Below are 54,846 nucleotides of genomic sequence, written 5' to 3'. Positions count from 1 at the left end.
GCAGACAGCGTTCATTGGCCTGCGACCAACGCGCCGTGAATCGGTCCTGCATTCCAAGCGCCCGGATCACTTCGGCATTTTGCCGGGTCGCATCCGCCAGGACCTGGCGCTGCGCGCTGCTGTCCATGGCGGCCCTGGCTGCCCCACGCGACACGCGCTCGGTCAACACTGTCATCGCAATGATGGCAACGGTCCCAAGCACGGCCGTGACGCCAATCGCCGGATGGAACAGAAACAAGGCGATGATGAAGATCGGGATCCACGGCATGTCCAGGAACGCCGTCGGCCCCATGCCCGACATGAACGCCCGAATCTGATCCAGATCGCGGAGCGGCTGCTGCATCAGGATGGGCTTCACGCCGCGCAGAGGGAGCGTGGCGAGCGCGGTGTGGATCGCTTCCTGCAGGCCGACATCGAACAGCGTTCCGACGCGGGAGAGCATGCGCGAGCGCAGCGCGTCGGCATAGCCTTGAATGAGATAGGCCAGCAGAACCACGAGCGAAAGACCAAGCAAGGTCGCGATGTTGCGGCTCGGGATCACCCGATCATAGACCTGCAGCATATAGAGTGAGCCAGACAGCATCAGCAGATTGATCACGCCGCTGAACACGGCGATTCCGGTCATGCGACGCGCACTGTCGCGCAACCCGCGTGCGACCGGATCGTCAGATGCCGGTATCGAGCGCCCCTCAGATATCGTGCCGGATTGAAATATCTCTGGTCCGTAGCTTTGAGCGAGACTCATGCCTCTTCTGCGCCTTTTTGTCCGGCCGATACGTGTCGGCGATCACATGTGCTTGACGGGCGATACCGCCCCATTTTCCGGCAAGAATGCGCCGGTTCCCGTCAAGCCGCGCGGCGCGATGAAGCGACCGCCATGAGCGAGACACAGAGCCGGCTCGGGCAATCCAAGGCAGGTCGGCTAAGTCGAGTTTGCCTGAACGCGGCAGGTTGGCCGTGAGCAGGAGAGGCCACGAAGCGCCGGACATGTCGGAACCACAGACCGGCTTTCAAGGCAAAGGTGTCGTTGCCGGCGCTGAAAGGCGACGGGACGCTTCCGGAGTTGGCGCGGCAGTTCGACGTCCGCGCCAATCAGATCACGCAATGGCGGGGGCAGCGCTGCTTTCGGGCGCCAACAATGACGTCCTCCCGTCTGCGGCCGCTCGGCCGAGTCGGCTTCCAACACCATGGATGAACCAGGAGTTGGAAGCCTGCCCGCGCGACGTCATCCCCACATGTGATGGAGATGATGTGCCGTATCGACAATCGGTGAATGATGGATGTCGGCTGTCGCGTGATCGTGTGACGAAGGCGGGGCAGCGTCAGCGACCGTACCCGGAGGTGTCGGCGTTGGTTTCGGATCAGCGGCTGCGGTCGCGGGCGCAGTGACCGCCGTCGACAGCACCTGGGCCACGGTCAGGCCATCCGGGTTGAAATGGCCGCCGGTTATCGGAATGTTGTTGCCACCCACGTCTGCGGCATTGTCGTGGATGACCTCGGCAGCTGCCGTGACCAGGGCAGCATCGCCGGTCTTGAGACCTTTGATCATCGCATCGACTTCGGCCCCGAGCGTGCTGCTCGGTGTCAATTCATTGTCGAAGCGTGCCCCGAAGATCCCACCCTGCGCCAGATCGAACTTGGTTGCGTTCTTTTCGAAGGTTTGAAACTCGCTGATCAGGGCATTGATCGCATGCGTATCGCCCGATCCGACAAGTTGTTCTGCCCGCTGGCCCAGCGAGTTGCCTTGCGCGATGAAGTTTGCCCAGAAAGCCGTTTGAGCGGCATTGTCCTGATATCTCGGGGTTGGATTGAGAGCGTCAGGAAATTGGGAAAAGCCCGATACGCCTCCCTGGCTGGCCAAACCAGCCAGATTTGCATCCCCCTGGATGATATCGATCATGTCCAGGATATTGTCGTTGCTGCCCCGGCCGGCGTCCGGGTCGATGCCAGCCTGGTTGATATAGGTGATTTCGAGTTGCGCCTGCCTCATGACGGTGTCGGCATGAATGCCGGTGAGACCCTCGAACTGCGCGGGCTGCGCGTCGATCAAATGCTTGAGGCCGCTGACGACGGCGTTCATGTCACTGGTGATGATCGCCTTGTTGTCCGAATTGACACCGCCGAGAATGCGATTGGCCGCATCGTTGAAGATGGCACCGATCTCGGCCAGGGTGGCATGAGGCGCAGTCGCCGCAGTCACGCCGTCGGGTAGCGTCTCCGGCGCCGCGAGAAATCCGGTCGCGCCATTCTGCGTGGCCAAGGTCGAAAGCGTGTGATCGTTATTGACGGTATCGAGGATTTCGAGATGGCTTGCACGCAGAGCAGCCTCGGCATTTGCGACGCTGCCGAATGATCCGCCGCCATTCACGGATGCTGTCGCGGCCGAAAGCGCGGTCGTGATATCGGACAAGACCGTCTGGATATGCGTGAGCGTGTCGCCGGAAAATTGACCTGCCTTTATCTCGGACTGGAGACCGCTCTCCACCGCTTTGAGGTCGTCCACATATCGCACCACGCTGCCATGGCCTTGGCCGCCTTCCTCGACTGCGTTTTGCCATAGGCCGCCAACGAGCGCGCGGGTCGCGTCGTTGAACGTGGCGCCGAGATCCGAAAATTCCGGAGCAGATGAGGTGGGGGGAGTGGGCGTCTCGGGCGGTTGGGGCGGATTGTGATCACCGTGCTGGTGATGGTTGTCGTGTCGTTGATGCGTATCATGCGCGAAGCGAGCCAAGGCGGTCTTCCCTCTCTCTGGGTGCCGTGAGCGATAGCCACGGGTGGGGGAGCGTCGTGTACCAAAACGGTACGAGGCGGCCGGAAGATTGTTTACCTTCATGGCGTCAATCAGCCGAGATCGAGGCTAATCTGCGCAGAAGCAAAGGCGATTGGCCGACGAACTTGTGGCGAGCCAGGTCAGATACCACCTGATCGAGGCGCGAGCCTCGGACACGCCGCCATGGGCGCGCAGATGGACCTCTTCAACTTTCATTGATCGCCGGAGGCGTTAGACGAAGACGTTGGCGCGCCAGGCGTCTCTGCCGTCCATGCTGATCTTGACGCTGGCGCCGATAAGCAGAGCGGTGAACTTCCGGCTGGTGAACCGCGGACCTGATGCGTGTTGGCGATGTCAGGCTTGCCATGGCGAGCCATCGCTTCTTCGACCGTCTCGATGCAGAACGCGACATCCATGGTGATCGACAACGCCCGGCCAGAACCCGGCGTCTGAACCAATCGACGACAGCCCTCAGGTAGACGAAGCCGCGCGCCATGGGGATGTAGGAGACATCCATTTCCCAGACCTGATTAGGCCGCGTAACCGGCTGCTTGCGCAGAAGGTGGGGGAAGATCTTGTATCCCGGCGCCGGCTTCGAGGTGTTCGGCCGGCGATGGAGCACCTCGCCGTGTTCAGGCAGGAGCTACACTTATCCGACCTGTCTGGATGCACCGAGCCGGCTCTTCGCCATTCTGAGGCGAGAGTGTTGGAGCGGGTGAAGGGAATCGAACCCTCGTATTCAGCTTGGAAGGCTGCTGCTCTACCATTGAGCTACACCCGCGCCGGGTGCGACACCGCCTGAACGGCGACATCAACATAGACAGGACACGGTGGTGGGGGAAGCAGGACTCGAACCTGCGAAGGCATAGCCAGCGGATTTACAGTCCGCCCCCTTTGCCGCTCGGGACATTCCCCCGCCGTGTCGTGGACGCGCGCCGTGAAGCAACGTTGTCCAAGCGCCTGTTTCACTTTCGTGACGGGCAACAGGTGCGGGCGGACTTATGGTGACCGGGCTCCGGCGTGTCAACGGCAAAAAGCCGGTTCACCCACGTTTCCTTGTATCCGTCCCCAGCCCCTTTCCGGGGCCGGCATGGCCAGAGCCTCAGAAACCAACTGTAATCCAAGCCTCGATGAAATCCGCGCGCGCCTCCACGCTCAACCGCGGTACCTCGCACAGCCGGTAGCCATAATCGTCATAGGCCGCGACCATCGCCTCGTAGGTTCGCTCAGCCTCGGCGAAATCCTGCTTGCGCTCCTCGTCCTGCCCAAAGATCTCGCGCCAGGGCGGCGCGACGAAGACCTCGCTTCGGTAGCGGAACCGTCTTGCCGCGTTGTCCACATGCGCGGGAACACCAAGTCCCGAGAGCCTCAGATAACCCGCGATATCGGGAACCCCTCGATCAAAAATGACCAGCCCGGCCTGCTCCCTCGCAGCCTGATGGGAACGCAGCTCCCAACTCAGCATCAGCTCGGCGAAGAGCTCGCGATCGGCCCAGGGCAATGCCTGTCCCTCGATCGCCACCTGATCGCGAATGATGGCGCGGCCGGCTTCCGGAGACGTCGCAAATCCTCGCTTTGAGAGCGCCTCGATCAACGTCGTCTTGCCGGAACCGGGCCCACCGGTAATCACGACGAAGCGCTGGATATCCTCGGTCCTAGCCATCCCGTTCCCTCTCAATCCCTCTTGCCTGCGACAGCGTCCGCTGCTGCTCGACACCGAAAATCCGTCGTCCGGGCTGGCAAAGCGCCGCCCGCCGTGGCAGGGCATGGGCCGTCACGCTTCGGAGGTCCCCATGCCCGCGCCGTTCCGCCCCAAGCCGGCCAGGCCCGGCGGCAAGCCCTTCGCACGCCGCGACCGCGATGCCGGCCCCCCGCCACACCGGCCCGGCGATATCGACGAGGCCGTGCTCTACGGCGTCCATCCGGTCATCGAGGCACTTCGCAATCCCAATCGACGCTTTCGACGCCTCCTCGCCACGGAGAACGCCCTGAAGCGGCTGAGCGAGGAGGTCGGCACGCTGCCGCTCGAACCCGAGCTGGTCCGCCCGTCCGAGATCGACCGCCTGCTCACTCCAGATGCCGTGCATCAGGGCCTCTATCTGGTCTGCGATCCCCTGCCCTCGCCTGATCTGGACAGCCTTCCCGACGATGCGATCGTGCTCGCGCTCGACCAGATCACCGACCCGCACAATGTCGGAGCGATCCTGCGATCGGCCGCCGCGTTCGGCGCTGCCGCGGTGATTGTCACGATTCGCCATTCTCCGGCAGCAACCGGCGTGCTGGCAAAATCGGCATCCGGCGCGCTCGAGCATGTTCCGCTGATCGCCGTGCGCAATCTCGGCGATGCGTTGGATCAGCTTGGCAAGCGCGGCTTCCAGCGAATCGGCTTTGATTCGGAAGGGGCGACTGCCTTCGACGAAATCGCCCTGCAGCGGCCACTCGTCATGGTGATGGGTGCGGAAGGGAAAGGCCTGCGTCAGCGCAGCCGCGATCTCTGCGACCATCTCGCAAGGCTGGAAGTGCCGGGTGCGATCACCAGCCTCAACGTCTCAAACGCCACCGCGATCGCGCTCTATGCGGCAAGCCGGCGGCGCTGACACTCAGCGCCGGGGCACATTGCGGATGCGGGCGCCGTCCTCGTCGCGGGCATAGCTCCCCTGCTCGCCGACACGGATGATGCGCACAATCGGCCGCTGCCGTGAACCTTCCAGCCGGTAGATCACCGGCTCGGGCGTCGGGGGCTGCGGAATCCCCACCATCACCGGCGTATAATCGCGCGAGCGATCGATAGTCCGCTCTGCCTCGCGCTCCTGCAGGATCACGGTGTCGCGGCCGAAATCGGAGGGGGAATACCAGGGGCCGCCGATGAACCCCGGGTTGCCCAGGAAACGTCGGGCACGATCATGCCGGAATATCGGTCCATTCTGGCGCGCCAAATGCCGAAAGCCAGGAGCCATTCGCGGCGCAAAGGACGGCGGCCCGGCCGGCGCGAAAGCCCTGCCTGACCCAGCTGCCACAACCTCGCTGACCGGGCTCAGGAAAACCAGGAATGCCAGCAGCGGCAACGTTGCATGGATGCGCGGCATCAGCGCGCTCCCCTTCCCCGCATCATGTCGGCCTCGCGCTGACTATAGGACAGTCAGCGCCGCACTGCCAATCCGGGAAAATCCGCCGCGTGCGGGAACGAGGGAAAGACCTCTACGCCTTAAGTCTTACGTCGAACGATGCAAGACCAAGTGCTTGATTGCACAACATTTCGCGTCAGCGCATTCCTGTGCAATTGCCGGATTGGTGCAAGCGAAACTTCACCCGGCAGGCAGTGGCATCGTGTCGCAAGAAATCGAGCCACAGGGAAACGGGCGGCCCGGGGGATAGTCCCGATGCCGGGCATTATTCAGGGGAGAACGCCATGAGCATGGCAGCACAGACATCGGGGGCTGCGGCGACGCGACGCCCCATGACGAAGGAAGAGAAGCGCGTCATTCTCGCTTCGTCGCTCGGCACCGTCTTTGAATGGTACGACTTCTATCTCTACGGTTCGCTCGCCGTGATGATCGGCGCGCATTTCTTCTCGGCCTTCGATCCGAATACGCGCGCCATCTTCGCGTTGCTCGCCTTCGCCGCCGGCTTCCTCGTCCGCCCCTTCGGTGCGCTGTTCTTCGGCCGCCTGGGTGATCTTATCGGCCGCAAATACACCTTCCTCGTCACGATCGTGATCATGGGCGCCTCGACCTTCCTGGTCGGCCTGCTGCCGAGCTACAACTCGATCGGCTGGATCGCACCGGTGATCCTGATCGCGTTGCGCATGCTGCAGGGCCTGGCGCTCGGCGGTGAATATGGCGGCGCAGCGGTCTATGTCGCCGAGCATGCGCCTCCGGGCCGTCGCGGCTTCTACACCTCCTGGATTCAGACCACGGCGACGCTCGGCCTGCTGCTTTCGCTGATCGTCATTCTCGGCATCCGCACCACCATGGGTGAGGCCGAATTTACTGCCTGGGGCTGGCGCATTCCATTCCTGGCCTCGATCTTCCTGCTGGCGATCTCGGTCTGGATCCGCCTGCAGATGCAGGAATCGCCGGCCTTCAAGAAGATGAAGGAAGAGGGCAGCGGCTCGAAAGCACCGCTTTCCGAGGCCTTTGGCCAGTGGAAGAATGCGAAGATCGCGCTGCTGGCGCTGTTCGGCCTCACCGCCGGCCAGGCCGTCGTCTGGTACACCGGTCAGTTCTACGCCCTGTTCTTCATCCAGAGCATCCTGAAGGTCGATCTCTATTCGGCCAACGTGCTGATCGCCTGGTCGCTGATCCTCGGCACCGGCGGCTTCATCCTGTTCGGCTCGCTTTCGGACAGGATCGGCCGCAAGCCCGTCATCCTGGCCGGCTGCCTGATCGCGGCGCTGACCTATTTCCCGCTCTTCGGCGCGCTCACCAAGGCAGCCAATCCCGGCCTCGCCGCAGCCCATGAGAACGTCAAGGTTCAGGTCGTCGCCGATCCTGCCAGCTGCGGCTCGGTCTTCGACCCGGTCGGCGTGCGCACCTTCACCCAGCCTTGCGATGTCGCCCGCCGCACGCTCGCCTCGCAGGCGATCCAGTACACCCAGGTCCCGGCCCCGGCCGGCACCGCGGCCAAGGTCACGGTCAACGGCAAGGATGTCGCGATCGATGCCGGCTTCGCCGCCAACATCGCCAAGGAAGCGGTCGCCGCCGGCTATCCCGCGGCGGGCGACGCCCGGATCGTCAAGACCGGCTTCATGAACGCGCTGTTCAACGCCCAGTCGCTGACCATCATCGGCATCCTGACGATCCTCGTCATCTATGTGACGATGGTCTACGGCCCGATCGCCGCCGCCCTGGTCGAGCTCTTCCCGACCCGTATCCGCTACACCGGCATGTCGCTGCCCTACCATATCGGCAACGGCTGGTTCGGTGGCCTGCTGCCGGCGACCTCCTTCGCCATGGTGGCTGGCACCGGCGACATCTTCTACGGCCTCTGGTACCCGATCGTGATCGCGATGATGACCTTCGTCATCGGCATGCTCTTCGTGCCCGAGACCAAGGATCGCGACATTCTCACCTACGACAACAACTGATCGGCCCATCACCGACAGGTACGAGCCCCGCCTCCCTGGAGGCGGGGCTTTTCTTTGGGCAAGCGGTAACCGATCTTGCCCTCGCCGCGCGCGGCTGGTAACCGCATCTGGCTGACCGGGCCGGATTAGCTCAGCGGTAGAGCAGCGGTTTTGTAAACCGAAGGTCGGGGGTTCAATCCCCTCATCCGGCACCACACATCTCTGGCTCGCTTCGCGCGACCGGTTAGCGGCACGAACGTGCAAGCGATGGTGTGAGAGCCTCCGGGCTGGGCGAACGGCCATGGACAGACGGGAACACTTGCTCGCGCTGGCCGAGCGTTGCGAGACGGCCGAAAAGCCCGATCGCGCGCTCGATGCCGATATCTATGAGGCGCTGGGCTTCACCGTACGGCGCAAGCCGAGCCATCTCGTCGGCCGCCGCACGCCCATGGGCGGCATCTATCAGCAGGGTTCGCTCTGGAAGGCGCTCGGCCTGGTCAGCGCTAATATCGACGTCGCGATCAACCTCCTGCGCCAGAAGGCTCCGGAGTGGAGCTGGAGCCTGCAATGCCTGGCCGAGGAGGATAGCGCTGCCTTCCAGGCCCTGGTCGCGGAATGTTCGGGCAACGCCATGCTCGGCTCATTGGCCCTTTGCGCGGCCATGCTGCGGGCCCTCGCACGTTATGACGGACTGCTGGCTGCCAGCGCCCCTTCGCACGACCAACGCATCCCCGCAGACGGCCAGCGCACCATAAACGCACCGCTCACGGAAAGTTGACCCCGCAACAATCCCGCGCGGTTGAAGCCCCCGAACCGGACGCTAGGCTGCTGCCCAGGCCGAAGACGCGCCTAGGGAGACTGCAATGCCGCCTTTTAGTCCGTCGCGCCGCACCGTGATTGCCGGTGCCGGCGCACTCGCTGTTGCCACCACGTTGGATTTACCCGCCGGGTTCACACCGGCTCAAGCGCAAGGAGCCCCCGTGAATCAGGCCCCCGGATACTATCGCTACAAGATCGGGGACATGGTCCTCACCGCGATCAATGACGGCTTCGCCCGTCGTCAGCTCGAGGGCTTCGTCCGCAATGCCGAACTCGCGGAGGTCAAGGCGGCGATGGCGCAGGCCTTCCTGCCAGCCGATGCCTTGAACATCACCTTTACGACGCTCGCCATCCAGAGCGGCGGAAAGCTCATCCTGATCGATACCGGCAATGGCGATTCGGGCGCGCCGACCTCCGGAACCTGGCTCGCCAATTTCCGTGCCGCCGGTTTCGATCCCAAGGATGTTTCGACGGTCGTCTTCAGCCATTTCCATGGCGATCATATCAACGGCTTCCGCCTGAAGGACGGCACGGCCGTTTTCCCCAATGCCGAGGTCATGGTCCCGGCGGCGGAATGGGCCTTCTGGATGGACGACGCCAAGATGAACGCCGCGCCCGAGGCCATGAAGGGGGCATTTGGCGGCGTGCGCCGCGTCTTCGGCCCTGTCTCCAAGGATGTGAAGCAGTTTGAGGCCGGCAAGGAGATCCTGCCGGGCATCACCGCCATCGCGGCGCCTGGCCATACGCCCGGCCACACCACCTTCGCGCTCAGCTCCGGCACGGCAAGGATGATGGTGATGTCGGACACGACCAACCACCCAGCCCTCTTCGCCCGCAATCCCGACTGGTCCGCGGTGTTCGATATGGATGGCCCGCAGGCTGCCGCCACGCGTCGCAGGCTGCTCGACATGGTCTCTGCCGACAAGATGCAGGTCGCGTTCTACCATGCGCCATTCCCGGCCACCGGCTACATCGCGAAATCGGGCAACGGCTTCGAGCTCGTGCCCGTGCAATGGACCACGTCCATCTGAGGCATGCGGCATCGTCGCGCATCGAGCCGGGGGCGACCCCGGCTCTTTTTATGCCTGCCCTGGCTCGCCCCTTCCGTCACCGCCGTGCTATGCCAACCGCTCCCTGCCCCTGAGCCTGGCTGATCCGGACCCCCTGATGACCGCGCGCTTCGCAGCCATCTCCTTCGTCGCCAGTGAGACGCCAGAGGCCGAAGCCGCGCTGGAGAAGCTCGTCGCGCGCTATGGCAATGCCGATTGCGACAGCGCCGATGTCATTGTGGCGCTTGGTGGCGACGGGCTGATGCTGCAGACGCTGCATCGCTTCATCGGCACAGGAAAGCCGATCTACGGCATGAATCGCGGCTCGGTCGGCTTCCTGATGAACGAGTTCCGCGAGCGAGGCCTGACCAAGCGATTGGAAGCCGCCCATCGCAGCATCGTCCACCCGCTTTCGATGCTCGCGATCGACGAGAATGGCCGGGAATACCGTGCCAAGGCGATCAATGAAGTGTCCCTGCTCCGGCGCTCCTACCAGGCGGCGAAGCTGCGCCTGTCCGTCGATGGCCAGGTGCGGCTGGAGGAACTGATTTCCGACGGTATCCTGCTCGCGACGCCTGCGGGCTCGACAGCCTACAATCTCTCGGCCAATGGCCCGATCCTGCCGCTCGATGCGCCTTTGCTGGCCTTGACTCCGATCGCCGCCTTTCGCCCGCGGCGCTGGCGCGGCGCCCTGCTTCCCGACCAGGCGCAGGTGATGATCGAGGTCCTGGAAGCGCCAAAACGCCCCGTCAGTGCGATGGCCGACCATATCCAGATCGACAATGTCGTCTCGGTCGCGATCGCGATCGACCGCAACATCGACCTCGTCATGCTGCACGATCCCGGCCACAGCCTGGATGAACGCATCCTGCGCGAGCAATTCGGCTACTGACCAGCCGGCGACGACGCCTCAGGCAGCGTTTCGAATATCCGCCTCGTCGAGTTCGACGAGCAGGGACGGATCGGCCTCGACCAGCAGGGCGAGCGCCGCATCATCTGCAAACGAATCCGCCATCAGCCGCGCTTCCTCGCGCGCCGCCTCGGCATCGAGCCGCCGCAGCAGACCGTTCAGCGAATCGGCCTCACTGCTTTCAAGGCTCTCGCAGCAGCTCATGACGCTGGCCATGATGGCGCGGTCGATGCCCTGCGTACCGCTCACCCGTTCGAAGCCGGACATGTTCAATGCGGCGATTGCTGCCGCAAAGGCCGGCAGCAACGAGCCCGGCATGCCGGCCTTCCGATACAGCCCCCGCAAGCTCGCGCCACTCCGGTCCCGGAGGATCGCCGACACGCGAGCGAGCGGCAGACCGGAAAGGGACGAGAACGCCGCCTCCGCCAGGGCCGGCTCTGCACTGAGGAGCGAGCGCAGCATCAACCCCGGCGTCAGCCGGCCGTTCTCGCGCAGGCACTCGACGATCGCAGGCGCATCGCTGTCTTCGCCGCCTGCTGCGAGAGCGACGGCAACCCGCTCGGTCGACTCGCGCGCCAGCCTTGCGCTGCGCTCCGGCGTCAGCCAGCCGCAGCCGGAGACGAAGCTCGCCAACGCATCCGACATCCGCCCTGCAATGGCCTGGCGTAGTCCTGCGGGCAGATCGTTTCGGGCAAGCAGCGCCTCGCGCAAGGCACCGGAGCCGCCCGCGCGCTCGAACATGCGCTCAAGCGAGAAACTCGGCATCCATGCGCTGCGATTGCCTGCCAGGGCCAGCAGCGCTTCCTCGCAGCCGACTTCGGCGAGTGCTGCCGCAACACTGGTCGGCAGGCACGGCCGCTGTGCAATCGCGCGTTGCGCCAGAGCATCCCCGACGGCAGCCGCATCGACCAGGTCCGCCTCGGACAGCACCGGTGAATGCGCCAGAACCAGTGCATTCACGTCGCTTTGCTCGGCGATGAGGTTGAGGATCAGCGCACGCGGCGCACGCGGCGAGGTCGCGACCTCCTCGGCGATGGCGCGGCGAACCAGGGGCGACGGATCGTCGATCAGGGCGATCAGCGCCGTTTCGGCCTCGCGGCGATCCTCGTCGGACATACCGGAGTGCAAATAGGCACCCGCAAGCGCGGCTGCGCCGGAGGCACGGGCTTCGGCATTGGCGGTCCGGGCCCAGAGCAGGAAACGGCGAACGATCATGTGCCGCTCCGCTCGACCATGAAGGCGGAAAGATCGAGCGGGGCACGACGCGGCTTCGCCGCGGACTTGGGTACGGTGTTCCCAGCCTGGGTCAGGTCGAGCGGGCGCGATGGCGGCAAGGGAGCAGTTGTAGCAGTCGGTGGGTTCGCGGGCACCGGTGAGGCGGACGGAGGAGACGGAGCGGCGTCGCTTGCGCCCTGCCGCGGGAAATAGCGGTCGGCCGGATCGAGCGCCGCCAGACGCGAAGCATCGCTACGCGGCGTCGTCCAGAGATTGGCCACCGCCTTGGAGACCGGCTGGCGCGAGCCCTCGGTCGAGAACAGCCCGATCAGCCCCTTGGCCCGGCCAGGCGCCAATGCGGCAGCAATCGGCACCGGCTGGTCAGTGCCGGCCGCGGAGTTGACGCTCCCGGTCGTGGTTGCTGCGGCAAGCTGCGTGTTGGCATGGCTCGCCGCCAGCACGCCGTAGACCTCCTGGGCCGTGCGGGCGCGGCCGGCCTTGTCGAAGAAGATGTTGCGATTGGCCGAAGCGGCCTCGGGAAAGTCCTTGGCTGCGACCCGCGTCGGATCGTTGCCGGCGGCGCGAATGAGGTCGCTCGCGCCACGCGAGCCGAGCACATGCGCCATGTAGAGTTCGCCGGCATTCGGCTGGCGACCGAGCGTCGAGGCAAGCTGGTCGCGGTTCTTCTGGGTCAGTGCCCCGGCCATGACGGCAGCCACCTGCGGATCATTGCGCAGTTGCAGGATCTTTTCTCGCGTCGCGGCGTCCGGCACGCTGAGCCGACCGGTCTCGTCGGCGCTGATCGCATTGGCGTAATTGGAAAGCCCCTGCTTCGGCCCCTCCTGCTTCACCATGGAAAGCCAGGTCTGCTCGATGAACTGGAACAGCCCGGTGGCGCTCGAGGTCTTGGCCTTCGCATCGGGATCAAGCGCCGATTCGCGCTGCGCCGTCTTCAGCAGGTAATCGAAACCGGCACCGCTCCGTTCGGCGCCGTCGCGAATGGCATTGACGACCGGATTGGCCGGTGCAGTCTCGCGCGTCGTAGGCGTAGTGAACAGGAACATGCAGACTCTCGGGCAGCCCGAGCGCAAGGTGCCGGAGCTCCTGTGGAGACTGCCCCGATTATGGTAAGCGAACCGTTAAACACGCGGAATCACCGAGCCGGCTTGAAGCGCCGGAATGCGGCATTGGAGGAGCGTTCATGACCGAGGTGAAACGGCACAAGCGCGGCGGGATCTATTTCGAGGATTTCCAGGTCGGCGCGGTCATCGAGCACGGGCTTACGCGCACCGTGACCCAGATGGACAACATGCTCTTCTCGAACATGACCTTGAATCCGCAACCTCTTCATATCGATGCGCATTTCTGCGCGACCGAGACGGAGTGGGGCAAGCCGCTGATGAACTCCCTGTTCACGCTGGGGCTGATGATCGGCATCTCCGTCAACGACACCACGGTCGGCACCACCATCGGCAATCTCGGCATGACCGACGTGACCTTCCCTGCCCCGCTCTTCGAGGGCGACACCGTGAACTGCGTCACCGAAATCGTCGGCAAGCGTGAGTCCCGCTCGCGACCCGATGCCGGGATCGTCGAGTTCCACCATCGCGCCTTTAAGCAGGACGGCACCCTGGTCGCCCAATGTCGCCGCCAGGCCTTCATGCGCAAACACCCCGAACCCACGACGATCGCGGTCTGACCGGATGCGTTCGCTCCTTTTCGTACCGGGCGACAGCCCGAAGAAGCTCCAGAAGGGCCTGGAGAGCGGCGCCGATGCGCTGATCCTGGACCTGGAGGATTCCGTCGCACTCGACGGTAAGGCCCAGGCCCGCACCATCAGCCTGGATTTCCTCAAGGCGGCTCGCCAGCAGGCGAAGCGGCCCCTCCTGATCGTGCGCATCAATGCACTCACGACCGGGCTCAGCGATGCCGACCTCGACATGATCATGCCGGGTGCCCCCGATGCGATCATGCTGCCGAAATCCGAGGGCGGCACCGATGTCTCGCATCTCGCCGCCAGGATCGCTGTTCGGGAGGCCGAATGCGAACTCCCGGACGGCGCGACGCGGATCATTCCGATCGCCACCGAGACCGGAAAGGGCATCTTCGGCCTCAGCAGCTATGCCGGCGCGACCCATCGGCTCGCGGCTCTGACCTGGGGAGCGGAAGACCTGTCCGCTGATCTCGGCGCCGAGACCAACCGGCTGAGCGACGGCTCCTATGCCGATCCCTACCGCCTTGCCCGATCGCTCACGCTCTTCGCCGCCGCATCCTCGCAGGTCGATGCGATCGACACCGTCTTCACAAACTTCCGTGATGCCGATGGCTTTCGCGCCGAATGCATCGCGGCTCGCCGGGACGGCTTCACCGGCAAGATGGCGATCCATCCCGCGCAGGTCCCGGTCATCAACGAGGTCTTCGCTCCAGCGCCCGAGGAGGTCGCCAAGGCCGAGGCCATCATCGCCCTGTTCGCGGCCAATCCGGGTGTGGGCGTGATCGGGCTCAACGGCGAGATGCTCGATCGCCCCCATCTTGTCAGGGCACAGCGCCTGAAGGGGCGGGCTGAGAAGCTGGGTCGATGAACCTGGGAAACCGATTCTGAAGAATCGGTTTCCCAGGTTCGATCAGGGAACACGGATCTGGCGGCAGTTGCGCTGTGTCGAGGACAGGCAATCCTGCGCCTTCCGCGCGCGATCGAGTCCGAAGAGCAGCCAGATTCCGGCGCCAAGCAGCAGAAGCGTGGCGATGATCGCAAGCAGATTGACGGTCATTCGCCAGTCGTCATCCTCGTCCGGCGGCCGCGGCACGGGCCCTGCTCAGCCGCCGGTCGGGCGGATGATCGAGAACAGGTGGTCGACCTCGGCATAGTCCGCATAGCCGCAGCGGGCGATCGGATGGGCCGCCGCCGTGTCGAAACGTCCGTCCCGGACATAGGCGTCATCCATGAAGATCCCGACGACCTGACCCAGCACCATCCAGCGCGGCACCGGCTTGTCGTCGAGATCCTTGAGCTGCTGGATGGAGAGCAGCTTGCACTCGAGCGCGGCCGGGCTGCCGGCGACACGCGGAGCCTTGACGAATCTTGACTCGGCCATTGCGAGCCCGGAATGCTCGTATTCGCTCGCCCCGCGCGGCAGCGGCGCCGATGTCAGGTTCATCTGCTGCGCCAGTGCCTTGGTGACCAGCGAGCAGGTGAACTCGCCCGTCTCCTCGATGAAGGAAACCGCGTCCTTCTTGTCCTCGGAGGAGAACATCACGATGTGCGGCCGCGACGAGACGGCGTTGAAAAAACTGTAGGGCGAGAGATTGATCTCGCCCTTGGCACTCAGCGCCGTGATCCAGCCGATCGGACGCGGCGTCACGATCGCCTTGAACGGGTCGTGCGGCAGGCCGTGGTCCTGGAGCGCGGTCGAGTAGATCATCGGCTCAGGCCCCGTAATTGCTGACGATGTCGGCGAGCACCGGCCGGTCCCGGTCGGCGGGGACGGTTTCGGGCGTGCCGATATGGATGAAGCCTGCCATGCGCTCATCATCAGCGAGGCCGAACGCAGAGAGCACGTCGCGGTCGAACGAAAACCAGTTGGTCAGCCAGGAAGCACCGAAACCCATCGCGTGAGCAGCCACGAGGATGTTCATGCAGACGGCCCCGGCGGAAAGCTCCTGCTCCCATTCCGGAATTTTGACATGAGGCCGCGCACGCGAGACCACGCCGATGATCAGCGGCGCATGGGTCAGGCGCTTCCGCTCGAACGCCACCTTCTCGTCGTCGGCATCAGGATTCCTGGCGCGAAACACCTTTGCGACCACATCGGCGGCCGTCTCGCGGGCAGCGCCCTCGAACAGAACGAAGCGCCACGGCGCAAGCTTGCCGTGATCGGGCACACGCGTGCCAATGGTCAACAGGTCGCGGAGTTGGTCGGCGCTGGGGCCGGGAGCAGACAGGAATTGCGGCGGCACCGAACGGCGCAGCTTGAGCAGGGCGAGCGTATCGGTCATGAGACTTCCGGGCGAGAGAAACGGCCGGCAGAGCCTATGGGGCCGCCAGCGCTATTGGCATCTGAACTAGTGGTTTGCCATGAAGAGGACAAGCAAGCCTGCTCAGACGCGGGCGCAAGGGCGTCAAGGACCATGAGCATGTTTGAATTGGATCGTTTCCAGAGACGGGCCCCGACCAGCGCGCCGTGCGCGCGAATGCTCGCGCGCCTGTCATCGGCTGCCCTCGCGCTGCTCCTCTCCCTAACGGCTGCGATCGCACAGATCGTTCCGCTGTCACCCTCGCCACCGAATATCCCGGAGATCTCCCCCCCGCCGGCGCCGGGAAGCACCGCGACGGTCGGCTCGGCCAATCTCAGCGCCAGCGCGCAATTCGCTAATGACCGCAAGCCGATCCGCTCCGGCCTCGTCTGGCGCGTCCTCGTCGAGTCCGTCGACGGCTCGCCGCCACGCATCGTCGCCCGCTCGAATGATGCGGAACCGGTGTTCTCCCTCGAGCCTGGCTCCTATGTGCTGCACGCGGCCTATGGCTTCGCCAGCGGCACCAAGCGGGTGGTGCTCGGCCCGCAAGGAACGCGCGAACAGATTCCGATCAGCGCCGGCGGCCTCACCCTCGCAGGCTCGATCGGCGAGACACCGATCCAGGCGGCGCAGCTTTCATTCTCGATCTTCGTGCCGTTGCAGGGGAACTCGGAAGGTCGCCTCGTCGGCAATGCCAAGGCAGGCGAGCTGATCCGCTTGCCTGAAGGCACCTATCACGTGGTCTCGACTTACGGCGATTCCAACGCGATCCAGCGCGCGGATGTGACCGTGGAATCGGGGAAGGTCACCGACGCCACCCTGCACCACCGGGCCGCGCGGGTAACGCTGAAGCTCGTCGCGTCTCCCGGCGGCGAGGCCTTCGCCGGCACCGCCTTCAGCGTGCTTACACCCGGCGGCGACGTCATTCGCGAAGCCATCGGTGCCTTCCCGCAAGTGATCCTGGCCGAAGGCGACTACGTGCTGATTGCACGTCAGGAAGGCCAGATCTTCTCGAAGGACTTCAAGGTCGAGAGCGGACTCGATCGCGATATCGAGGTCATCGCCACGAAGTGAACCCGTCCTCCGCCGGGAGGACCGCAGCCGCAATGCTCAGTTGCTGGCGCTGGGAGCTTCCGCGAGGCCGAGCTTGGCCCCTGTCAGCTCGGCGGCAATCCCGTCCGCGATTCTGACGGCGAGGCAGCGATAGCCCGCATCGACCATATGGAGCCCGTCCATGCCAACGAGTTCCTCGGCCGTGAACTGCTTTGATCTCGCCCAGCTCTTCATGATGCCGTAGCGCGGGAACACCGCAGCACCCTGCTCCTCCGCGACCTTTGCCAGGACAGCCCGGTAGTCGTCATATTTCGGATAGCGCTCTTCGCGCGGCAGCCAAGGCAGATCGATCAGGACGGTGTCGACATCGGCATCGCGGAGCTTGCGAATTCCCTTCCGCAGGATTTTCGCCAGCTTCTCCTCGCCGATGTCGCGGACGGCGTCGTTGACCGCCGTCTGCCAGATCACCAGCGCCGGCTTCTCTTCCAGGACCTCAGTGTCTATCCGCTGCAGCATGTCATAGGCCGACTGGCCGCCAACACCCTTGTTGACGACCTTGACCTCGGCCTCGGGCAGCCGGCGCTTGAGCTCGGCCTCGAGAACCGCGGGGTAACTGTGGCTGATCTCGCTTGCCCCGGCTCCGGCGGTGGCCGACGAACCGAGCGCAACGATGGTGAGCTTGCCTGTGTCCCGAAGAACCCGCTTGGCGGCCGGCAGCATCGGTTGGAAGGGAAACTGGGCTGCTCCCGAACGGCAGCGCAGATCGGCCCGACCGGCAAGCGTCAGGGGCCCGGCCTGAACGGAACTGGTGACAAGTGCGGTCGTCAGGATTGCGGCGCAGAACTGTGCAGCCCGGAAGCCGGCTTCTCTGCGGAACCACGGAGCGCGTTGGACTGATACCACGACAGGAAATTTCCTAGCACTGTCAGTATCGTAATGCCACCGAGACAAACCAGCAACTGAATGCTCAAGGCGAAATAGGTTTCCGCCAGAATGATCTGTCCGATAATCGCGAGGACGATACCGGTGCAAAAGATCTCAAGGGAATGCCGGCCCAATACTGCAAGTCGCCGCCCAACCACTCCGCAAACCAGCGCCGACTGCGCCGGCACGAAACGCACGAAGAGCCAGGTGAGAGCCGCCAGATGCAGCAGGCGGGTCCAGGCCAGATTGGTCTTGTCACTGCCGATCTGCAGGTTCTCGATCCATTCGTTCAAGGCGGTAATGCCAAACGGATTTCCCGCTGAAACCTTGATGATCAGGGCGAGCCCGACAACAGCAAATGCGAGGGCATCGATGATGGCTGACCTCGGCATGACGACGCCCATCTGCACACCGCGGCCGACCACCACGCCGAGCGTGAAGACGAGCTGCCAGGCGAAGGGATTGAAGAACCAGCCCGGCGTACCCGTATTCGGCAGATTCACCTCGAAAGTGACCGCGACCTGCCAGATCAACACCGAACCCAGGAGCGCCAGCGCAGGATTGAAGCGCACGGCCCGATAGATCAGCGGAAAGGCGGCCAGCAGCACGATATAGAGCGGCAGGATGTCGAGATAATTCGGCTGGTAGGTCAGCGTCAGCGCATCCACCAGTGCCGAGAGCGTGTCGTTGAAGAAGGGCTGGATATTGATCGCCTCGATATAGAGCGGGTTCTGGGTGGTCGTTACAGCCCGCGCCACAACCCCGCAGACGATCACGAAAACTGCGATATGGGCGATGTAGAGCGTCCAGATACGGCCGCCGATACGGAGCGCTCCCATGCCGAGACCACGGCGCTCGATGACCGAGCCATAGGCGAGCGTGGCCGAGACGCCAGCCAGGAGAACAAAGATGTCGGCCGCATCCGAGAAGCCGAAATTATGCGGCATCACGGCAGCAACGACGTTTCCCGGCATGTGATTGATGAAGATGACCAGCAGGGCGAGCCCGCGGACGGCATCGATCCGCATGTCGCGTCCCACCGGTCTCGCAGCCAGCGCACCCGCGCCGCGAAGAAGGTAGTGCCCGAAGGACGGGAAATGCGACACCAGCAGCTTCTCCGGAACGCGAGGAACACGGCCATCGGTGTTTCAGGCCAACCACCCGGACCGCCAAGGCCGGGCCAAGCATGAACGGATTCTGCTGATTCCGTTCATCTCACGTTCATATAACGCTATCGATGCGGCCGCCATGGGGAAGCGGGATCACATCTATGTGTCTCCGGAATATGCGCGGAAGATGGCAGCCGTCGCGTGCCTGCTGGAAAGCCGGCGGATCGATCAATCACGACTCCGCGACCGAGCGGGGCTTCGCCGTGAACGCCTTGATTCTATTGATATTCGAACGCGGCCTCGCATTGCCCCAAGGCAATGCCGACGCGAGCCAGCCCTAGAAGGGTGGCTCGGCGTGGACCAGTCTGCCGTCGATCAGCAGCCGCTTGATCGCAGAACTGCCCGAGGGTGCGACGGCCGCAACGACTTCCAGCCTGCTGCGTTCCGTGCGCTCGATCGCGAGCCCGGTCCCTTGCGGCACGAAGTAGCTCTCGAGCCCATAGGCGACACGCATTCCGTTGCGGGTTCGTGAGCAATCAACGATCCCGTTCTCCGCTCGCGGGCACACGCCAGTGGTGAGCACATGGCCCTCGATCACCACATCCGACCCGCTTGTCGGCGGCCTGATCTTGTAGGCTCCGACCGGCCGGGCGAAGCCATCGGTGCCAGGGGTGAGCTGCACATGGATGGGATCGCCGCGGCTGAAGTCGCGGTCCCCCTGGAGGCCGGCAAGATCGAGCGTGCTGATATCGTAATTCAAGATGACGTAATCACCTCGAAACAGGTCACGCGGATCGACTGGCGCCGTCCTCAACCTCACCTCGCTGCCGGAACGCAGGATGCGGGCTCGGCCTTCGACAAGCATCCCGATCGCGCCGCAGAGCACGATCATCGAGACGAGGGCCCGCAAGGTCGCCGGCACGCGGGCAACGATCCGGTCGGCGACGAGCGCGCCCATCACGCCACCTCCCCCACCGGCCGGGCAAGGCGCGCGAAGAGCCGTCGCGCACCACTGGCAAGCAGCAGCAGCACCGCGCCTGCGATCAGGAAGAACAGCGACTGGTCGAGCAGGCTGCCGATGGTCTGCCAAAGCAGGATCAGGATGGCGACACCGAACAATGCCGCACCGGCAACGACCAGACGCCGGACTCCGCCGATCGCTCCGGCGGCAATCAACCCCACGGCGCTCGCAAGGACGAGGCTCGCCACCACGACCTTGCCGGACAGGCGCATCGCACCACCCATCCAGAAGATCGTCGGCACCAAAAGTGCAAACAGGAGAGCGATGCCCAGAGGAACAGCAAAACGCCGCTCGCGCGCCAACGCAACGAAGGCGCACACGCCAGGGACAACGACGGCATAGGCGAGATAGACCGGCCAGCTCGCGTGCCCGCCCCGCGACCAGCTGGAATCGAGGATGCGGATCAGCTCAACATTGAGCACCACCATCAGCCCGAGCAGCCCCCAGGGCAGGCAGGCGCTCAGAAGAGTCGGCCCGCCGCGATCCAGCGCCACCGCACCGAGCACGATATAGGAGGTCGAGAGCGCGAGCCCATAGGCCAGGAGCCAGTAGTCGAAGGAGCCACGCAGCCAGTCACCGGGCACGAGCGCCAGCCAGCACGCGAGCGAGAGGACGGCGACATGATGCACGAGCCGGGCCCGGCGCCCCAATGCCAACCACAGCGCCGGCAGATAGCCGAGCAGGAAATAGAACTGGAGCGAGCCGCCGCTATCCTGCCAGCGCCCCCAGCTCCAGCTTGCCAGAGCGATGAACGCAACGATCAGAGCACCGTCCGAGCGCTGCAGAAACGCGACGGCCAATGCGCCGAGCGCGATCAGGAGCGCCCCCCCCGGCCAATCCGTCGGCAAATGATACATCTGGCCGACCAGAGCGACACCGGCGGCAAAACAGAGGACACCGCAGGTCGAGGCGGCATCAGCACCAAGCTTGGAACCTCGGATCTCGAGGCTGGCTGAAATCCCGAGAGCGACCACGATACTGGCCAGGATCATTGCCAGCTTCGTCAGCCGCGGAATCTCCTCCCAGTTCGCCGCGACGAAGGCTGCAACGCTTGCCGCGATGAGCAACCCGCCCAGCATTCCGAGCAGCCCCGGAAGCCGAAAGCCCCCGTCGCGCCGCAGCGAGCCACGAATTGCGGTCGCACTGTCGGAGCTGACAAGCCCCTCAGCGACCCAGCGACTCAAATCGGCTTCGAGCCGCTTGCGATAAGATCCCGTCAGCATCCCCGGCACTCTGGCATGCGGGGCCCGGATTTGGCGAGCCCCGCATGAACGAGCGTCTTCAGGATGCTGCCATCTCGGCCCTGCGGCGAACCAGATCCGGAGGCATCGCCTCGGTCGTGAAGGCCACGAGTGCCTCGTCCAGGCTCATCACCGTCTGCTGCTGGCTGCCGAGACGGCGCACGGTCACCGTGCGCTCCTCGGCCTCGCGCTTGCCGACGGCCAGAATCACCGGGACCTTGGCAAGCGAGTGCTCCCGCACCTTGTAGCTGATCTTCTCGTTGCGAAGATCGGCACGTGCCCTGAGACCCTGGTTCATACAGKCAATCGTGACCTGCTCGGCATAGGCATCCGCCTCGGAGGTGATCGGACAGACCAGGATCTGTTCCGGCGCGAGCCAGAGCGGAAAATGGCCGGCATGATGTTCGATCAGGATGCCGGTGAAGCGCTCCAGCGAACCGCAGATCGCGCGGTGCACCATGCTCGGCGTCTTCTTCTCGCCATCGGAGCCGATATAGAAGGCGCCGAAGCGCTCCGGCAGGTTGAAGTCGACCTGTGTCGTGCCGCACTGCCAGTCGCGCCCGATCGCATCGCGAAGGACATACTCGAACTTGGGGCCGTAGAAGGCGCCCTCACCCGGGTTGATCTCCGTCTTGATCCGGTTGCCGGATTGCCGGGCGATCAGATCCAGCACCTTCGTCATCACGTCTTCGGCGTGGTCCCACATCGCATCGGTACCGACGCGCTTCTCCGGACGGGTCGAAAGCTTGATGACGAGATCGTCGGTAAAGCCGAAATCGGCATAGACCGAGAGGATCAGGTCATTGATCTTCAGACACTCCGCCGCCAGGTCGTTTTCAGCGCAGAAGATGTGCGCGTCGTCCTGCGTGAAGCCGCGCACACGCATCAGCCCATGCAGCGCGCCAGAGGGCTCATAGCGATGGACCGCGCCGAACTCGGCGAGCCGGATCGGCAGGTCGCGATAGCTCTTGAGCCCATGCTTGAAGATCTGGACATGGCCGGGGCAGTTCATCGGCTTCAGCGCGAACATGCGCTGGTCCTTCTCCGGATCATTCGGATGCTCGAGCGCGCCGGCCGATTTCACCGCGAACATGTTGTCCTGATACCAGCCCCAGTGGCCTGAGGTTTCCCAGAGCGACTTGTCGAGGATCTGCGGCGCATTGACCTCCTCGTAATCGGCGGCGAGCCGCCGGCGCATATAGGCGATGATCTCCTGGAACAGGCGCCAGCCCTTCGAGTGCCAGAAGACGACGCCCGGCCCTTCCTCCTGGAAATGGAACAGGTCCATTTCCCGGCCGAGCTTGCGGTGGTCGCGCTTCTCCGCCTCCTCGATCTGCTTGAGATGCGCGTCGAGCTCCTCCTGCTTGGCGAAGGCGGTGCCGTAGATCCGCGTCAGCATCGGATTGTTGCTGTCACCGCGCCAATAGGCGCCAGCCACCTTCATCAGTTTGAAGGCGTTGCCGACCTTGCCGACCGAGGTCATGTGCGGCCCGCGGCAGAGGTCGATCCAGTCACCCTGAGCGTACATCTTCAGGGTCTGGTCTTCCGGGATCGCATCGACGAGCTCGACCTTGAAGGCCTCACCCTTGTCGCGGAAGAATTGCTTGGCCCTGTCGCGGCTCCACTCTTCCTTGGTGAAGGCTTTGTCGCGCGCGATGATCTCGCGCATCTTCTTCTCGATCGGCGCGAAATCCTCTGGAGAGAACGGCTCGTTCCGGAAAAAATCGTAGAAGAAGCCGTTCTCGATCACCGGGCCGATGGTGACCTGCGTGCCGGGATAGAGTTCCTGCACGGCTTCGGCGAGCACGTGGGCGCAATCATGGCGGATCAACTCGAGCGCGCGCGGATCCTCGCGGTTGAGGAACTCGATCTTCGCATCGCGGTCGATTGCATCGCCGAGATCGACGACGGTGCCGTCGAGCGCCATGGCGACGGTGCGCTTCAGCAGAGAGGGGGAAATGCCGCCGGCAATCTCCTTTCCGGTGATGCCGGAAGGAAACTCGCGCGTGGCGCCATCAGGAAAGGTCAGGGAGATCGTCATCGATCGCGCTCCTGCTCACTCGGGGAAACGAACCCCGTAAGCCAAGGCCGGATACTGTTCGGGGAAACGCGTGAAGACCCGCATCCGGTTCAAGGGCTTCACGCTTTGCGAAGCGCCGAGTGGGATCGAGCCGATTTCGCCCGCCTCGCCTATACCAGCCGGCAGCCGCAGGCAATCGATGTAGCAGGATCACTCGTCGAGCGGAGGCGGGGCATTCACGCCGCGCCAGCGACCATAGGACCAGGGCTGGTACCAGGCGGAGTTCGGCGGCAATTCCTCGCAGACGAGATCGATGCCGCTGGTGCCGAGCGGCGTACAGCGGCAGATCCGCGCGGCACCGATCCAGCCACCGCGCCAGAGCCCGAAGCGCTGGATCGCCTCATCCGTGTAACTCGAGCAGCTCGGCCAATGCCGGCATTGGCGTCCAATCAGCATCGAGATGCTCAGCTGGTAACCGCGGATCAACCAATGCGCGCCAGAACGTGGTGCACGCGCAAAAAGACGTGACAACACGCGCACCGATGTCATTTCATCATTCTTCGTCATTACCTGTTTCATTTTGAGATTCGCTCATGCTTTGCTCCGCTCCGCGATCGGCCTCCCGTTTCCGCATCGGCGCGACCTCCATTCTGGTTCCCGCTGCCTTGCTTTTGTCGCTGACATCAGCGCCTGCCCAGCAGCGGAACAGCCTCCTCTGGCTTGAGCCCGGCAAGATCGATGTCGCCAAGATCATCGGCCTGCCCCCGGCAATGAACTCGCCCGAGCACAGGAAGGAGTTCGAAGAGGTTCTTCAGATCACGCTGAATCGGACGCCGGAGCGCGAGAAAGCCGCGATCGCGGATCAATATCAGACGCTCAATCGCTTTCTCGAAGGCATGGGAATCGACGCCCACCTCTCCGAGCACCGCGAGGTTCGCCTGCTTTTTCGCGAAGCGAATATCGAACTCGGCATCGTGCTCCTCAGCGTGCGCCGCCTGACGTCGCGGACGCGGCCCTTTGCGATGTGGAACAAGGTCAGGGTCAAGCCCTGCCCCGGCGGCAGGCCGGAAGGGACCTCCTTCCCCGCCGGCCATGCCGCGACTGCCGCACTCTATGCCGCACTGCTCAGCGATGCTGCCCCGGAGCTGAAGGACAAGTTCGCGGAGCGCGTCACAAGCTATGGCGAGAGCCGGCTGGTTTGCGGCTTCCATTATGCCAGCGACCTCGTGGCGGGCGAGAAGGTCGGCCGACACGTTGCCGATGCGCTTCTGGCGGACCGAGCCTTCAGGCAGCGCTTCGACGAAACACGTCCCGAAATCCGAAAGTCGCTGGGGCTCACCTGAGCGCCGCAACCTTGGCTGCCGGCGCCGCGGCCTCGCGCGCCGCCTCGATCTGACCGATCGCGTCGACCACGGCATCGAAGGTCAGCATGGTCGAGGCATGGCGTGCCTTATAGTTGCGCACCGGCACCAGAACGGCGAGATCGCTCCACTTGCCCGCGGGCGGCTCGGCATTCTCCTTCAGGATCGCACGCGCCTGCTCGCGAACCGCGCGAAGTTCGCCGGCCGTGGACCCGATGACCTGGCGCGCCATGATCGAGGAGGACGCCTGCCCAAGCGCGCAGGCTTTGACGTCATGCCCGAAGCCGGTGACGACATCGCCGTCCATCGTCAGATCGACGGTGACGGTGGAGCCGCACAGCCTGGAATGCGCGGTCGCAGTCGCGTCCGGCGTCGGCAATCGCTCGAGCAGCGGGATGTTTCCTGCCAGTTCCAGGATGCGTTTGTTGTAGACGTCGCTCAGCATGACTTGGTCCTCGCCGGCTCTGGAATGACCGGCGCGCGGTTCCAATATAGGGTGGAACGCCTGCGTGCGGGAGATGGGTGGCGCCCGATGATGCCGCAGGAGCAGAACTTGTCGCAATTCTTACGAGGCGACGCGATGTCACGGCGACCCGCCGAATCTGCATCGCTAGGCCTTGGGACACGAACCGTAACGGGAGGCACCACATGATCCCTGTGGTTAAGTCCTTGTCCGTCGAGAGGGCTCTCAGCCCCTCCGCTGACAAGTTTCCAGACAGGCGTCCGACCCAGGAGCAGGCCGAGGAGGCTGTGCGTACCCTCCTTCTGTGGGCGGGCGACGACCCCTCCCGCGAAGGCCTGCTTGAAACGCCGCAGCGCGTCGCCAAGGCCTACAAGGAATTCTACAGGGGCTACTCCGAAAATCCCGACGAGATCCTCGACCGGGTCTTCGAGGAGGTCGACAACTATCAGGACATGGTCCTCGTCCGCGACATCCCCTTCCATTCGCATTGCGAGCACCACATGGTGCCTTTCGTCGGCAAGGCGCATATCGGCTACTACCCCGCGAAGGGCGTTGTCGGCCTGTCGAAGCTGGCCCGCATCGTCGATGTCTACGCTCGGCGCCTCCAGACCCAGGAGGCCATGACGGCGCAGATTGCCCGGATCATCGACAAGGCGCTCGAACCGCGCGGCGTCGCCGTTCTGGTGGAGGCCGAGCACATGTGCATGTCGATGCGGGGCGTGCTGAAGCAAGGCTCATCGACGCTGACCACGCAATATACCGGCGTGTTCAAGGACCCTGCCGAACAGGTCCGCTTCTTCACCATGGTCAAGTCACCTGGCCTGTAGGATTGGCGCGACGCAGCATTGGCGATAACCACCGCCACCATGATAAGGGGCGCCTCGCGAGATGCGCCCTGTCCTGCTGCGGAGCCGCCAATGTCCAGCTTCCCCGTTTTGTCCGACAAGCATGCGCTCGAGGAAGGCACGACGCTGGCGCCGCGCTTCGACACCAGCGGCCTCGTCACCTGCGTGACGACCGACGCCGAGACGGGCGAACTCCTGATGGTCGCCCATATGAACGCCGAAGCCCTTCAACGCAGCATCGCGACGGGGGAAGCCTGGTACTGGTCGCGCTCGCGCAAGGAGCTCTGGCACAAGGGCGCCACCTCCGGACAGGTCCAGACCATCCTCGAGATGCGCGTCGACTGCGACCAGGATGCCATTTGGCTGAAGGTGAAGGTCGCGGGCGATGGCGGGTGCTGCCACACGGGCCGGCACTCGTGCTTTTACCGGGTGAAGCCGCTGCGCGATGCCGCAGTCGAACCTCTCACCTTGCTCGCCACGTGATGCAGGGCCGCGTTGGCAATCCTTTCACCAATCTAACATTTTTCTGTCAAATCCGCTTGTTAGGCGCAACCGTCGCGCGTGTGATTCAGGTTCTCCTCACTTTCTCGCGAGACGATGATCCACCCGCGGAGGGTCGGGATCATGTTATGGGATGGTATTGCTCGACGGGCCTTTGGAATGGGCGGCGGCGTGGCCTCTATGAATGACCTTAGTATCGAACCGCTGCTGCGGCGCAGCAGCAGACCAAGGATCGGCCTTGCTCTCGGTGGTGGAGCTGCGCGCGGCTGGGCCCATATCGGCGTAATCGAGGTCCTGACGGAAGCGGGCTTCGCCCCCGATGTCATTGCCGGAACATCGATCGGCGCCGTGGTCGGCGGCTGCTTTTCCGCGGGAAAGCTGCCGGCGCTGACCGAATTCGCGATGGGCCTGACCAAGCGCCGTGTCGTCGGACTGATGGACTTCCACATCGGTGGCGCGGGCCTCATCTCCGGTGGTCGCCTGAAGCGCCTGCTTGAACGCGACCTTGTCGGCATCCGCATCGAGGCCCTGCCGCAGCGCTTCGTCGCAGTGGCGACAGAACTCGGCACGGGCCACGAAATCTGGCTGACCCATGGCCCACTCGTCGAGGCCCTGCGTGCCTCCTACGCGCTGCCCGGCGTCTTCGATCCGGTGAAGCTCGGCGGGCGCTGGTTGATGGACGGCGCCCTGGTCAACCCTGTGCCAGTCACCGCCGCACGCGCGCTTGGCGCCGATGTCGTGATCTGCGTCAACCTCAACAGCGACCTCTCGGGACGCGGCACCACCATCCAGAACCACAGCTCGGATCCGGACCCCGAACCCCTGCCCGAGCTCGACATTCGCCCGACTTCGCGCTGGCTGGACGGCATCAGCGGTGCGGCACGGCGCATGCGCGGCTTCCTTGGCCGCGCCAGCAACGATCAGCCCGGGCTCGCCGGCGTGATGGTCGATGCCTTCAACATCACCCAGGATCGCATCTCGCGCTCGCGGCTGGCCGGCGATCCGCCCGACGTCATGATCGGGCCCAAGCTCGCCAAGGTCGGCCTGTTCGATTTCCATCGGGCCGATGAGGCCATGGAACTCGGCCGCGTCGCCGCACGGCGCGCGCTCGACGAGATCGCGGCCATGGTCGCGAGCAATCACATCGCGGCCGACTGATCCGGGCTGCTCGCTCTGCAGGGCAGACCGGCCTCAGGCCATCGCGATGTAATCCCGCATGGCCCGGCTCTCGGCCTCGATCTCGGCGACACGGTGCTTCACGACGTCCCCGATCGAGACGATCCCCGTGACCCGCCCGTTCTCAAGCACCGGAACATGGCGGAAGCGGCCCACCGTCATCAGCTCCATCAACTCATCAACGCTGGTCTCATGGCGGCAGGTAACGACCTTGGCCGTCATGATCCGCGAGACCGGGCTCTCCAATGCGGCCGTCCCAGTTTCGGCAAGAGCGCGGATGATGTCTCTTTCGGACAGGATTCCGAGCAAGCTGCCGTCGGCGCCAGCGACCACGACTGCGCCGATACGCTTCTCGCCAAGCGTGCGGATTGCCTCGGCGAGCGTACGATGCGGCTGCACCGAGATGACATCGTGCCCCTTGTTACCGAGAATCTGCGCGACGTTCATGAACGCGTTCCTCCTGTTTGGCGCACCATCGCCCTGGCGCGCGAAATCAACGGGAGCGTTGCCCGGCCGATGACGGGTCAAGTCGCCAAAGAGGCCGTCGCAAGCCCTTCGCAGAACCGGGAGTGTGGGCGAAGACCGGGGCGACGGCAAGGCGAATGGCGCGAAGCCGCGGGCAGATTGGCGGCTTCGGGCCCCCTCAGCGCCGTACCGCGCCGCGATCGAGCAGCGGGAACAGCAGCAGTCCGACGAGAAAGCCGCCGATATGCGCCTCCCAGGCAATGCTGGTGTCCTCGCCCAGGATCGGAACCAGCCCGGCGCCGAACAGGAAATTCGTGGCGAACCAGATCACGATGAAGATCAGGGCGCGTGGATTGCGCCAGAGATGCCCGAAAGGTTCCGCAGGAATCGAGCGCACCACGGCGTCATCCGCCAACCCACCAAAGCGCAAGCCAGGTGCGAAGACGAAGCGGATCGCGGCGGCAGTCGCCCCTGAAACGGCCGCCGAGGCGCCAACCAAAGGCAGCACATCGAGATCGCGTGACCACCAGTGCAGCAGAGCGCCGCCGATCGTCGAAAGCGCCATCAGATTGAGAAAGCGCCCGGTTCCGAGGCGACGCGCCACCGGACTGCCGAAGGCCGCAAGCCAGACGACATTTGATAGCAGATGCACCCAGGAGCCGTGCAGCAGACCATAGGTGAGCAAGGTCCAGAGGCGTGGGCCGCCATCGGCAATCAGCAACCGCACAAGCTGCAACCGGTCCGCCAGATCCTGCCCGGCCATCCTTTGCGTCAACTCGGCGAGCATGTCCTGCGCACGGCTGGGGTCGAGCCAGAGGCTCAGCCGTGCCGGCACGAAAGCGAGCCAGGACATCAGGACGAAGTCGTCATATTCCGACAGCACGGAGCGCCCGGCCTGGATCAGCGCGAGTGCGGCGATCAGCCAGACGACGGCGGATGGCAGGTTCAGGATCGGTTCGCGCTCTGGCGGGGCCGACGGGCCGGCAGGAATCTGGGACATGCTACGCAACCCTTGCCGAAGCTGCACCTGCGACGCAAGCCGGCCGATGCTTCCTTTTGCGCGGGCCGAATGAAAAAGGGGAGAGCCACCGGCCCTCCCCCTTCTCGGCTGTGGCCCTGCCGCTGCGCGAAGCATCGGCAGCACGGTCACGCCCCCCATTCACCCCGAATGACCCCAGGGCCCACCTCGCGGCCGGCCCTCGAATTGGCTTGCATTTGATAAGCATTTTAACGGGTTATCCACAATGCTAAGATTTCGTTAACCCTAACGAGCCTGCGCCCGTCGTCCTGTCCGCCCCCCATGGCAAGACGGCATGCCCACTGCGTCTCGCGATTCGGCAGGGACCGAAACGTCCCGCGCTCTGACGAATATGTGTCCTTACGACACGTATTCGGACTTGCGGCGTACGCAGACAGGACAGGATGTCAGAATGAAAAACATGAGCACCCGCCTTGTGTTCGATTACTGGGACGTGCTGCGCGGCGAGCGTTCCGCGCCGGAACGGGGCGAGATCGAGCCAGGTGCGCTGCGTCATGCCCTCGCCGACACGTTCGTTCTCGAGAATGAGCCGATCGGGCCCGTCTTTCGGCTGGCCGGCACGCGGCTCTGTGCGCTCTTCGGCAGCGAACTGCGCGGACGCGCCTTTGCCGCACTCTGGCCGGACGTGGAAGCCCAGGGCGAAATGCGCCGCCTCGTGCAAACCGTGATGGATGAATCCGCCGGCGCCGTCGCTGGCCTCTCGGCCGAGACCATGAACGGCTCTCCGGTCTATCTCGAACTGCTGTTGCTGCCGCTGCGCTATCGCGGTCGGACCCATGCACGCGTTCTCGGGGCGCTCTCGCCCGCCCTGACGCCGGAATGGCTTGGGCTCGACACCTTGGCCTCCATGCGCATGATCTCGCTCCGGATGCTGTGGCCGTCGGCCCATAGCCAGCGTGCGCCTGAACCCGTTGCACGCGTCATGCCGCCAAAATTCCTGGTCCTTCCGGGCGGCAGAAACTGAAGATCTAACGTATCGTTAACCCTCCCGCCGCTAGGGTCGGCCCAAATCAGGCTGATCCGATGCTTAGTGCGCAGCACACCTCCCGTCCGGCCATCCGCCCTGTCGAGCGCAGGCGGCATCAGCGTATGAAGGTCGTGCTGCTCGGACGCTACATGCTTCCGAACCGCATGGAATACCCTTGCCAGACGGTCGACATCTCCCCGGGCGGCCTGCATCTCGTCGCCCCCGCCAAGGCCCATCCCGGCGAGCGGGTCATCGTCTATCTCGAACATCTCGGCCGTATTGAGGGCATTGCCGTCCGCACCACGCTGGAAGGCTTCGCGATGACCATCACCGCGACCAGCCGCAAGCGCGAGAAATTCACCGCCCAGCTGACATGGCTGGCCAATCGCGATGAACTGGGACTGCCGGAGGATCGGCGTCACGAGCGCATCATTCCGCGCAATCCCCGCTCGATGCTGACGCTCGATGACGGTTCGGAGCACGTCGTGCGGGTGATCGACATCTCGTTGTCGGGCGTCGCCTTTTCAACCGAGCAGCAACTACCGATCAACACGCCGGTCAAGATCGGCGGCACGGCAGCCAAGGTCGTCCGCCGGTTCGATGGCGGCTACGCGGCGGAGTTCCGCTTCCCGCTCTCTGCCGATGTGCTCGACGAGAATCTCGAGCTCTGATCCGGGCGGCCCATCGCCCCCTCTCTCTTTCAAGACATCGTCTCATGCATGACGCCCGGGCGTCAGCGTGGTCTGGCTGTTTCGGGACCTAGGCCGGGGTGTCAGCCCGTCGATGTCTCAACGTGCGGCGTCGGGGCGACGCGCTGAAATCCAAGCGCCATGCCGGAGCGCCCCCCACATGGGCTCGTCTACGGATTCCGGCCGTACGCCTCGCCTGAGCGGAGTGTGACATGAGGGACAGCTCGCTGCCCTCAGTCGGGGGCGCGCCTCGTCGCGTTTCCCCACAGCGTTAATGAAACCTGCCCACAACATTCAGACCTGCCACAGTTAACGAATCGAGAACGCAGCGCTCACATTTCTTACTTCGGCATTTGGCGTTGATTTATACTGTCAGATGATCCGAATACGTAGCGCCTGATTACATAAAATTGCTTGTTTCCATTTCAAGCGACATCCATCTGCCTCACGCATCGTCTGCCCCAGGGACAGGAAAGGGGACGACATGCTTTCTATTCATCGGGGTACAGTTCTGGCTGCGCTGATCGCAGTTGCTGGAATTTCATCGGTTCAGGCCCAACAGGTTGCGGCTCTACCGGCCGCCGCCATGCCGATTGCAGCTTCGGGCGATGCCCGGGCGCCTTATGCCTGGACGGATTTCTGCAAGCGCAATCCGGTCGAATGCGCGGTCAATACTCAGGAGCCCGAGCGTGTCGAGATGACGCCAAAGCTCTGGAAGACGATTATTGCTCTCAACAACAAGACAAATCGGGAGATCGAAGCGATCACGGACCAGGACCACTGGGGCGTCGTCGATCGCTGGGACATCCCGACCGACGGCAAGGGCGACTGCGAGGATTACGCCCTGCTCAAGCGCAAGCGTCTTGCCGAAGCCGGTGTGCCCCGTCGCGCCATGTTGATGACCGTCGTGATCGACGAGGAAAATGCCGGCCACGCCGTGCTGATGATCCGTACGGATCGCGGTGATTATGTGCTCGACAACAAGCGCAACGCGATCCTGCCGTGGAGCCAGACCGGCTACGTCTACGTCAAGCGCGAGTCGCAGTATCAGACGGGTTGGACCTCGCTCGGCGGACTCTCGACGCCGACTGTCGCTTCGGCTCGCTGAAGACGAACAAGATTGGCCGCAGCACCAGGCTGCCGCGGCCACATGGACGGCGAGGCTCGGTCACGTCCCCACCCCACCCCGTCCCCAGGCCGGGTTTCGCCATAGGGCCGACGCTTCCCCCCGAGGCGTCGGCCCGTCTCGTTTCCGGCCCTGGCCGGTGCGGTTGGATGATCGGACCAGATATCGTACCCGGACCGAGGATCTGAACTTCTGCGTGTGCGCCGGCCTTCCTGAAAACCGCAATCCGCCCTTCGGGCCGCTGCTTCAGCCGATCTGCTTGAGCCCGACGGCAAACTGCTTCCAGCGCGCGACATAGGCACGGGCCGAGCCTGCAATGCCGGCAATCGCCGCCTCGTCGAGCGTGCGGATGGCGCGGGCGGGAGACCCGACGATCAGCGAGTTCTCCGGAAACTCCTTGCCCTCGGTCACGAGAGCATTGGCGCCGACCAGGCTGTTGCGGCCGATTTTCGCGCCGTTCAGTACCGTCGCGCCCATCCCGATCAGGCTGTTCTCTCCGATGATGCAGCCATGCAGGATCGCCCGGTGGCCGATGGTGCAGCCGGCTCCGACGCGCAGCGGYGAGCCCATATCGGTGTGCAGGACGCAGCCCTCCTGGATATTGCTGCCTTCGCCGATTTCGATCCATTCATTGTCGCCACGCAGCACTGCGCCGAACCAGATTCCGACGCCGGCTGCGAGCTTCACCCTGCCGATCACATGCGCATCGGGCGCAAGCCACCACTGGCCTGCGGCGGGGCATTCGGGGGCAGTCCCGTCGAGCGAATAGAGCGGCATGGGCGGATCATCCTTCTGCAAACCTGCCGCGAGGATTGCAGGTCGGCCGGCCGCCCCGTCAAGCGCCGCCGACGTAATGCAGCAGGTCGAGCACCACGCGCCCCGAGGCGACGCTCCAGAGAGACGCCGCCATGCTCGCCAGCATGACGAAGGCAAAGGGCCGGCCATCGCTGCGGCGGCCCCTCACGGTATTGCGAAGGATGAGAAACGGCGCGCTGAAGACGACGACCGGCACGCTCGCGACCGCGGCCAACCCTCCCGTCTGCAGCAGTTGAAAATCAGCACGCTTCTCGGTGAACAGCTCGAAGGCGCTCGCCATCAGCCCGGCAAAGGCAAAGCCGATGAACAGGGACTGGAGTGCCTCGACGGCAGCGGGTTCGATACGCAACGTCACGGCTCCGGGCGAGAACGCACCTGCACTGTGCCGCATGGTTTACGAAGTGTGAAGAAATCTCGTTAGCGATGGTTAACCCTTGCGCCGCGCGGCAATCCTCGCGCAATCCGCATGGTTTACGGAGCATTAAGGCGCGTCTGATTCAGTCACTGGCACCTGTTATCGAGGTGCTTGGATCTTGACCGCATACGCGCACCATTCGCCCCAACGCGCCGCCGGCCTCACGACCGTGGTCCGCGCACGCCTGAATCGGCCGCCGCCGCCCCTGCCTCGCGCTGACGGCGCGCTCTGGAAGGCGGCCGGCGCGATCCTGCTGGTTGCCGCCGCAGCAACCGGATACGCTCTCTACGGCCATCGCCTGGCGGCAGCTCCTGTGACCCAGCACCAGCCGGCGCGCGTCGGCCAGGTCTCGCTTCTGGTTCCCCAGGATCTGGCCGGCTCCGAACAGGAAGACAGCGAGCGGGTGGTCGGCATGACCCGGCTGCGTCTCGACTGGCCGAGTTTCGGTCCCGTGACCGCCCAAAGCCGACGCAAGCTACTGGTCACGTTGAGCCCGCCCGACAAGGTCAACGAGCCGGCGACACAGCTCTCGGTCTATGCCCGCTTCCTGACTCCGACGGTCTGGTCCAATCCGGGCGGGCTTGTCGTACGCGGGTTCCGCAAGGGCTCACCCTATGAGGGCGACGAGCTCTACGTTTCGGTCCCGGATGGGCGAGGCTTTGCAGCGCGCTGCCCGGTGAACACCGGCCCCGCCCCTCTCGACGAACTCTGCCGCGTCACCTTCCGGCATCGCGGACTTGACGTGAACATCCGCTTCCCGCGCGCCGTCATCGCCGACTGGGAGCTGATGGTCGGCGGCGTCAGGCGCACCATCGATGGGATGATGCGCTGAGCCGCTGATGGCCCTCAGCCTTCGAGATCGACGTCGAGGATCGCCATGGTGAAGTTGAACGAGCGGTCGCCATCCTCGTCGTCGACATGGATGATGCCGATGAACTCTTCACCCAGATAAACCTCGGCGGAATCGGTCTTCTTCATGCGCGCCCGCACGCTGATGCCATGATTGGCGAAGGTGCGCCGAAGATAGGCTTCGAGCTTGGCGAGTTCTGTCTTGTCCACTGGTTGGTCCTTTCAGAGTGGCGGGACGGATGCCATGGCCGGGCTGCGAGGGCAAGCGAAACGCTGTCACGCCCGCGTTCAACCTGAGATCCGGGCCTCGCGCTGCGTCACGCTCGCATGGCAGCGCTTGCTCCTGCATATCTGCCGCCCTCGCGGTGATCGTGCCATGTTCCATCCCCCACATCGCCAATGATGGATTGCCCGATGACGCCCTGGCTGCCCGCTGCCCTGAATTATGTCTCGAGCTGGCTCGAATTCCAGCGCCGCCATCACGATCAGCCGGGCTGCGCCGTGGCCATCGCGAGCGGCCAGAAGATCGTCCTGGAGGCTGCCTTCGGCAGCGCCGACATCGAGACCGGAGAAGCGTTGACGCCGCGCCACGGCTTTCGCATCGCCTCGCATTCCAAGACGTTCACGGCAGCCGGGATCCTGCGACTGGTCGAGGCGGGCCGCATCAGGCTCGATGACAAGGTCGGCAGCTTTGTCACCGGCCTGCATCCTGACGTCGCCGCCGTGACCCTGGCGCAACTGCTCTCGAACAGCGCCGGCCTGACCCGAGATGGCGCCGACAACGGCCAGTTCTTCGACCGCAAGCCCTATCTCAGCAAGGACGAGCTGCTCGCCGATCTCTCGGTTGCGCAGCCCTTTCCGCCCTCGCAGCGCTTCAAATACTCGAACCATGGCTTCGGCCTTCTCGGCCTCGTCATCGAAGCCGTGACGGGCCAGGCCTATCGTGACTGGATTGCCGCCGAGGTCGTCGCACCTGCGCAACTCAGCGAAACCCGCCCTGATATCGGGCTCTGGGCAGACCGCCCCATGGCCAAGGGTCATAGCCCCAGAATGCCTCTTGGGCGCAGGGTGGTCATTCCCGGAGACAACCCCGGACACGCCATGACCTCCGCCGCCGGCTTCGTGGCTACTGCCGCAGACGTCGCGCGTTACTTCGCGCAGCTTTCACCGCAGGCAGAGCGCAGCATCCTGTCTGCGCTCAGTCGCCGCGAGATGAGCCGCCGTCTCTGGCCCGACGACGAAGCCAGTCTTGGCCGCCATTACGGCCTTGGCACGATTTCCGGCGGACATGGCGACTGGAAATGGTTCGGCCATTCCGGTGGTTTCCAGGGCTTCATCACCCGTACCGTCGTCCTGCCGAAGCAGGACCTGACGATCTCGGTCCTGACCAATGCCATTGACGGGTTGGCCCATCAATGGCTCGACGGCATCCTCCACATCGTCCGGACATTTTCCGATGAAGGTGGCCCCTCACCCGAGACCGAAGGCTGGGTTGGGCGCTGGTGGAGCATCTGGGCCTGCGGCGATCTCGTCCCCGTCGGCAACAAGGTGCTCTGCGCCAGCCCGGCCCTCTTCACGCCCTTTCTCGACGCGGGAGAGATCGCGGTCGAGGCTCCTGACCAGGGTCGCCTGAGCAAGGCGTCGGGCTTCAACAGCCCGGGTGAGACAGCACGCCTGGTCCGCGACAGCACCGGCGCAATCGAGTCGATCTGGCTCGGCGGCGCGCATCTCGTCTCCGAGGCTGCGCTGCGCGCCGAGATGCTTGATCGCTATGCGAAGCGCAGCGGCTAGCTCATCGCCCCGGGTCTCGTATCCGGTCCGATGAGCTGATCCTCCGTGTTTGCATCGGTCCGAAACCGCGTTCGACGCTTCGGGCCGGCGCATGAGGTTTCGGCGCCGGTACGCACCTGCCCGCCGGCCGCCACTCGTCAGCGCATGAAGTGCAGCTTCGTGAAGCGGCTGCGCAAGGCCGTGACATCCCGTGCAACGGCCCCGGCGGGCCGAGCTCCGCTCAGACCTTCAGCGATATAGCCGGCGAGCTCCGGCATGTCGGCAGCTGTCATGCCGAAGCGCACGATCTCGGGCGTCCCGAGCCGCAGGCCGTTGACATCGCCTGCGACGGGCGCGATCGGCAGGCCGATCCCGCAACTCAGGATGTTGACCTCGCGCAGCCGTTTCGCGGCCGCCTGCCCGCCGCCGTAGGGGGCCGCCTCGATGGCGAACTGATGCGATGTCGTGATGCCGCGATCGCGCGCGAAGACCGGGACCTGCCGTTCGACAAGGGCATCGGCCAGCGCCTTCGCGGTCTGCGCCATCATCTGCGCATAGGCGCGGCCATGCGCCTTCCAGTCGAGCAGCGTAATGGCGAGAGATGCCGATTTTGCCGCGTCGAAATTGGCGGTCAGACCGGGATAGGCGATGGCATCGAGCTTCCTGGCAAGGTCGGCGTCATTGGTGACGATCAGGCCCGAAGGCGGACCGCCCAGGCTCTTGTAGGTGCTCATCGTCATCAGATGCGCTCCCTCCTGCAGTGGTTGCTGCCAGGCATGGCCGGCGATCATGCCGGACATATGGGCGGCATCGAACAGCACGATCGCTCCGACCTCGTCCGCGATGGCGCGGATCTCGCGGATCGGATGCGCGAACAGGTTGAGGCTGCCGCCGATGCTGATCAGCTTCGGGCGGAGACGCAATGCGTCCTCACGCAGCCTGCCGAGATCGACCGTGTAGTTCAGCGCGTCGACCGGCGCGGGATGGGTGATGACGCCGTAAAGCCCGGCCGCGCCAGCGCCATGATGAGTGACATGCCCGCCGATATCGCCCGGTGGAGCGATGATGCAGTCCCCCGCCTTCGCCACCGCCATGAAGGCATAGAGATTGGCGATGGCACCCGACGGCACCCGGATTTCTGCGTAGCGGGCACCAAAGACCTGTGCCGCGAGCTCCGCGGCAATGATCTCGATCTTCTCGATCGCCTCGAGCCCCATCTCATATTTGTCGCCGGGGTAACCGAGCGAAGGCCGCGCGCCCAGGCCGGCCGAGAGCGCCGCCTCCGCTTTCGGGTTCATGATATTGGTTGCGGGGTTGAGATTGACGCAATCGCGCTCGTGGATCGCGCGGTTCTCCGTCGTCAACGCCTGGATCGACCGCTCGGTCGCATCGAGATCCTGCAGGGCGACGGTCTCGGCGACCGTGAGCACGTAGTCCTCGCTTGCCGCTGGCACCCAGTCGCGCCTGCCCAACGCCGCCATGTCCGTTTCTCCATCCGGTCGAACCGCAACGCGCGGTACGCCGTGATTGGAGCCGTTTGCCGCAGGTGGCGCAAACGAGTTATCGTCGCCGCAAGACAGAGAAAATCTAAGGCTCCGACAGGTCGCCATGCCCGTGACGCCACCACGCCCCCGTCTGCCCCCACTCAACGCGCTACGTGCCTTCGAGGCCGCCGCGCGCTGCGAGAGTTTTGCCAAGGCAGCAGAGGAACTCGGAGTGACGGCTAGCGCGGTGACGCAGCAGATCCGACAGCTGGAGGCAGCGCTCGGGGTCCAGCTGTTCCGGCGGTTGCCACAAGGTGTCGCCTTGACGCCGGCTGCCCGTGCGGCGCTGCCGCGCCTCAGCCGCGGCTTTGATCTGCTGGCATCGTCGATGCTGGAACTGGGCGGAGGGCATGAGAGCCGCACGCTCACCATCGCCGCCCTGCCCTGCATCGCCCAGCTATGGCTCTCACCGCGTCTTGCCGGGCTTCAGCAAGCGTTCCCCGGATTGCAGGTCTCGGTCTCGGCCATGGAGCAACCACCGAACACAAGGCACGAGCTTTGCGACATCGCAATCTTCTATCTTGGGGATGGCAAGGCGGCTCCATCGGCGCTCGTGCTCGACCCTGATGCGATCACACCGGTCTGCTCTCCCGCCGTCGCATCCCGGCTCCAGACCGTTGCCGGCCTCGCTGATGAGACCCTGCTGCACGACGCGGTCTGGCGCGGCGACTGGGCGCGCTGGCTGGCCTCCATCGACGCCGGTGAGAGCGTCGATCCGGCGCGTGGCCCGTCATTCTCGCTCTACAGCGTCGCGCTCGATGCTGCGCTGTCGGGTGCTGGCGTGCTGATGGGCCGGCTCAGCCTGCTCCAGCCCTATCTTGCCGATGGTCGGCTGGTCGCGCCGCTTGGACCTGCGTTGACGACACCGGACCGGATGACCCTGCTGTTGCCGGCACAAGGTCACCCCCGCCGCCAGGAGGTCGCGGATTGGCTGCAGGCGTCAGGACGGATTGGTGCTCAGATGTGAGCGCCGCAGTCGCCGGCGAGAATCTGATCCATGGAGCGCGACGGCTCGGCGCAGCCCGCTTCCCCGACTACCTTTGCGGGTACGCCGGCAACGGTGGTGTTGCGCGGCACCGCAGTCAGCACGACTGAACCGGCTGCGACACGGGCGCATTTGCCGACTTCGATATTGCCGAGGATCTTGGCGCCGGCGCCGATCAGGACCCCCTTGCGGATCTTCGGATGGCGGTCGCCGCTCTCCTTGCCGGTGCCGCCCAGCGTCACGTCCTGCAGCATCGAGACGTCATCCTCGATCACAGTCGTTTCGCCGACCACGAGGCCCGTTGCATGGTCGAGGAAAATGCCCTTGCCGATGCGCGCCGCGGGATTGATGTCGGTCTGGAATACTTCGGAGGAACGGCTCTGCAGATAAAGCGCGAAATCGCGACGCCCCTGGTTGAGCAGCCAATGCGCCAGCCGGTGGCCCTGCAGGGCGTGGAAGCCCTTGAAGAACAGCACGGGCTCGATCAGCCGCTTGCAGGCCGGGTCACGGTCGAGCACCGCAAGAACATCGGCGCGCATGCCCTGGGCGATCTCGGGGTCGGCAGCGATGGCCTCGGCAAAGGCCTGCTCGATCAGATCCGCCCCGAGAGCGGGATGCGCGAGCCGCGCCGCCACGCGATGGCCGACCACCGCCTCGAAACTCGGCTGGTTGAGAATCGACGACAGAATCAGGCTGCCCAGCGCTGGCTCGATGCCGAGCGCCTGTTCGGCCTCGCGCCGCAGCCGAGTCCAAACCGGATCGACCCTGTCGAGCCCGGTGACCGGGTGGCGCGATTCTACGACGGAGCGCCCTGACGGCATGATCGTTCTCCGGAATACGGTGTGTTTCAGAACCGCACTCTAGCACGGCGCCATGCTGCAATGCCAAACAAGAACGCTGCCTTGCCCTGCCTGGACCGCAGGGAAACCGGCATCAAACCTGGGATATCCGCCCCAAACCGTTGCATCCGCCGGCATGTCATCGCGGGGCGATGAAATCGTCGGCTCAGAGCCATCTGAGGAAATCGAGCACGGCCTGCTTGTGGGTCTTGTCCCCAACTGCGAGGTTGTGATCGCGCCCCTCGATCGCGAAAGCCTCCGCATTCGGAATGAGAGCCGCGAGTTCCTGCCCGGAGCCCGCGACATCGTCCTTGGTTCCGACGCTGACCAGGGTCGGCATCGCGATGCGGCCGACCTCGTCTGGCGTGAGCGTCTGCCGCGACCCGCGAATGCAGGCTGCGAGTGCCTTGAGATCGCTCTTGTTGGCGTCCGCAAAGGCACGGAACATCCGCTGCATCGGGTCGCTCAGGACATCGAGCGAGGGAGCCTCCATCGCATCCGCAATGCCGAGCGGCAGGCCGACGCCCTCGACAAGATGAATGCCGAGCCCGCCGAGCAGCAGCGAACGCAGGCGCTGCGGATGGGCAAGCGCGAGATGGGCCGAGATGCGCGCGCCCATCGAATAACCCATCACGTCCGCCCGCGCGATCTCGAGGTGATCCATCAGGCGGCGCACATCCTCCGCCATGATGTGCGAGGAATAGGCCTCCGGCTCATGCGGTTTGTCGCTCTGGCCGTGGCCGCGATTGTCGAGCGCAACGACACGGTAACCCGCATGGGTCAATGTCTTCGTCCACTGCGTATTGACCCAGTTGACCATGTGGCTGGAGGCAAAGCCATGGACCAGGATGATGCTCTCGCCGCGCGGCGCGTCATTGGTCGGGGCGAGGTCGATGAAGGCGAGATTGACGCCGTCCGAGGAGAATTTCTGCATGGCACGTCGCGGAAGCTGCGGGGGGTCTTCACCTGCCATGCAGGAGCGACTTTGTGTAGCTGTGTTTCCGCCGCTTGCCTATGAAGGCTGATATGAGCCACGCTGAGACGGCCCCGACATCGTCGCTTCCACGCCGCCGGATCGACCTTGTCGATCTTGCCCGCGGCCTCGCTCTGCTGGCGATGTTCGTCTACCACTTCGCCTATGATCTTTCCCATTTTGACCTGATTGCAACCGATGTCCCCGCCCATCCCGGCTGGAGCGCCTTCGCGCGCCTGATCGCAGGGTCCTTCCTGACCATCGTCGGCTTCAGCCTGGTGCTGGCGACGCGCAGGGGCGTGAACCTGTCCGCCTATTTCCGCCGGCTGGCCATGGTCGTAGGCGCCGCGGCGCTGGTCACGATCGCGACCTGGTTCGCCATGCCGGAGAGCTTCATCTACTTCGGCATCCTCCACAATATCGCGCTCTCCAGCGTGCTCGCCCTGCCCTTCCTGCGACTGCCGGCCGCTGTCCTGCTCCTGTTCAGCGCCCTGTTATTCGCGCTGCCACTGCTTCCTGCGCCGCAAATGCTCGATCAACCCTGGCTGCTCTGGCTCGGCTTCGCTCATGTCTCCGGGGCAACCGCCGATTTCGTACCGATCGTGCCCTGGTTCGGATGCGTGCTGGCAGGCATGGCTCTCGGAAAGATGGCGCTCGCCAGGCAGGGAAGCTGGAGCCACTGGCAGGCGCGCTCGCTGCCGGCCCGCGTCATCGCCTGGGGCGGGCGGCACAGCCTCAGCGTCTACCTGCTGCACCAGCCGATCTTCATCGGAGTGCTGCTCATCGTCATGCGGCTGGCCGTCGGCCCCGAGCAGGAAGCGCGCCCGTTTCTGATCTCCTGCCTGCGCAGCTGTGTCAGCGCCGAAACCTCGCTGCAAGTGTGCGAGAAGGCCTGCAATTGCGCGATCGATGGCCTCAAGCGCGACGGACTCTGGCAAAAAGTCCTGTCAAACACGCTCACCCGGGAGGAAAGCGCGCGCACCGGATCGATTGCAGGTGCCTGCTTCCGGGCGCCCTGAGGCGCTTGCGCACACTGGCGCGGGCCGGCGTGACGGGTTAGAGGTGGGGCAAATCAACGCAAGAGCATGATCCATGGCCGATACGGGCATCCCGCATTTCCATAACCAGCCCGGCGTTGCCGTCATTCATGTCGGCGCGAAGGAATTCATGTGCATCGGGGCCAAGCCGCCCTTCGATCACCCGCATGTTTTCCTCGACATGGGCTCAGACGGCGAGATCATCTGCCCTTATTGCTCGACCTTGTTCAAATACGAGCCCTCGCTGTCGGCAGGCGCCTGCACGCCGCCGGAATGCGCCCATCACGAGGCAGCCAAGGCAGCGTGACGGGCGCCGGCGTTCAAGGCGCCCGCCGCTTCCGATCGCGACCGGTCGTTCCGGTTTCTGGCGCATCCGATTGCCGAAGACAGCCGTGTCCGCTCCCCATATCCTGATCGCCGGCTCCGGCATCGGCGGACTTACAGCCGCCATTGCACTCGCGCGGCGCGGCTTCTCCGTGACGGTCGCGGAAAAGCGCACCGGCTTCGGGGAAACCGGTGCCGGCATCCAGCTTTCGCCAAATGCCGGGCATGTTCTCGAAGCTCTCGATCTCGGCCTCGCCGTCAAGCGCGCCTCTGTGGTTGCCGAACGCCTCGTTGTGCGACGCTGGCAGGATGGCTCTCCGCTGGCAGAAATGCCGATGACCGCCGCCGGCTCCGGAACACCCTTCCGCACCATACGCCGAACCGACCTGCACACTCTGCTGCTCGACGCCGCCCGTTCCCTGCGCGGCATCCGGCTCATCGTCGGCCGCGGCCTGCGCGACATCGCCCAGAACGCGGACGGCATCACCGCGACGCTCGCGACCGAAGCCGGCCAGTTGGAGACCATTTCGGCACTGGCGCTGGTCGGCGCCGACGGGCTCTGGTCGCGCAGCCGCGAACTCATCGGTGATAACGCTCCGCCGGTCTTCACCGGCTATGAGGCCTGGCGGACCCTGGTACCCAACGCCGGCGGCCGCGCCGCGCCCGGCGTCGTGACCCTGCATCTCGGCCCGGGCCGCCATGCCGTGCATTACCCTGTCTCCGGTGGTCGCGAGACCAATCTCGTCGTCATTCGCGAAGCGAAGGAGGCCCGTGAGGGTTGGTCCCGCGACGGTGAGCCCGGGCAACTCGCCGCTCATCTCACCAAGGCCGAGCCCGTGCTGCACAAGCTTGCGACAGCGGCGCCCCGCTGGCTGGTCTGGTCGCTCTTCGACCGGCCGCCCGCAGCGATGGCACAGGGGCGCATCGCCTTGCTCGGCGATGCCGCCCATCCGGTCCTGCCCTTCATGGCGCAGGGTGCCGCGCTGGCGATCGAGGATGCCGGCGTCCTGACGCAGGAACTGACGGTTCATCTCCAGCAGGGCGGCGCCGCAGCGCTACCGGCGGCGCTCGCGGCCTATGCGACAGCCCGGCAGGACCGTGCCCGGCGCGTCCAGGCCACGAGCCGCAGCAACGGTCGGGCCTATCATTTGGAATGGCCCTGGACTATCGCGCGCAACTTCGCAATGCGCCGCCTTGGGCCCGATGGCATGCGCCATCGTCTCGATTGGCTCTACGATTGGCGATTGCAAGCCTAGGGCATCTCGCCTTCGCCGCATTCACTTCCTATCTCTCATGTGGAACCATCGGATGGAGACCACATGATCCGCGTCAATCTCTACGAGCAGCTCGCCGGCCAGAGGACTCGCATGCCGCGCTGGGCCTCCTGGCTGACCGTGGCAGCAAGCCTCGTTCTTGGCGTGACGCTGTTCCTCCTCGCAGCGAGCCTCGCCCTGATCCTCATTCCCGTCGTGCTTGCTGCCGGCGCGATCGCGGCCTGGCGCCTGAAGAGCAAGCTGAAGGCTGCCGGGTTCGACCAGCGCGATCCGTTCGCTCCGGTCCGTCCGGGTGCTGCGCGCGTCGAGGTCATCGATGCCGAGTACCGCATCATCGAGCCTGGCGAGCAGCCGCGGCGCTGACACGATCGCCATGCGTCCGACCGGATGCATGGCGGCGAACGATCGCTTTGCGTAGCATCGGATGTCTCCGAAACGTGGTTTCCACTCTTCGGCGCGATGCTCTGGCCCCCCAGAAGGATAGCCTCTACAGCAGGAGGCCCGCAGCCGCGCAGGCGGCAAGCGTCGGGATCATCCCGACCTTGAAGCGCAGCATTGCAATCATCGCGGCCAGGCCCACACCCTCGTTGCTTCACCGAGCGTCGGCATGCCCGCCACTGCTGGCACCGCCTTGTCCGTCGCTGCGATCGTCATGGCCGCCGCTCAGGTCCTACTCGTCGGGGACGGCCAGTTATGGGTTTCTTCGGTTGCATCCCGGCACCAGCGATAGAAAGGCGTGATAGAGCAGCATACCGGCATCGCGTTGTGCCAGATCGTCATTGAACATGCGCGATAGCCCCAGCGAGGCAGCCAGGAAACCGGCGGATTCCGGCACCAGGTCGAGCCGCGCCGTATCGGCGGCGCGCACGATCGTGGCGAGACGACCCAGCACCGCCGAGGCGAGGCCAAACTCCTCCAGCATGATGTCAAAGCTGCAACGCTCGCCGCGATCACTCCAGAATACGCCGTCGATATCGAAGGGAACGGCCTGGAAGCGATCGGCCACCGCCACGCCCCGAAGGGGCCACGAACAGGATCACCGCTTTCGGAGCGACGAAGCGACGAATCAGCCCGGGGGGCACGCGATGCGGTCGGCCTTTGGGACGTGAGCGCGTCACGCAGACGATCGCCTGGGCATCGGGCAGACCGATGAGCCGGTACAAGGGGGATGTGGCGATCTGTGTGCTGGAAGACGCGAGCGTCCATCCCCGAATGAGGAAAACAGACGCGATCCTTGGGCTGACGCCTCACGGGGTCGTCGCGAAAAACCCCTAGGCCGGGATCAGACCACGGCTACTCCGGCAGGATCAATTGCGATTTCGAGCTGGCTGCCCTTGCACCGGACATGCCGGTGCAAGGGCAAAGGGCGTGCTCAATCCAGCCGGCTCACCAGCACCTTGTCGATGCGGCGCCCGTCGAGATCGACCACCTCGAAGCGCCAATGCCCCTTCTCGAAGAACTCTCCGACATTGGGCAGATGGTTGAGTTCGGCCAGGATGAAGCCGGCGACCGTCTGGAAATCGGCATCGCGCGGAATGTGGATGCCGAGTTCGTGCGAGAACTCGTCCACCTGCATCCAGCCTGCAACGAGATAGGAGCCGTCGGCACGCGTGACGATCGGCGGCTCGTCCTCGTCCTCCTCCTGGAAGACGCCGGTGATCGCCTCCAGCACGTCGCCGGGTGTGATGATGCCTTCGAAATGGCCGTACTCGTCGAAGACCAGCGCCATGTGGACGCGCGAGGACTTGATCTCCCGCAGCACCAGCAGGGCGTTGGCGGTGTCCATCACCACGGGTGCTTCCTGCACCAGGGCGCGCAGATCCTCGGTGCTGCCGGCGGACAGGAAATCGACCATATCCTTGACCACAATGACGCCGACGATCGCGTCCGACTCGCCGTCCTGAACCGGGAGCCGGGAGCGTTTGGAGGCACGAACCTGCGCGCGGATCTCCTCAGCTGTATCGGAGAGATCGATGACCTCGACCTCGCGGCGCGGCGTCATCAGCGCACGGGCGGAGCGATCGGCAAGGCGCATCACACCCGAGATCATCTCGCGTTCGTCGCGCTCCAGCACGCCGGCTGTTTCGGCCTCGGCAATGATGGTGCGGACCTCTTCCTCGGTCACCCTTTCTTCCGACTCGCCCTTCTGGCCGAGCAGCGCCAGCACGGTCTTGCCGGAGAGGTCGAGCAGGAAAACCAACGGCGCACCGATGCGCGACAGCAGGGACATCATCGGCGCAACGCGCGCCGCCACCCGCTCGGGGTCGCGCAACGCGATCTGCTTCGGCACCAGTTCGCCGACGATCAGCGAGAGATAGGTAATGGCAACGACGACCGTCCCGACGCCAAGACCATCGGCGACACGATTGGAGAACCCTTGCCCTATCAACCATTCCGACAGACGCGCACCCAGCGTCGCACCGGAGAAGGCACCGGACAGGACACCGACCAGCGTGATGCCGATCTGCACCGTCGAAAGGAACCGGCCGGGATGCTCCGCGAGGCGTATCGCCGTCGCTGCACCCTTGCTGCCTTGATCGCTGAGAACCTTGAGCCGCGCCGGACGGGAGGAGACCACTGCGAGTTCGGACATGGCGAGAAGACCGTTAATGACGGTCAACGCGACGACAATCAGGATCTCGGTTAACAAAACCCGCCCGCAGCATGCAGGGCCGCGCTCAATATCGACCTGCTTTCGGGCTTCTTATAGCGCATCGCGACGACTTGGCGATGGGTAAGCTTGAAGTTTGTGATAGCGAAATTTTGGCKGGCGCGAAGAAGCTCCGTGCCTTAACTGTAAGGGGGACAGGTGAGATGAATGCTCTACCTGGCCTTCGATGACAGCGTCGATACTTCCGGAGCACGCCTCGAGCCATGACTGATCCACGTCTCTTCGCCCCCGCGACACTGCGCAATCGTGAGCCGATCCTCGCTATCCTGCGCTCGACCCTTCCAGCCACCGGCCTAGTCCTGGAGATCGCCAGCGGCTCGGGCGAGCATGTCAGCCATTTCGCCGCCGCCCTGCCCGCACTGACCTTCCAGCCCTCGGACCCTGATCAGGATGCGCTCATCAGTACTGCGGCCTGGATCAGGGAAAGCCGGCTCGCCAATATTCGTCCGCCCGTTCAGCTCGATGCCGCAGCGGCCGAATGGCCGGTCTCCGCCGCCGATGCCATCATCTGCATCAACATGATCCATATCTCGCCCTGGGCCGCGACGCGTGGGCTGATGATGCAGGCCGGCAAGCTGCTGCCGGAAGGCGCTCCACTCTATCTCTACGGGCCCTATCGCCGGCCTGGCCGCACCCTCGAACCGAGCAACCTCGCCTTCGATGAAAGCCTGCGCGCCCGCAACGCGGAATGGGGCTTGCGCGAACTCGGCAACGTCGTTGCACTGGCGAAACAGGCAGGGTTTGGTGAGCCGGACGTAACCGAGATGCCGGCGAACAATCTGAGCCTGGTGTTTCGGCACGGGCCGCGCGGCTGATCCGCGCAATCGCAAGGCAAGCTTGGTGCGGACGGCGGGACTCGAACCCGCAAGCCTTTAGGGCGCAAGATTTTAAGTCTCGTGCGTCTACCAGTTTCGCCACGTCCGCGTGGACGCAGCCCTAGCGACAGCAGACGGCGGGCGCAAGCGCCTCAATGACGGCGAGCGGGCTTGTACCACTCGACTCCATCGGGATCGACATAGAGCCCCGGCGCAACATCGGAGCCGATGCGCTTCTGCTCCATCGGCACGCGCACGGTGTCGTCGCGATCGCCGCGCTTTACATAGGGGCCGCTCTCCTGCGGATCGTGGCCGCGCCCGCCTCTCCCAATCGAGCTGGCCTGGCCGATGACGCCGCGCCGCCCACCAATCTTGTCCTCGAGTGTCGTGATCGAGCGGCCGGCGAAGGCGATCTTCGTCGCGCCCTCGACCACGGGCAGGGCGCGGCTCGCGGTTCCCTCTCCCGTGACGCGGACACCGGTGAAGCGCGGCACATAAGTCGCGCCCCCACGGCCAAAGGAGTCCCAGCCACCCGTCGAGGAAACCTGCGCACCACAGCGCTTGTGGCTGCGCTCGCACAGGGCGCGCGACGCATAGCGTGGCGCCTTCTCCTCGAATTCGGCCCGGGCATTGCGATAGGCGAAATCACATTGCGCAGCAGTGAGCCGTCCCGCCTCGATGCATTCGTCGCGCCGCTCGTAGGTCTGGCTCGGCGCCTGCGCCGCGAGATCGGCGGGGCCCGCGAAGGAAAGAGCCGGCAGGAGCGCTGCGACGCGCATTATTGCGGCGAGGGAAGAGGCGGCCGTCATGATCATGACTCGGGCAATAACCGTAGAATTATGGCGTCACAGCAGCGCCCGCATCGTCGACGCAAGCTCGCGCGTCGCACCATAGTCGATCTTGCCGTTGCCCAGCACCGGAATCGCGCGCGCGACCAAAATGGCGCGCGGCGTCCACAGTTCGGGAAAGCCCTGCTGCTTCGCCGCTACCTGCAACGCAGCCTTGTCGGCATCAGGCTTTTCGGTGACCAGCACGAGTTGCTCGCCCTTGCGCGCATCCGGTAGCGCGACAACGACATGATTGAACCCAGGCCAGAGGGCCGCCACCATTGTTTCCACCGCAGCCAGCGAGACCATCTCGCCGCCGAGCTTGGCGAATCGCTTGGCCCTGCCGCGGATGCTGACGAAGCCGTCCTCGATCACCACGATATCGCCGGTATCGTGCCAACCGCCTTCGGGCGGCACGATACGCCCGGGCTCGTCCGCGCTGAGATAGCCCAGCATCACATTCGGGCCGCGGACATTCAGCCGCCCACCTTCATGAATGCCCTCGACCGGATCGAGCCGCGCCTCGATACCGGGCAGGAGTTTTCCGACGCTGCCCTCGCGGGTCGCGACGGGAGTGTTGCAGGCGAGCACCGGCGAGCATTCGGTGCAGCCGTAGCCTTCGAGGATCGTGGTGCCGTAGGGCTGCCACATCGCGCGTGTCTCCGGCTTCACGCGCTCGGCTCCGGCCACGACATAGCGCACGCTCTTCAGATCGTCGGGATCGGCAGCGCGCGCATAGCCCTGGAGGAATGTGTCGGTCGAGAACAGGAAGGTGCAGCCCATCTCGCCGATCAGTTTCGGCACCTGCTTGTAATGGAGCGGGCTCGGATAGAGCACGACCTTCATGCCGTGGAGCAGCGGCATCAGCAGCCCTGCGGTCAGGCCGAAGGAATGGAAGGCGGGCAACGCGTTCATGACAATATCGCGCTCGGAGAGGAAGCCGGCCGCAAGCGCAAAGATCTGGCGGGTATTCGAGACGAGGTTGGCGTGACTCAGCACCACGCCCTTCGGCTTGCCCTCGGTGCCGGAGGTGAACAGCACCACAGCTGGATCATCCGGCCGCCCTTCATAGGCCCGCAGGGCAAATGCCGGTGCCAGGCTCTGCATCGCGGCAAGCATCTTGTCGAAACTGGTCAAATCCCGGCGGATATCCTCAAGATAGACGACCCGCCTGCCCTCGCCGAGTGCCGCGATCTCATCGTCGAGCTTGGCCTGGTTGACGAAGCGACGCGAGGTGACGATCGTCTTCAAGCCGGCCAGTTCGGCCGCCGCCCGCAGGTTCTTCACCCCTGCCGTGAAGTTCAGCAGTGCCGGCACGCGGCCAAAGGCCGAAAGCCCGAACAGCGTCACCGCCATGCCCTGGACATTGGGCAGCATCAGTCCGACGCGTTCCCCCAACTCCGTGCCTGAAGCGAGCTTTCGCCCCAGAACCAGCGCTCCCAGAACGAGCCGGCCGAAGGTCACCGGCTGACGCTCCGGATCCTCGAGCGCGACGCGGCCCTTGCCACGCCGCGCAACCGCCTGAAGCAGCCCCCGAAACAGCGTGATGCGCGCGTCCTTGGCGTCGAAATCCGACGCGTTCAATTCGGTGGCGGCCATATCCTGGCTCTGCTCCCGGCTGGCGTTTCCCATGGAGGTTCACCGTAGCGGGATACCGTCCGGTTTCAACGCGAATGCGACGGTTGAGCCCCTGCTCTCCGCTCAAGCTGCAATCGCATCCAGCCCGATCCGTGGCAACGGCATCGGCGCCATTGGTGACACAGCCCCGTCGAACGCAGAAGGGCGGTTGCTTGGTCATTCGCGACCAGGCAACCGCCCTTCGACTGTGGCCTGCGCACCGATCATGCGCGCAGGCCGTCATGCTGGCGTCAGAATGCGGGCTGCAGTTGGGGCTCCAGGCGACCGCGGCGCCGGATGGTGTCAACCATGCCATGGGTCGCAGCGATGGCGATGAGCAGGATCAGCGCATAGGCCACGAGCAGCCGCGGAGCGGGCACGATGAAGTTGAAATGCGGCATGGCGCCCAGGATCAGCGGCACATACCAGGATGTCGCCGAGACCGTGCCGAAGACCATCATCATCGTAATCTGCTTGCGCGACAGGCCTGCAAAGAGCGACCGTCCTATCTGCTTTTCCATCAACGGCAGTACCGTTTTGTGGATGAAGTAGCCGTTGATCGTGAGAACGCCGACGATCGCGATCTTGGCCCAGACCTTCTGGTTCCCGAGCTTGACCGGGTCAAACATCGCGTAATGCGCCAGGTACAGAATTCCGGAAACCCAGAGCACCGCGAGGCCAGCCGATACGATACCGGTCATGAATTTGACCATCGCAACCTGTTCAGCCTTGATCTTTCCGGAGACGAGGAATTTGACGATCACGAGATCGAGGACCGTCGCGGCGCCCAATCCCAGAATGATGCCGAGCAGATGCATCACCTTGATGGCCGATTTCAGCAGTTCCCCGGGTTTGGCGATCAGAAGGCTGAAAGTGATCGGCCGTAGCGCCGAGCTCATGAACTTGACGGCCGGCGCCGTGACACTGTCCGCGGCGATGCTTGAAACAGCATTGGTCGCTTCCGCGGGGGGATGATCGGCGCTGGCCTCTGCCGCGAGAGGGTGATCAGCAATGGTCTCTGCCACCAGAGGGCGCTCAGCACTGGCCTCTGCCGCAAGCGGATGGTCGGCAATCGTCTCTGCCGGAAGAGCACGACCGGCAATGGTCGCCGGTGCAGGAGGGCGACCGCGATTGGCCGCGACGGCAGGACGACGACCGGCATTGGTAGCTCCCGCAGTTGGGCGATCTACCGTGAGCCGAAGGCTGCTATCGCGCCGAGTCGGGGCCGTCTCCGGTAGATCGTAAGGCAGCCAATCGCGCGCCGAATGTGATGAGGCTGCCGGAGGCGGAGCGCCGGCTCCGGAGCGAGACCGGGTTTCAGCCGGCGCCTGAGTAAAGCTGAATGTGACAACCAGGCAGGCTGCCAGGAGCAGCAACGCACCAGCGCCGATACTGCGCGACTTAAGTTGAAGGAATGAAATCATTCCGCCCCTTTCTTTATTCTTATGATAATTGACAATATAATTCACCGCGAACCACCCTTCGCGGGGAACGTCAATCGACCATAGAGAGAAGGATCTCGGACTTATGACCAAGAGGAAGGCATAGGTAGCGATGATAGGCTTAAGCGCAGGCACAGAGTTGGCAAATTCAATTTGCAAACGCTGCCGGACGACCGCTCACTAACCTTGGTTTACGGCAAAAATGTGCACCGCAACAAATGTTATGTCACAATGAAGTCGAAGCAGTGCAGTGAGAGGGATGGTCGCGCGTCCAGGAAACGACGATGTCGCAAGACCTTAATTGGTTCTCCTCACCCATATCGCCGGAACGGTTGCATGCGCCGCGAACGACCGGGCGCCCACCGGATTTGCACCGCCAACGTTCTGCTGGAACGAGCACCCGAGCCGAAATCGATCCGACTCAGATTGCTTCGGCAAGGGTGAACGCGAACGCCGCCGATATCGTCATGGCCACGGGTAGCCAGTTCCTCGGCCGCTCCTCGCCAATCGTGAAGAAATTGAGCGGAAAAAGGTGCCGGTGCGCTGCCGTCGCCGAGGCCTCCCTCGGCGCTTCCATGAAGCATTCCTCGTCGAACCATGCCCAGTTATCGTCCCAGGTCCAGCAATTGTGCTTGCGGTAGACGTCCGCGACCGCATTGGCGAAGACCTTGTCGGTCGGCAATCTGATGTAACCGCCGGGCGCACGCGAGAAATGACGCATCGCCAGGGGCAAGGCGCGTTCGGTGCAGTAATTCGACATCCAGAGCCGAAAGCCGATCTCCTCGCGCAGCACATTCAGGGCGCGGAACACCTGGATGTGCTCTTCATGCCCGTACTCGCCCCAGGGATTATGCGTGAAGACGTTCATCTCTGGCCGCAGGCGCCGTCTCAGCAACTCGCATATGATCTGGAAGTTCGTTTCATAGGCCCTGGATACGCTGGCGGCGGCGATGCGCTCGAGCTTCACCGCCGGCAGGGCTGCAACGGACTTGCGGGCGAGGCGCGTCATTGCCCGGCGCTCGGCCTCGATGCCGAAACCGATACCGGCCCCGGTCAGCACGGGATCAGCCCAGTTGGCGCAGCCATAGGCGCCCGACTCGTCGACATCGAGACAGGTGACGTTGCCGCGGGGATATTCGGCGATTGCGGCCGCCCGCGCTTCGCCAATCCCGGGCTTCCCCCAGAAATGGCGGTAGACGATGATGACCTCGTCAGCGTCGCGCAGGATTGAATTGAACCAGAGCAGTTCATCGTCGGGGTGGGCGCCGATGATGACGGAATTTTCCAGAAATCCTGGCCTTTGCTGCATTGCCCTTGCCCTCGCCGTCCTGCTCATCTCATTTCGGGCTGCCATCAGCGGGATCGCGCTGCAAACAGAGGGGAACAATATGCCCCCGAAAACGCACGCACCGCCGCGCCTGCGACCATCGACGCTCATAGCCCGGCCGCCGCCGGCCATGACGTAACGGCAAACAATGCAAAAGCTGTTAAGGCAATGACGATCTAACGGAGGAGCTGCATCCCTCGTGCAGGGCTTTCTCTCCTCCCCAGCGCTCGTCCGACCTGAGTTAGCGGGCCTGTGTGAGGGGCCTGCAGAAGCAGTGCAGAGGGCAGGCTCCATCGTCGCGACGGCTCCATGCCAGGCAAACTCGCATTGCTGCGCCATGCGCCGCCAACAGCCCCGTCGCCTGTCCGCCGCGCTTGTCGCGCGATGGCTAGAGCCCGCATATGGCGCTGCCTCGCCGCCCTCCGAGAGTTTTCGCGTGAACCAAGCCATCCGGCCGCAATCGCTGTCTCTCGCCAGGCAGCAACGCCCCTGGCTCGGCTTTGCCTGCGGCATCCTRGCGGCAGCGATCTGGGGCATTCAGGCCGTGATCTCACGGCAATCGGTCGCAGATGGCATGACCGCAGCCGATGTCACGATCCTGCGCTTTGCAGCCGCCGCACTCGTGCTGCTGCCCTTCGCGCTCAGGCGCATGAAGCCTTTTCCGGTCGGCAAGCTCGGCTGGCGGCGAGCCCTCATCCTGACCGCGATCGTAGGCCCGACCTACAGCCTAATCCTCGTCGGCGGCGCCCATTTCGCCCCCGCCCTGCATTCCTCGGTCATCTCGCCCGGACTGATCCCGGTCTGCACCGCATTGCTCGCATGGTGGGTGCTCGGCGAGCGCGCGAGCACGGCCCGCCTCGCCGGTCTCAGCGTCATCGTTCTCGGCGTCGCGCTGTTCTCGATGGAGGCCCTGGCCAACACGCCGACCCGCGAAGGCGCCTGGATCGGCGACATGCTCTTCGTGCTGATCGCCTTGCTCTGGTCGGCCTTCGGCCTGCTCTGCCGGCGCTGGGGCGCTGATGCGATCGAAGTCACCATGGCGACATGCCTGCTGTCGGTGCCGCTCCTGCCGCTCGTCGCACTGGTGATGCCCGTGCATCTGACGCAGGCGGCACTTTCAGCCATAGCGCTGCAGGCGATCTATCAGGGATTGCTGGTCGGCGCCTTCGCGCTGTTTCTCTACACGCAGGCCGTCGCCATCCTTGGCGCCGGACGGGCGGCCCTGTTCCTGCCGCTGGTACCGGTCGTGACCGCGCTCTCCGGCACGCTCCTGCTCGGCGAGCGACCGTCCCCAGTCGAGATCGCCGGCATGGCGCTCGCAATCACCGGCATGTTGATCGCGCTGCGCGCGCGCAGTCTGGCGTAACGAGCCCTTGCCGGTCATTCCAGACAGGTTGCCGCGCCCGGAATGACCGCTCAAGCGGCGAAGCCCGGGGCTCAGCCCTTGTGATCCTTGGCGATCGGCTCGACATAGGCCAGCCCCATATCCCAAGGAAAATAGATCCAGGTGTCCTGGCTGACCTCGGTAACGAAGGTGTCGACCGTCGGCACCCCAGCCGGCTTCGCATAGACCGTTGCGAAATGGGCATTGGGCAGCATTTCGCGCACGACACGTGCCGTCTTCCCGGTGTCGGTGAGGTCGTCGACCACCAGCACGCCCTTCCCCTTGCCGTCACCGATCGCCCTGATCGAGGGAGCGACGTCCTTCAGCACCTTGAGCTCGGACTGGTTCTTGTAGTCGTGGTAGCTCGCGACGCAGACCGTCTCGATCAGGCGCAAGCCCAGTTCGCGGCAGATGATCGCCGCCGGTACCAGACCACCGCGGGTGATGCAGACGATGGCCTCGAAGGGCCCCTTCTCGGCCAGCCGCCAGGCGAGCGCGCGCGCATCGCGATGGAACTGGTCCCAGGAGACGGGGAAGGCCTTGTTGGAGGTCGGTTCGGCCATTGGGGGCTCCGGAGCGGCTGTCACGGTTTCTGTGACAATCCGGAAAGCCTATAAGCGGGGCGCTGGCAAGAGGCGCGTCCCGCTTCATCCCCAATCGGTCGTGTTTCAGCGGGTATCAGAACTCCGACCAGCCATCGGCAGTGCCGCCCGACATGACGCGCCTCAGCTTCGGCGCCCCCTTGGCAGGCGGCGAAAGCGGAGCGGTAATGGCCCTGGTGAGATGTGGCGCCCACTGCTCGATCTGGCGCGCAATCACGGTCTCGAAACCTGGTCCGCCATCTTGCAGCCGGAATGCTGCGACCATCGCGCTCAAGCGCTCGGTATCCTGCCTCAGCTCCTGCGCCACCTTCGCGCTCTCATCGGCAAGCAGGGCATTCTGCTGGGTGATCTCGTCCATATGAGCGACGGTCCTGGCCATCTCATCGATACCATTGGCCTGCTCGGCCGTTGCTTCCGAGATTTCGTTGACCGTGGAGGCGACGCGGCTCGCAGCCGAGACGATTTCCTGAAGTGTCGCGCCGGCATTCTTCACCAGACTGACGCCGGTTTGGATCTGCTCGCTCGAATTGGCGATCAGCGATTTGACGCCGTTAGCGGATTCGCTGCAACGCGCGGCAAGAGCCCTCACCTCGGTTGCCACGACCGCGAACCCGCGCCCGGCATCCCCCGCGCGGGCCGCCTCGACCGCGGCATTCAGCGCCAGCAGATTGGTCTGGAACGCGATGCCGTCGATCATCGAGATGATCTCGGATATGCCGGCCGAAGCCTGCTCGATCCGCGTCATCGCACTCACCGCCTCGGCAACGATCGTGCCGCCACGCTCCGCGACGTCGCGCGCCTCGTGGCCGAGGCTGACGGCGGTGCGGGAGTGACCCGCGCTGTGCTTCACGGACGCCGCGAGCTCCTCGGTTGTCGCCGCAGTCTCCTGCAGGCTGGAGGCATTGGCTTCGGTGCGCTCGGCGAGCTGGGCACTGTCGGACGAGATCTTGCTCAATGCGCTGGCGATCTGGTGCGAGATGTCGCGGACCGAGCCAACCATCTCGGACATGGTGTCGAGCAGATCGTTGACGCCGGCGCAGAGCTGCGCAACCTCGCCGCTCTTGCCCGCGAGCGCGATGCGCCCCGTCAGGTCCTTGCCCTTGGCACGAGCGATGACTTCGCCAGTCTCCTTCACCGCGGCCTCGAGCTGCTGACCGCGGAAGGTCGCGGTGATGTCGGTTGCGAACTTCACGACCTTGAAGGGCGTGCCCTTGGCGTCGAAGATCGGATTGTAGGATGCCTGGATCCAGACCTCCTTGCCGCCCTTGCCGATGCGGCGATATTGCGCGGCATCGTATTCGCCACTCCCGAGGCGCTCCCAGAACTGGCGATAGGCCAAGCTCTCGCGCTCGACCGGATCGACGAACATGCGGTGATGCTGCCCCTGGATCTCGCCAAGCGAATAGCCGAGTACAGCAAGAAAGTTCTCGTTGGCCGTCAGCACATGCCCCTTGAGGTCGAATTCGATCACCGCCTGCGCCTTGCTGATGGCA

General features: G+C 64.5%; 55 protein-coding genes, 4 tRNA genes and 3 pseudogenes (2 of these 62 cut by a window edge). 25 read left to right on the top strand and 37 right to left on the bottom strand.

Annotation, left to right across the window (positions count from 1 at the left end; translation table 11 throughout):
• From AC1DW9_RS15575 to AC1DW9_RS15550, 6 genes and pseudogenes are all read right to left on the bottom strand, one after another.
• Positions 1-625 carry the beginning of a type I secretion system permease/ATPase gene (locus AC1DW9_RS15575; RefSeq protein WP_441506144.1) on the bottom strand. Its footprint begins 1,088 nt before the window's first position, so the window shows 625 of its 1,713 coding nt (coding positions 1-625); its start codon is at positions 623-625; its stop codon lies off the left edge, out of view.
• Between the two features lie 600 nt (positions 626-1,225).
• Positions 1,226-2,731 (bottom strand): hypothetical protein, encoded by a 1,506-nt coding sequence (locus tag AC1DW9_RS15570; protein WP_441506145.1) that lies wholly within the window; start codon positions 2,729-2,731, stop codon positions 1,226-1,228.
• Positions 2,732-2,905: 174 nt separating this feature from the next.
• Positions 2,906-3,395, bottom strand: a pseudogene (locus tag AC1DW9_RS15565) (DDE-type integrase/transposase/recombinase); the annotation flags it as partial.
• Positions 3,396-3,477: 82 nt separating this feature from the next.
• A tRNA-Gly gene (locus AC1DW9_RS15560) sits at positions 3,478-3,551 on the bottom strand.
• A 50-nt stretch (positions 3,552-3,601) separates the two neighbouring features.
• Positions 3,602-3,686 (bottom strand) — tRNA-Tyr (locus tag AC1DW9_RS15555).
• 186 nt (positions 3,687-3,872) lie between these two features.
• The gene (locus AC1DW9_RS15550; RefSeq protein ID WP_441506146.1) at positions 3,873-4,433 is read right to left on the bottom strand and encodes an AAA family ATPase; all 561 of its coding nucleotides are present in this window, start codon (positions 4,431-4,433) and stop codon (positions 3,873-3,875) included.
• Between the two features lie 130 nt (positions 4,434-4,563).
• On the opposite strand from AC1DW9_RS15550, the gene rlmB reads away from it, so the two are divergent.
• A complete protein-coding gene (gene rlmB / locus AC1DW9_RS15545) occupies positions 4,564-5,367 on the top strand; it encodes a 23S rRNA (guanosine(2251)-2'-O)-methyltransferase RlmB (protein ID WP_441491377.1) in 804 nt (267 codons plus the stop codon).
• A gap of 3 nt (positions 5,368-5,370) precedes the next feature.
• On the opposite strand, the gene AC1DW9_RS15540 is transcribed toward rlmB, so the two are convergent.
• Positions 5,371-5,856 (bottom strand): hypothetical protein, encoded by a 486-nt coding sequence (locus tag AC1DW9_RS15540; protein WP_441491378.1) that lies wholly within the window; start codon positions 5,854-5,856, stop codon positions 5,371-5,373.
• 323 nt (positions 5,857-6,179) lie between these two features.
• Between AC1DW9_RS15540 and AC1DW9_RS15535 the strand changes: the two genes are divergently transcribed.
• The 5 genes from AC1DW9_RS15535 (at position 6,180) to AC1DW9_RS15515 (ending at position 10,595) form a co-directional block, all read left to right on the top strand.
• A complete protein-coding gene (locus AC1DW9_RS15535) occupies positions 6,180-7,856 on the top strand; it encodes an MFS transporter (protein ID WP_441491379.1) in 1,677 nt (558 codons plus the stop codon).
• Between the two features lie 119 nt (positions 7,857-7,975).
• Positions 7,976-8,050 (top strand) — tRNA-Thr (locus AC1DW9_RS15530).
• Between the two features lie 86 nt (positions 8,051-8,136).
• Complete coding sequence (locus tag AC1DW9_RS15525) at positions 8,137-8,613, top strand: hypothetical protein (RefSeq protein WP_441491380.1); 477 nt, start codon at positions 8,137-8,139, stop codon at positions 8,611-8,613.
• 202 nt (positions 8,614-8,815) lie between these two features.
• A complete protein-coding gene (locus tag AC1DW9_RS15520) occupies positions 8,816-9,685 on the top strand; it encodes an MBL fold metallo-hydrolase (protein ID WP_441506148.1) in 870 nt (289 codons plus the stop codon).
• A gap of 136 nt (positions 9,686-9,821) precedes the next feature.
• The gene (locus tag AC1DW9_RS15515) at positions 9,822-10,595 is read left to right on the top strand and encodes an NAD kinase (protein WP_441506149.1); all 774 of its coding nucleotides are present in this window, start codon (positions 9,822-9,824) and stop codon (positions 10,593-10,595) included.
• Between the two features lie 18 nt (positions 10,596-10,613).
• Here AC1DW9_RS15515 and AC1DW9_RS15510 read toward each other — a convergent pair whose 3' ends face one another.
• Complete coding sequence (locus AC1DW9_RS15510) at positions 10,614-11,828, bottom strand: DUF2336 domain-containing protein (RefSeq protein WP_441506150.1); 1,215 nt, start codon at positions 11,826-11,828, stop codon at positions 10,614-10,616.
• Entirely contained in the window at positions 11,825-12,892 is a 1,068-nt protein-coding gene (locus AC1DW9_RS15505; RefSeq protein ID WP_441506151.1) for a lytic transglycosylase domain-containing protein, read from the bottom strand. Before AC1DW9_RS15505 ends, AC1DW9_RS15510 begins: the two co-directional genes overlap by 4 nt.
• Before the next feature lie 137 nt (positions 12,893-13,029).
• Between AC1DW9_RS15505 and AC1DW9_RS15500 the strand changes: the two genes are divergently transcribed.
• The gene (locus AC1DW9_RS15500) at positions 13,030-13,527 is read left to right on the top strand and encodes a MaoC family dehydratase (RefSeq protein WP_441491385.1); all 498 of its coding nucleotides are present in this window, start codon (positions 13,030-13,032) and stop codon (positions 13,525-13,527) included.
• Between the two features lie 4 nt (positions 13,528-13,531).
• Positions 13,532-14,410: an HpcH/HpaI aldolase/citrate lyase family protein gene (locus AC1DW9_RS15495; RefSeq protein WP_476775909.1), complete on the top strand. Its 879-nt coding sequence runs from the start codon at positions 13,532-13,534 to the stop codon at positions 14,408-14,410.
• Between the two features lie 42 nt (positions 14,411-14,452).
• Here the strand turns inward: AC1DW9_RS15495 and AC1DW9_RS15490 are convergent, their stop codons facing one another.
• From AC1DW9_RS15490 to AC1DW9_RS15480, 3 genes are read right to left on the bottom strand one after another with little or no spacing between them, the layout of a single operon-like run.
• Entirely contained in the window at positions 14,453-14,599 is a 147-nt protein-coding gene (locus tag AC1DW9_RS15490; RefSeq protein ID WP_441491387.1) for a hypothetical protein, read from the bottom strand.
• A gap of 45 nt (positions 14,600-14,644) precedes the next feature.
• Positions 14,645-15,250: a flavin reductase family protein gene (locus AC1DW9_RS15485; RefSeq protein WP_441506153.1), complete on the bottom strand. Its 606-nt coding sequence runs from the start codon at positions 15,248-15,250 to the stop codon at positions 14,645-14,647.
• A gap of 4 nt (positions 15,251-15,254) precedes the next feature.
• Positions 15,255-15,824, bottom strand: coding sequence for a nitroreductase family protein (locus tag AC1DW9_RS15480; protein WP_441506154.1), 570 nt, complete (start codon positions 15,822-15,824; stop codon positions 15,255-15,257).
• A gap of 195 nt (positions 15,825-16,019) precedes the next feature.
• Here AC1DW9_RS15480 and AC1DW9_RS15475 point away from each other — a divergent pair, with 195 nt between their 5' ends.
• Positions 16,020-16,916 carry a hypothetical protein gene (locus AC1DW9_RS15475; RefSeq protein WP_441491390.1) on the top strand — a complete coding sequence of 299 codons (897 nt, stop codon included), beginning with the start codon at positions 16,020-16,022 and terminating at the stop codon, positions 16,914-16,916.
• Positions 16,917-16,952: 36 nt separating this feature from the next.
• Here AC1DW9_RS15475 and AC1DW9_RS15470 read toward each other — a convergent pair whose 3' ends face one another.
• The 6 genes from AC1DW9_RS15470 to yidD all read right to left on the bottom strand — a co-directional run bounded on the left by AC1DW9_RS15470 (position 16,953) and on the right by yidD (position 23,759).
• Entirely contained in the window at positions 16,953-17,798 is an 846-nt protein-coding gene (locus AC1DW9_RS15470; RefSeq protein WP_441506155.1) for an SGNH/GDSL hydrolase family protein, read from the bottom strand.
• The gene (locus AC1DW9_RS15465; protein WP_441491392.1) at positions 17,720-18,925 is read right to left on the bottom strand and encodes an OpgC family protein; all 1,206 of its coding nucleotides are present in this window, start codon (positions 18,923-18,925) and stop codon (positions 17,720-17,722) included. Before AC1DW9_RS15465 ends, AC1DW9_RS15470 begins: the two co-directional genes overlap by 79 nt.
• A 340-nt stretch (positions 18,926-19,265) precedes the next feature.
• Complete coding sequence (locus AC1DW9_RS15460; RefSeq protein ID WP_441506156.1) at positions 19,266-19,886, bottom strand: GDYXXLXY domain-containing protein; 621 nt, start codon at positions 19,884-19,886, stop codon at positions 19,266-19,268.
• The gene (locus AC1DW9_RS15455) at positions 19,886-21,172 is read right to left on the bottom strand and encodes a DUF2157 domain-containing protein (protein WP_441506157.1); all 1,287 of its coding nucleotides are present in this window, start codon (positions 21,170-21,172) and stop codon (positions 19,886-19,888) included. Before AC1DW9_RS15455 ends, AC1DW9_RS15460 begins: the two co-directional genes overlap by 1 nt.
• A gap of 58 nt (positions 21,173-21,230) precedes the next feature.
• Entirely contained in the window at positions 21,231-23,231 is a 2,001-nt protein-coding gene (thrS, locus tag AC1DW9_RS15450; protein WP_476855123.1) for a threonine--tRNA ligase, read from the bottom strand.
• A 189-nt stretch (positions 23,232-23,420) separates the two neighbouring features.
• Positions 23,421-23,759, bottom strand: a complete 339-nt coding sequence (gene yidD / locus AC1DW9_RS15445) for a membrane protein insertion efficiency factor YidD (RefSeq protein WP_476768603.1) — start codon at positions 23,757-23,759, stop codon at positions 23,421-23,423.
• A 44-nt stretch (positions 23,760-23,803) separates the two neighbouring features.
• On the opposite strand from yidD, the gene AC1DW9_RS15440 reads away from it, so the two are divergent.
• Positions 23,804-24,553, top strand: coding sequence for a phosphatase PAP2 family protein (locus AC1DW9_RS15440; RefSeq protein ID WP_441491396.1), 750 nt, complete (start codon positions 23,804-23,806; stop codon positions 24,551-24,553).
• Here the strand turns inward: AC1DW9_RS15440 and AC1DW9_RS15435 are convergent.
• The gene (locus AC1DW9_RS15435) at positions 24,546-25,016 is read right to left on the bottom strand and encodes an iron-sulfur cluster assembly scaffold protein (protein ID WP_476775908.1); all 471 of its coding nucleotides are present in this window, start codon (positions 25,014-25,016) and stop codon (positions 24,546-24,548) included. The genes AC1DW9_RS15440 and AC1DW9_RS15435 overlap by 8 nt on opposite strands.
• Positions 25,017-25,219: 203 nt before the next feature.
• On the opposite strand from AC1DW9_RS15435, the gene folE reads away from it, so the two are divergent.
• The 3 genes from folE (at position 25,220) to AC1DW9_RS15420 (ending at position 27,538) form a co-directional block, all read left to right on the top strand.
• Entirely contained in the window at positions 25,220-25,861 is a 642-nt protein-coding gene (gene folE / locus AC1DW9_RS15430) for a GTP cyclohydrolase I FolE (RefSeq protein WP_441491398.1), read from the top strand.
• A 90-nt stretch (positions 25,862-25,951) separates the two neighbouring features.
• Entirely contained in the window at positions 25,952-26,362 is a 411-nt protein-coding gene (gene hisI, locus AC1DW9_RS15425; RefSeq protein WP_441491399.1) for a phosphoribosyl-AMP cyclohydrolase, read from the top strand.
• A 198-nt stretch (positions 26,363-26,560) separates the two neighbouring features.
• Positions 26,561-27,538, top strand: coding sequence for a patatin-like phospholipase family protein (locus tag AC1DW9_RS15420; protein WP_441491400.1), 978 nt, complete (start codon positions 26,561-26,563; stop codon positions 27,536-27,538).
• Positions 27,539-27,571: 33 nt separating this feature from the next.
• Here AC1DW9_RS15420 and AC1DW9_RS15415 read toward each other — a convergent pair whose 3' ends face one another.
• Together AC1DW9_RS15415 and AC1DW9_RS15410 are read right to left on the bottom strand one after the other, a co-directional pair.
• Complete coding sequence (locus tag AC1DW9_RS15415) at positions 27,572-28,003, bottom strand: CBS domain-containing protein (protein ID WP_441491401.1); 432 nt, start codon at positions 28,001-28,003, stop codon at positions 27,572-27,574.
• A gap of 196 nt (positions 28,004-28,199) precedes the next feature.
• Positions 28,200-29,021, bottom strand: a complete 822-nt coding sequence (locus AC1DW9_RS15410; RefSeq protein ID WP_441491402.1) for a rhomboid family intramembrane serine protease — start codon at positions 29,019-29,021, stop codon at positions 28,200-28,202.
• Positions 29,022-29,460: 439 nt separating this feature from the next.
• Here AC1DW9_RS15410 and AC1DW9_RS15405 point away from each other — a divergent pair, with 439 nt between their 5' ends.
• The 3 genes from AC1DW9_RS15405 to AC1DW9_RS15395 all read left to right on the top strand — a co-directional run bounded on the left by AC1DW9_RS15405 (position 29,461) and on the right by AC1DW9_RS15395 (position 31,824).
• Positions 29,461-30,024 carry a PAS domain-containing protein gene (locus tag AC1DW9_RS15405; RefSeq protein ID WP_441491403.1) on the top strand — a complete coding sequence of 188 codons (564 nt, stop codon included), beginning with the start codon at positions 29,461-29,463 and terminating at the stop codon, positions 30,022-30,024.
• Positions 30,025-30,083: 59 nt separating this feature from the next.
• The gene (locus AC1DW9_RS15400) at positions 30,084-30,698 is read left to right on the top strand and encodes a PilZ domain-containing protein (RefSeq protein ID WP_441491404.1); all 615 of its coding nucleotides are present in this window, start codon (positions 30,084-30,086) and stop codon (positions 30,696-30,698) included.
• Positions 30,699-31,200: 502 nt separating this feature from the next.
• Positions 31,201-31,824, top strand: a complete 624-nt coding sequence (locus AC1DW9_RS15395; protein ID WP_069880063.1) for a transglutaminase-like cysteine peptidase — start codon at positions 31,201-31,203, stop codon at positions 31,822-31,824.
• A 264-nt stretch (positions 31,825-32,088) separates the two neighbouring features.
• On the opposite strand, the gene AC1DW9_RS15390 is transcribed toward AC1DW9_RS15395, so the two are convergent.
• Together AC1DW9_RS15390 and AC1DW9_RS15385 are read right to left on the bottom strand one after the other, a co-directional pair.
• Positions 32,089-32,619: a gamma carbonic anhydrase family protein gene (locus AC1DW9_RS15390; protein WP_441491405.1), complete on the bottom strand. Its 531-nt coding sequence runs from the start codon at positions 32,617-32,619 to the stop codon at positions 32,089-32,091.
• A 58-nt stretch (positions 32,620-32,677) separates the two neighbouring features.
• On the bottom strand, positions 32,678-33,007 hold the full coding sequence (locus AC1DW9_RS15385; protein ID WP_069882633.1) for a DUF6949 family protein: 330 nt from the start codon (positions 33,005-33,007) through the stop codon (positions 32,678-32,680).
• A gap of 184 nt (positions 33,008-33,191) precedes the next feature.
• Here AC1DW9_RS15385 and AC1DW9_RS15380 point away from each other — a divergent pair, with 184 nt between their 5' ends.
• Positions 33,192-33,905: a hypothetical protein gene (locus tag AC1DW9_RS15380; RefSeq protein WP_441491406.1), complete on the top strand. Its 714-nt coding sequence runs from the start codon at positions 33,192-33,194 to the stop codon at positions 33,903-33,905.
• 14 nt (positions 33,906-33,919) lie between these two features.
• Here AC1DW9_RS15380 and AC1DW9_RS15375 read toward each other — a convergent pair whose 3' ends face one another.
• Positions 33,920-34,132: a DUF3126 family protein gene (locus AC1DW9_RS15375; protein ID WP_441491407.1), complete on the bottom strand. Its 213-nt coding sequence runs from the start codon at positions 34,130-34,132 to the stop codon at positions 33,920-33,922.
• A gap of 204 nt (positions 34,133-34,336) precedes the next feature.
• Between AC1DW9_RS15375 and AC1DW9_RS15370 the strand changes: the two genes are divergently transcribed.
• Entirely contained in the window at positions 34,337-35,713 is a 1,377-nt protein-coding gene (locus tag AC1DW9_RS15370) for a serine hydrolase domain-containing protein (RefSeq protein ID WP_441506160.1), read from the top strand.
• Between the two features lie 137 nt (positions 35,714-35,850).
• Here the strand turns inward: AC1DW9_RS15370 and AC1DW9_RS15365 are convergent, their stop codons facing one another.
• Positions 35,851-37,173 carry a serine hydroxymethyltransferase gene (locus AC1DW9_RS15365; RefSeq protein WP_441506161.1) on the bottom strand — a complete coding sequence of 441 codons (1,323 nt, stop codon included), beginning with the start codon at positions 37,171-37,173 and terminating at the stop codon, positions 35,851-35,853.
• Between the two features lie 127 nt (positions 37,174-37,300).
• On the opposite strand from AC1DW9_RS15365, the gene AC1DW9_RS15360 reads away from it, so the two are divergent.
• Positions 37,301-38,203 (top strand): LysR family transcriptional regulator, encoded by a 903-nt coding sequence (locus AC1DW9_RS15360; protein WP_476775907.1) that lies wholly within the window; start codon positions 37,301-37,303, stop codon positions 38,201-38,203.
• On the opposite strand, the gene cysE is transcribed toward AC1DW9_RS15360, so the two are convergent.
• Both cysE and AC1DW9_RS15350 read right to left on the bottom strand, forming a co-directional pair.
• Complete coding sequence (gene cysE, locus AC1DW9_RS15355; RefSeq protein ID WP_441491411.1) at positions 38,194-39,042, bottom strand: serine O-acetyltransferase; 849 nt, start codon at positions 39,040-39,042, stop codon at positions 38,194-38,196. The genes AC1DW9_RS15360 and cysE overlap by 10 nt on opposite strands.
• 184 nt (positions 39,043-39,226) lie before the next feature.
• The gene (locus AC1DW9_RS15350; RefSeq protein ID WP_069880057.1) at positions 39,227-39,994 is read right to left on the bottom strand and encodes an alpha/beta fold hydrolase; all 768 of its coding nucleotides are present in this window, start codon (positions 39,992-39,994) and stop codon (positions 39,227-39,229) included.
• A 92-nt stretch (positions 39,995-40,086) separates the two neighbouring features.
• On the opposite strand from AC1DW9_RS15350, the gene AC1DW9_RS15345 reads away from it, so the two are divergent.
• The 4 genes from AC1DW9_RS15345 to AC1DW9_RS15330 all read left to right on the top strand — a co-directional run bounded on the left by AC1DW9_RS15345 (position 40,087) and on the right by AC1DW9_RS15330 (position 43,031).
• A complete protein-coding gene (locus AC1DW9_RS15345; protein ID WP_441506164.1) occupies positions 40,087-41,052 on the top strand; it encodes a heparan-alpha-glucosaminide N-acetyltransferase in 966 nt (321 codons plus the stop codon).
• Positions 41,053-41,125: 73 nt separating this feature from the next.
• Complete coding sequence (locus AC1DW9_RS15340; protein ID WP_069880056.1) at positions 41,126-41,377, top strand: zinc-finger domain-containing protein; 252 nt, start codon at positions 41,126-41,128, stop codon at positions 41,375-41,377.
• Between the two features lie 85 nt (positions 41,378-41,462).
• Positions 41,463-42,650: an FAD-dependent monooxygenase gene (locus tag AC1DW9_RS15335; RefSeq protein ID WP_476775906.1), complete on the top strand. Its 1,188-nt coding sequence runs from the start codon at positions 41,463-41,465 to the stop codon at positions 42,648-42,650.
• Positions 42,651-42,713: 63 nt separating this feature from the next.
• Positions 42,714-43,031, top strand: coding sequence for a hypothetical protein (locus tag AC1DW9_RS15330; RefSeq protein WP_441506166.1), 318 nt, complete (start codon positions 42,714-42,716; stop codon positions 43,029-43,031).
• Positions 43,032-43,331: 300 nt separating this feature from the next.
• Here the strand turns inward: AC1DW9_RS15330 and AC1DW9_RS15325 are convergent.
• Together AC1DW9_RS15325 and AC1DW9_RS15320 are read right to left on the bottom strand one after the other, a co-directional pair.
• Positions 43,332-43,770, bottom strand: a pseudogene (locus AC1DW9_RS15325) (chromate resistance protein ChrB domain-containing protein); the annotation flags it as partial.
• A 270-nt stretch (positions 43,771-44,040) separates the two neighbouring features.
• Positions 44,041-45,303: a hemolysin family protein gene (locus tag AC1DW9_RS15320; RefSeq protein ID WP_441491564.1), complete on the bottom strand. Its 1,263-nt coding sequence runs from the start codon at positions 45,301-45,303 to the stop codon at positions 44,041-44,043.
• 239 nt (positions 45,304-45,542) lie between these two features.
• Here AC1DW9_RS15320 and AC1DW9_RS15315 point away from each other — a divergent pair, with 239 nt between their 5' ends.
• Positions 45,543-46,154 carry a DUF938 domain-containing protein gene (locus AC1DW9_RS15315; RefSeq protein WP_441506167.1) on the top strand — a complete coding sequence of 204 codons (612 nt, stop codon included), beginning with the start codon at positions 45,543-45,545 and terminating at the stop codon, positions 46,152-46,154.
• A 23-nt stretch (positions 46,155-46,177) separates the two neighbouring features.
• On the opposite strand, the gene AC1DW9_RS15310 is transcribed toward AC1DW9_RS15315, so the two are convergent.
• The 5 genes from AC1DW9_RS15310 to AC1DW9_RS15290 form a co-directional block, all read right to left on the bottom strand.
• Positions 46,178-46,263, bottom strand: a tRNA-Leu gene (locus tag AC1DW9_RS15310).
• Positions 46,264-46,306: 43 nt separating this feature from the next.
• Positions 46,307-46,963 (bottom strand): DUF1190 domain-containing protein, encoded by a 657-nt coding sequence (locus AC1DW9_RS15305; RefSeq protein WP_441506168.1) that lies wholly within the window; start codon positions 46,961-46,963, stop codon positions 46,307-46,309.
• Positions 46,964-46,999: 36 nt separating this feature from the next.
• A complete protein-coding gene (locus tag AC1DW9_RS15300; RefSeq protein ID WP_441506169.1) occupies positions 47,000-48,613 on the bottom strand; it encodes an AMP-binding protein in 1,614 nt (537 codons plus the stop codon).
• Positions 48,614-48,849: 236 nt separating this feature from the next.
• Entirely contained in the window at positions 48,850-50,199 is a 1,350-nt protein-coding gene (locus tag AC1DW9_RS15295) for a hypothetical protein (protein WP_441506170.1), read from the bottom strand.
• A 262-nt stretch (positions 50,200-50,461) separates the two neighbouring features.
• Entirely contained in the window at positions 50,462-51,349 is an 888-nt protein-coding gene (locus AC1DW9_RS15290) for a hypothetical protein (protein ID WP_441506171.1), read from the bottom strand.
• Between the two features lie 454 nt (positions 51,350-51,803).
• Between AC1DW9_RS15290 and AC1DW9_RS15285 the strand changes: the two genes are divergently transcribed.
• The gene (locus tag AC1DW9_RS15285; RefSeq protein WP_441506172.1) at positions 51,804-52,733 is read left to right on the top strand and encodes a DMT family transporter; all 930 of its coding nucleotides are present in this window, start codon (positions 51,804-51,806) and stop codon (positions 52,731-52,733) included.
• A gap of 71 nt (positions 52,734-52,804) precedes the next feature.
• Here AC1DW9_RS15285 and gpt read toward each other — a convergent pair whose 3' ends face one another.
• The 3 genes and pseudogenes from gpt to AC1DW9_RS15270 all read right to left on the bottom strand — a co-directional run.
• Positions 52,805-53,314 carry a xanthine phosphoribosyltransferase gene (gpt, locus tag AC1DW9_RS15280; protein WP_069880047.1) on the bottom strand — a complete coding sequence of 170 codons (510 nt, stop codon included), beginning with the start codon at positions 53,312-53,314 and terminating at the stop codon, positions 52,805-52,807.
• 115 nt (positions 53,315-53,429) lie between these two features.
• Positions 53,430-54,488, bottom strand: coding sequence for a methyl-accepting chemotaxis protein (locus AC1DW9_RS15275; RefSeq protein ID WP_476775913.1), 1,059 nt, complete (start codon positions 54,486-54,488; stop codon positions 53,430-53,432).
• 30 nt (positions 54,489-54,518) lie between these two features.
• Positions 54,519-54,846: pseudogene (locus AC1DW9_RS15270) on the bottom strand (PAS domain-containing protein) (its annotated part continues 420 nt past the right edge of the window); the annotation flags it as partial.

The sequence above is a fragment of the Allobosea sp. P4_E12 genome (genome assembly GCF_056401655.1).
Note: the sequence above shows the minus strand (reverse complement) of the source record. Positions and strands in the feature narration are given on the sequence as shown.

Bases quoted from the DNA above. Each gene is read 5' to 3' on its own strand.
- AC1DW9_RS15510 (WP_441506150.1), bottom strand. From the start codon at position 11,828: ATGATCGTTCGCCGTTTCCTGCTCTGGGCCCGGACCGCCAATGCCGAA.
- AC1DW9_RS15365 (WP_441506161.1), bottom strand. From the start codon at position 37,173: ATGGCGGCGTTGGGCAGGCGCGACTGGGTGCCAGCGGCAAGCGAGGAC.
- AC1DW9_RS15420 (WP_441491400.1), top strand. From the start codon at position 26,561: ATGAATGACCTTAGTATCGAACCGCTGCTGCGGCGCAGCAGCAGACCA.
- cysE (WP_441491411.1), bottom strand. From the start codon at position 39,042: ATGCCGTCAGGGCGCTCCGTCGTAGAATCGCGCCACCCGGTCACCGGG.
- AC1DW9_RS15460 (WP_441506156.1), bottom strand. From the start codon at position 19,886: ATGGGCGCGCTCGTCGCCGACCGGATCGTTGCCCGCGTGCCGGCGACC.
- AC1DW9_RS15300 (WP_441506169.1), bottom strand. From the start codon at position 48,613: ATGGGAAACGCCAGCCGGGAGCAGAGCCAGGATATGGCCGCCACCGAA.
- folE (WP_441491398.1), top strand. From the start codon at position 25,220: ATGATCCCTGTGGTTAAGTCCTTGTCCGTCGAGAGGGCTCTCAGCCCC.
- AC1DW9_RS15315 (WP_441506167.1), top strand. From the start codon at position 45,543: ATGACTGATCCACGTCTCTTCGCCCCCGCGACACTGCGCAATCGTGAG.
- AC1DW9_RS15395 (WP_069880063.1), top strand. From the start codon at position 31,201: ATGCTTTCTATTCATCGGGGTACAGTTCTGGCTGCGCTGATCGCAGTT.
- AC1DW9_RS15500 (WP_441491385.1), top strand. From the start codon at position 13,030: ATGACCGAGGTGAAACGGCACAAGCGCGGCGGGATCTATTTCGAGGAT.
- AC1DW9_RS15485 (WP_441506153.1), bottom strand. From the start codon at position 15,250: ATGATCTACTCGACCGCGCTCCAGGACCACGGCCTGCCGCACGACCCG.
- AC1DW9_RS15370 (WP_441506160.1), top strand. From the start codon at position 34,337: ATGACGCCCTGGCTGCCCGCTGCCCTGAATTATGTCTCGAGCTGGCTC.
- AC1DW9_RS15360 (WP_476775907.1), top strand. From the start codon at position 37,301: ATGCCCGTGACGCCACCACGCCCCCGTCTGCCCCCACTCAACGCGCTA.
- AC1DW9_RS15340 (WP_069880056.1), top strand. From the start codon at position 41,126: ATGGCCGATACGGGCATCCCGCATTTCCATAACCAGCCCGGCGTTGCC.
- AC1DW9_RS15475 (WP_441491390.1), top strand. From the start codon at position 16,020: ATGCTCGCGCGCCTGTCATCGGCTGCCCTCGCGCTGCTCCTCTCCCTA.
- AC1DW9_RS15480 (WP_441506154.1), bottom strand. From the start codon at position 15,824: ATGACCGATACGCTCGCCCTGCTCAAGCTGCGCCGTTCGGTGCCGCCG.
- AC1DW9_RS15525 (WP_441491380.1), top strand. From the start codon at position 8,137: ATGGACAGACGGGAACACTTGCTCGCGCTGGCCGAGCGTTGCGAGACG.
- AC1DW9_RS15410 (WP_441491402.1), bottom strand. From the start codon at position 29,021: ATGTCCCAGATTCCTGCCGGCCCGTCGGCCCCGCCAGAGCGCGAACCG.
- AC1DW9_RS15400 (WP_441491404.1), top strand. From the start codon at position 30,084: ATGCTTAGTGCGCAGCACACCTCCCGTCCGGCCATCCGCCCTGTCGAG.
- AC1DW9_RS15290 (WP_441506171.1), bottom strand. From the start codon at position 51,349: ATGCAGCAAAGGCCAGGATTTCTGGAAAATTCCGTCATCATCGGCGCC.
- AC1DW9_RS15490 (WP_441491387.1), bottom strand. From the start codon at position 14,599: ATGACCGTCAATCTGCTTGCGATCATCGCCACGCTTCTGCTGCTTGGC.
- AC1DW9_RS15415 (WP_441491401.1), bottom strand. From the start codon at position 28,003: ATGAACGTCGCGCAGATTCTCGGTAACAAGGGGCACGATGTCATCTCG.
- hisI (WP_441491399.1), top strand. From the start codon at position 25,952: ATGTCCAGCTTCCCCGTTTTGTCCGACAAGCATGCGCTCGAGGAAGGC.
- AC1DW9_RS15350 (WP_069880057.1), bottom strand. From the start codon at position 39,994: ATGCAGAAATTCTCCTCGGACGGCGTCAATCTCGCCTTCATCGACCTC.
- AC1DW9_RS15435 (WP_476775908.1), bottom strand. From the start codon at position 25,016: ATGCTGAGCGACGTCTACAACAAACGCATCCTGGAACTGGCAGGAAAC.
- gpt (WP_069880047.1), bottom strand. From the start codon at position 53,314: ATGGCCGAACCGACCTCCAACAAGGCCTTCCCCGTCTCCTGGGACCAG.
- AC1DW9_RS15495 (WP_476775909.1), top strand. From the start codon at position 13,532: ATGCGTTCGCTCCTTTTCGTACCGGGCGACAGCCCGAAGAAGCTCCAG.
- rlmB (WP_441491377.1), top strand. From the start codon at position 4,564: ATGCCCGCGCCGTTCCGCCCCAAGCCGGCCAGGCCCGGCGGCAAGCCC.
- AC1DW9_RS15455 (WP_441506157.1), bottom strand. From the start codon at position 21,172: ATGCTGACGGGATCTTATCGCAAGCGGCTCGAAGCCGATTTGAGTCGC.
- yidD (WP_476768603.1), bottom strand. From the start codon at position 23,759: ATGACATCGGTGCGCGTGTTGTCACGTCTTTTTGCGCGTGCACCACGT.
- AC1DW9_RS15440 (WP_441491396.1), top strand. From the start codon at position 23,804: ATGCTTTGCTCCGCTCCGCGATCGGCCTCCCGTTTCCGCATCGGCGCG.
- AC1DW9_RS15515 (WP_441506149.1), top strand. From the start codon at position 9,822: ATGACCGCGCGCTTCGCAGCCATCTCCTTCGTCGCCAGTGAGACGCCA.
- AC1DW9_RS15550 (WP_441506146.1), bottom strand. From the start codon at position 4,433: ATGGCTAGGACCGAGGATATCCAGCGCTTCGTCGTGATTACCGGTGGG.
- AC1DW9_RS15345 (WP_441506164.1), top strand. From the start codon at position 40,087: ATGAGCCACGCTGAGACGGCCCCGACATCGTCGCTTCCACGCCGCCGG.
- AC1DW9_RS15540 (WP_441491378.1), bottom strand. From the start codon at position 5,856: ATGCCGCGCATCCATGCAACGTTGCCGCTGCTGGCATTCCTGGTTTTC.
- AC1DW9_RS15505 (WP_441506151.1), bottom strand. From the start codon at position 12,892: ATGTTCCTGTTCACTACGCCTACGACGCGCGAGACTGCACCGGCCAAT.
- AC1DW9_RS15330 (WP_441506166.1), top strand. From the start codon at position 42,714: ATGATCCGCGTCAATCTCTACGAGCAGCTCGCCGGCCAGAGGACTCGC.
- AC1DW9_RS15405 (WP_441491403.1), top strand. From the start codon at position 29,461: ATGAGCACCCGCCTTGTGTTCGATTACTGGGACGTGCTGCGCGGCGAG.
- AC1DW9_RS15535 (WP_441491379.1), top strand. From the start codon at position 6,180: ATGAGCATGGCAGCACAGACATCGGGGGCTGCGGCGACGCGACGCCCC.
- AC1DW9_RS15305 (WP_441506168.1), bottom strand. From the start codon at position 46,963: ATGACGGCCGCCTCTTCCCTCGCCGCAATAATGCGCGTCGCAGCGCTC.